At 65.3% G+C, this 51,325-nt stretch carries 36 protein-coding genes and 1 riboswitch; of the genes, 23 read left to right on the forward strand and 13 right to left on the reverse strand.

Translation table 11 applies throughout. The annotated features are described in order from the left end of the window. Window positions 1-78: 78 nt before the first annotated feature. The 3 genes from RT424_RS12630 to RT424_RS12640 all read right to left on the reverse strand — a co-directional run bounded on the left by RT424_RS12630 (window position 79) and on the right by RT424_RS12640 (window position 4,104). Entirely contained in the window at window positions 79-1,380 is a 1,302-nt protein-coding gene (locus RT424_RS12630; protein ID WP_313438537.1) for a CitMHS family transporter, read from the reverse strand. 145 nt (window positions 1,381-1,525) lie between these two features. Continuing rightward, complete coding sequence (locus RT424_RS12635; protein WP_313438540.1) at window positions 1,526-2,998, reverse strand: porin; 1,473 nt, start codon at window positions 2,996-2,998, stop codon at window positions 1,526-1,528. Further along, window positions 2,995-4,104 (reverse strand): ABC transporter substrate-binding protein, encoded by a 1,110-nt coding sequence (locus RT424_RS12640; RefSeq protein WP_313438543.1) that lies wholly within the window; start codon window positions 4,102-4,104, stop codon window positions 2,995-2,997. The genes RT424_RS12635 and RT424_RS12640 overlap by 4 nt, the downstream gene beginning before the upstream one ends. Window positions 4,105-4,215: 111 nt before the next feature. Between RT424_RS12640 and RT424_RS12645 the strand changes: the two genes are divergently transcribed. After that, entirely contained in the window at window positions 4,216-4,881 is a 666-nt protein-coding gene (locus RT424_RS12645; protein WP_167381885.1) for a response regulator, read from the forward strand. A 59-nt stretch (window positions 4,882-4,940) separates the two neighbouring features. Continuing rightward, the gene (locus tag RT424_RS12650; protein WP_313438636.1) at window positions 4,941-6,278 is read left to right on the forward strand and encodes a sensor histidine kinase; all 1,338 of its coding nucleotides are present in this window, start codon (window positions 4,941-4,943) and stop codon (window positions 6,276-6,278) included. On the opposite strand, the gene RT424_RS12655 is transcribed toward RT424_RS12650, so the two are convergent. Together RT424_RS12655 and RT424_RS12660 are read right to left on the reverse strand one after the other, a co-directional pair. Beyond that, a complete protein-coding gene (locus tag RT424_RS12655; protein ID WP_313438550.1) occupies window positions 6,275-7,177 on the reverse strand; it encodes an endonuclease/exonuclease/phosphatase family protein in 903 nt (300 codons plus the stop codon). The genes RT424_RS12650 and RT424_RS12655 overlap by 4 nt on opposite strands. 206 nt (window positions 7,178-7,383) lie before the next feature. Beyond that, window positions 7,384-8,802, reverse strand: coding sequence for an amidohydrolase family protein (locus tag RT424_RS12660; RefSeq protein ID WP_313438553.1), 1,419 nt, complete (start codon window positions 8,800-8,802; stop codon window positions 7,384-7,386). A 364-nt stretch (window positions 8,803-9,166) separates the two neighbouring features. Between RT424_RS12660 and RT424_RS12665 the strand changes: the two genes are divergently transcribed. Genes RT424_RS12665 through RT424_RS12675 form a run of 3 tightly spaced genes read left to right on the forward strand, consistent with a single transcriptional unit; the run spans window position 9,167 to window position 10,345 of the window. Further along, a complete protein-coding gene (locus tag RT424_RS12665; protein WP_313438556.1) occupies window positions 9,167-9,421 on the forward strand; it encodes a hypothetical protein in 255 nt (84 codons plus the stop codon). Window positions 9,422-9,467: 46 nt separating this feature from the next. Then, the gene (locus tag RT424_RS12670) at window positions 9,468-9,929 is read left to right on the forward strand and encodes a glycine zipper 2TM domain-containing protein (protein WP_313438559.1); all 462 of its coding nucleotides are present in this window, start codon (window positions 9,468-9,470) and stop codon (window positions 9,927-9,929) included. A gap of 50 nt (window positions 9,930-9,979) precedes the next feature. After that, the gene (locus RT424_RS12675) at window positions 9,980-10,345 is read left to right on the forward strand and encodes a hypothetical protein (RefSeq protein WP_313438562.1); all 366 of its coding nucleotides are present in this window, start codon (window positions 9,980-9,982) and stop codon (window positions 10,343-10,345) included. A gap of 61 nt (window positions 10,346-10,406) precedes the next feature. Here RT424_RS12675 and RT424_RS12680 read toward each other — a convergent pair whose 3' ends face one another. The 6 genes from RT424_RS12680 to RT424_RS12705 all read right to left on the reverse strand — a co-directional run bounded on the left by RT424_RS12680 (window position 10,407) and on the right by RT424_RS12705 (window position 17,002). Beyond that, on the reverse strand, window positions 10,407-11,492 hold the full coding sequence (locus tag RT424_RS12680; protein ID WP_313438565.1) for a trypsin-like peptidase domain-containing protein: 1,086 nt from the start codon (window positions 11,490-11,492) through the stop codon (window positions 10,407-10,409). A 26-nt stretch (window positions 11,493-11,518) separates the two neighbouring features. Beyond that, on the reverse strand, window positions 11,519-12,028 hold the full coding sequence (gene eco / locus RT424_RS12685) for a serine protease inhibitor ecotin (protein WP_313438568.1): 510 nt from the start codon (window positions 12,026-12,028) through the stop codon (window positions 11,519-11,521). A 49-nt stretch (window positions 12,029-12,077) separates the two neighbouring features. Beyond that, window positions 12,078-13,319: an arginine deiminase gene (locus tag RT424_RS12690; protein WP_313438571.1), complete on the reverse strand. Its 1,242-nt coding sequence runs from the start codon at window positions 13,317-13,319 to the stop codon at window positions 12,078-12,080. 28 nt (window positions 13,320-13,347) lie between these two features. Continuing rightward, window positions 13,348-14,238, reverse strand: coding sequence for a hypothetical protein (locus RT424_RS12695; RefSeq protein WP_313438574.1), 891 nt, complete (start codon window positions 14,236-14,238; stop codon window positions 13,348-13,350). Then, the gene (locus tag RT424_RS12700) at window positions 14,235-15,734 is read right to left on the reverse strand and encodes a basic amino acid/polyamine antiporter (protein ID WP_313438577.1); all 1,500 of its coding nucleotides are present in this window, start codon (window positions 15,732-15,734) and stop codon (window positions 14,235-14,237) included. Before RT424_RS12700 ends, RT424_RS12695 begins: the two co-directional genes overlap by 4 nt. Before the next feature lie 239 nt (window positions 15,735-15,973). After that, complete coding sequence (locus RT424_RS12705) at window positions 15,974-17,002, reverse strand: AI-2E family transporter (protein WP_313438579.1); 1,029 nt, start codon at window positions 17,000-17,002, stop codon at window positions 15,974-15,976. Between the two features lie 224 nt (window positions 17,003-17,226). Here RT424_RS12705 and RT424_RS12710 point away from each other — a divergent pair, with 224 nt between their 5' ends. Then, window positions 17,227-18,720, forward strand: a complete 1,494-nt coding sequence (locus tag RT424_RS12710; protein ID WP_313438581.1) for a Na+/H+ antiporter NhaC family protein — start codon at window positions 17,227-17,229, stop codon at window positions 18,718-18,720. Window positions 18,721-18,777: 57 nt separating this feature from the next. On the opposite strand, the gene RT424_RS12715 is transcribed toward RT424_RS12710, so the two are convergent. Then, window positions 18,778-24,591 carry an autotransporter domain-containing protein gene (locus RT424_RS12715; RefSeq protein WP_313438583.1) on the reverse strand — a complete coding sequence of 1,938 codons (5,814 nt, stop codon included), beginning with the start codon at window positions 24,589-24,591 and terminating at the stop codon, window positions 18,778-18,780. Window positions 24,592-24,794: 203 nt separating this feature from the next. Between RT424_RS12715 and RT424_RS12720 the strand changes: the two genes are divergently transcribed. Continuing rightward, window positions 24,795-24,953 (forward strand): hypothetical protein, encoded by a 159-nt coding sequence (locus RT424_RS12720; protein ID WP_313438585.1) that lies wholly within the window; start codon window positions 24,795-24,797, stop codon window positions 24,951-24,953. A 144-nt stretch (window positions 24,954-25,097) separates the two neighbouring features. Here the strand turns inward: RT424_RS12720 and RT424_RS12725 are convergent, their stop codons facing one another. Then, complete coding sequence (locus RT424_RS12725) at window positions 25,098-25,607, reverse strand: winged helix DNA-binding protein (RefSeq protein WP_313438588.1); 510 nt, start codon at window positions 25,605-25,607, stop codon at window positions 25,098-25,100. Window positions 25,608-25,739: 132 nt separating this feature from the next. Here RT424_RS12725 and RT424_RS12730 point away from each other — a divergent pair, with 132 nt between their 5' ends. The 16 genes from RT424_RS12730 to RT424_RS12805 all read left to right on the forward strand — a co-directional run. Beyond that, window positions 25,740-29,390 carry a hydantoinase B/oxoprolinase family protein gene (locus RT424_RS12730; protein WP_313438591.1) on the forward strand — a complete coding sequence of 1,217 codons (3,651 nt, stop codon included), beginning with the start codon at window positions 25,740-25,742 and terminating at the stop codon, window positions 29,388-29,390. Window positions 29,391-29,413: 23 nt separating this feature from the next. Beyond that, on the forward strand, window positions 29,414-30,079 hold the full coding sequence (locus RT424_RS12735) for a 5-oxoproline transporter, DUF969 family subunit (protein ID WP_313438594.1): 666 nt from the start codon (window positions 29,414-29,416) through the stop codon (window positions 30,077-30,079). Continuing rightward, window positions 30,076-31,014, forward strand: a complete 939-nt coding sequence (locus RT424_RS12740; RefSeq protein WP_313438597.1) for a 5-oxoproline transporter, DUF979 family subunit — start codon at window positions 30,076-30,078, stop codon at window positions 31,012-31,014. Before RT424_RS12735 ends, RT424_RS12740 begins: the two co-directional genes overlap by 4 nt. Continuing rightward, the gene (locus RT424_RS12745) at window positions 31,011-32,015 is read left to right on the forward strand and encodes a DUF2891 domain-containing protein (RefSeq protein ID WP_313438599.1); all 1,005 of its coding nucleotides are present in this window, start codon (window positions 31,011-31,013) and stop codon (window positions 32,013-32,015) included. The genes RT424_RS12740 and RT424_RS12745 overlap by 4 nt, the downstream gene beginning before the upstream one ends. A gap of 183 nt (window positions 32,016-32,198) precedes the next feature. Next, a riboswitch (cobalamin riboswitch) is annotated at window positions 32,199-32,445 on the forward strand. A 213-nt stretch (window positions 32,446-32,658) separates the two neighbouring features. Further along, the gene (locus tag RT424_RS12750) at window positions 32,659-34,677 is read left to right on the forward strand and encodes a TonB-dependent receptor (RefSeq protein ID WP_313438602.1); all 2,019 of its coding nucleotides are present in this window, start codon (window positions 32,659-32,661) and stop codon (window positions 34,675-34,677) included. A 4-nt stretch (window positions 34,678-34,681) separates the two neighbouring features. Continuing rightward, window positions 34,682-36,262 (forward strand): PepSY domain-containing protein, encoded by a 1,581-nt coding sequence (locus RT424_RS12755; RefSeq protein ID WP_313438605.1) that lies wholly within the window; start codon window positions 34,682-34,684, stop codon window positions 36,260-36,262. A 27-nt stretch (window positions 36,263-36,289) separates the two neighbouring features. Beyond that, complete coding sequence (locus RT424_RS12760; RefSeq protein ID WP_313438608.1) at window positions 36,290-36,946, forward strand: RNA polymerase sigma factor; 657 nt, start codon at window positions 36,290-36,292, stop codon at window positions 36,944-36,946. A 106-nt stretch (window positions 36,947-37,052) separates the two neighbouring features. Continuing rightward, window positions 37,053-37,997, forward strand: coding sequence for a FecR domain-containing protein (locus RT424_RS12765; protein WP_313438610.1), 945 nt, complete (start codon window positions 37,053-37,055; stop codon window positions 37,995-37,997). Between the two features lie 249 nt (window positions 37,998-38,246). Continuing rightward, a complete protein-coding gene (locus RT424_RS12770) occupies window positions 38,247-41,420 on the forward strand; it encodes a TonB-dependent receptor (protein WP_313438613.1) in 3,174 nt (1,057 codons plus the stop codon). Between the two features lie 77 nt (window positions 41,421-41,497). Next, entirely contained in the window at window positions 41,498-42,502 is a 1,005-nt protein-coding gene (locus RT424_RS12775) for a nuclease (RefSeq protein WP_313438615.1), read from the forward strand. Window positions 42,503-42,518: 16 nt separating this feature from the next. Next, window positions 42,519-44,072: an alkaline phosphatase D family protein gene (locus tag RT424_RS12780; protein ID WP_313438617.1), complete on the forward strand. Its 1,554-nt coding sequence runs from the start codon at window positions 42,519-42,521 to the stop codon at window positions 44,070-44,072. A gap of 592 nt (window positions 44,073-44,664) precedes the next feature. Next, entirely contained in the window at window positions 44,665-44,754 is a 90-nt protein-coding gene (gene kdpF, locus RT424_RS12785; RefSeq protein ID WP_232493295.1) for a K(+)-transporting ATPase subunit F, read from the forward strand. A 12-nt stretch (window positions 44,755-44,766) separates the two neighbouring features. After that, window positions 44,767-46,470 (forward strand): potassium-transporting ATPase subunit KdpA, encoded by a 1,704-nt coding sequence (gene kdpA, locus RT424_RS12790; protein ID WP_313438625.1) that lies wholly within the window; start codon window positions 44,767-44,769, stop codon window positions 46,468-46,470. Between the two features lie 12 nt (window positions 46,471-46,482). After that, the gene (kdpB, locus tag RT424_RS12795; protein WP_313438628.1) at window positions 46,483-48,519 is read left to right on the forward strand and encodes a potassium-transporting ATPase subunit KdpB; all 2,037 of its coding nucleotides are present in this window, start codon (window positions 46,483-46,485) and stop codon (window positions 48,517-48,519) included. An 11-nt stretch (window positions 48,520-48,530) separates the two neighbouring features. Next, entirely contained in the window at window positions 48,531-49,121 is a 591-nt protein-coding gene (gene kdpC / locus RT424_RS12800; protein WP_313438631.1) for a potassium-transporting ATPase subunit KdpC, read from the forward strand. Then, window positions 49,118-51,325 (forward strand): sensor histidine kinase KdpD (locus RT424_RS12805; protein WP_313438634.1); only part of this gene is annotated, 2,208 nt, incomplete at its 3' end. The genes kdpC and RT424_RS12805, both read left to right, overlap by 4 nt.

A 51,325-nucleotide genomic window follows, 5' to 3' on the forward strand; every position in this document is an offset into this window, starting at 1 on the left:
AATCCAGAGCGGCTCTGCGCGACTCTGGATTGCTTCGCTACGCTCGCAATGACGACAGTGGGGCTGGTGCAACACCGATCATCCCACGAACGGGAAGGCCAGCACCAGCATCCCCACGATCGTCATCACCAGGCAGCACAGCGCCGCCGGGACCAGGGTGAAGCGCTGGTGGTCGGCAAGGTCCACGCCCGCAAGGCTGACCAGCAGGTAGGTCGAGGGCACCAGCGGGCTGAGCAGGTGGACCGGCTGGCCCATCAGCGAGGCGCGGGCGATCGCCATCGGCTCCACGCCGTAATGCGCGCCTGCCTCGGCAAGGATCGGCAGCATGCCGAAGTAGAAGGCGTCGTTCGAGATGAAGAACGTGCCCGGCAGGCTGATCAGAGCGGTGATCGGCGCCATGTAGGGGCCGAGGAAAGGCGGGATGACGTTCACGACCTCGCGGCTCATCGCCTCTACCATGCCGGTGCCGGAAAGGATGCCGGTGAAGATGCCCGCCGCGAAGATCAGCGAGACGACCGCCAGCACGTTGCCCGCATGGGCGGCGATGCGCTCCTTCTGCTCCTTCACATGGGGATAGTTGGCGATCATCGAGATGGCGAAGGCCAGCATCATCAGCACCGGCAGCGGCAGCACGCCCCAGACCAGCAGCACCAGCAGCGCGACGACCAGCGCGGCGTTGAACCAGATCATTTTCGGACGGCGCGCTTCGGGCCATTGCGAGACGGCGAAGTCGGCCAGTTCCTTGGGGGTCGCGGCCTCGACACGGCCGATGCGGCGGCGTTCCTTGCGGCCGAAGTGGATCGCCAGCACGACCAGAAAGGCAAGGCCCGCGACCATGCCCGGAATCAGCGGCACGAACAGCGTCGAGGGATCGAGCTTCAGCGCGCTGGCGGCGCGCGCGGTCGGCCCGCCCCACGGCGTCAGGTTCATCACCCCGCTCGTCACCATCAGCAGGCAGACGAGGTAGAGCCGGTTCATGTCGTAGCGCTTGTAGAGCGGCAGCATGGCGGCCATCGTGATGATGTAGGTCGTGGACCCGTCGCCATCGAGGCTGACGAGCGCGCAGAGCACCACCGAACCGATCAGGATCAGCATCGGATCGCCATGAACCAGCCGGATCAGGCGGCCCACCAGCGGGTCGAACAGGCCGGTGTCGGTCATCGTGCTGAAGAACAGGATCGCGAAGAGCAGCATGACGCCGGTGGGCGCCAGCTTGGTCAGGCCCTCGATCATCATGTCGCCCAGCCCCGAGTGGAACCCGGCGAGCAGGGCGAACAGCGTAGGCACGACGACCAGCGCGACCAGCGGGGTCATCCGCTTGGTCATGATAAGCGTCATGAAAGTGGCCACCATCAGGAAGCCGATAAGGGCGAGACTCATGATTGTCCCCGAATGTCTGGATGAAATTATTGGAAAAATGCCCGGAAGGGCATTTTCGAGCGGCACCGGCCCACGCCCCCACCCGACCTCCCACGAGTGTACCTTGATGGGAGGTCGGGTGAGGGCGTGGGCCGGTGCCGCATGATCAGAACGTCACGCCGACGCGGGCGGTGAGGGTCTGGCCGTCGTCTTTCCCGGTGTAGGCACCGGCGGTATTCTGCGTTTTCCAGTGGATCGCGTTGACCTGGAAGCGGGTGAAACTGTTGAGATACCAGTTCACGCCCAACGTCGCCGCCCAGCCTTGCGCGGGGGTGACGATGTCGTCGAACTCCAGGTTCTCGTAGCGGGCGGTCAGTTCGATCGCGCCGGGGCCGCCTTCGAAGACGGGGCGCAGGACCTTGGGCTGGCCGAAGCTGCCGAGGCGCGGATTGTAGGGGGGCAGGTCTCCGGTGAGGAACCAGCCGCCCGAAACGCTCCAGGCGCGGCTGACGAAATCGGGCCGTCCGCCGTCGAGCCGGGCATGGCGCTCGCCCGCCTCGCCCATGATCCAGAGCGGGCCGGAATAGCCGCCCAGTTCCACGCCGTAGCCGGTCGTGCCGGTGCCGCCGATCAGCGTGCCCGTCGAAAGCCTGAGCGCGCCGTTGAAGCGGCCGCCGATCACGGTGTTGCGGGTCAGCGTGTTCTTGCCGGGATGGAGCATCTCGTCGAAACCCCAAATGCCAAGGTGCAGCACCTGACGGTCGGACTTCACCGGATTCCAGTGCGCGCGGGCGAGCACGGTGCGGTTGTCGGAGCTGGACTGGTCGCCATCGATCCGGTCGCCGGTGACGGTGAGCGAGGCGTGGCCGGTCTTCCAGAACAGGCGCGGCATGATACCGAGGCCGTAGAAGGCGCGCTGCGGAATGATCGCGGTGGCGACCGTCGAACGCTCGGTGAAGGGCGTCGAGTCCGAACCCGTCGAGCCATCGAAGCTGCGGTCGTTGAACAAGTGGCCGACGCGAACGTCATAGTCCATGCCCGGCGCGATGCGGTTGCGCCAGCCCATGAACGCGGTGACGACATCCACCTCGTTCTCCGAGAAGTCGCTTTCGAACTGATAGAAGAAATGCGTGCCGACCGTGCCTTCGAGGCCCATGCGCAGCGCGCGCATGCCGGTAGTGGTCAGGTTGCGACCGCTGTACTTCGAGCCCATGGTGGTGCTGACATCGGTAATGATGCGCCCGCGCGGCTTGAAGCTGAACATGCCGTCCGCCGAATGGAACACCGGCAGGCCCGCGCCCCATTCGGTGCTGACGCCCGAAGCGGAGACGGCGGCGGCGCGCACGCGCTCGATATCGCGCTCGGCCGGGCCGGGCGGGAGGAGTTGCGGGGCGTAAGGCTCCGTCACCACGACTGGCGGCGCGGGTTCGGGCGGGGAAGCGGCAGGCGCTTGCGGTGCGGCGGCCAGCGCGGGGGCGGCCCCCGCCTCCAGCTTCTCCACCCGCTGGCGCAGCGAGGCGATTTCGGCGGCCTGTGCGCGCACGAGTTCGGCCAGGTCTTCCTTGCTCGGTTCCTGGGCAAGGGCAGGCGTCGCCGCGATCAGGGCGGCAAGGGCAGTGCCCGCTGCAAGAATTTTCATCTGATATTCTGTCCAGAGGCAAGGATCGCATTCCAGTCGCGCAGGAAGCGGGCGCGGGTCAGGCGATCGAGATTGACGAGGAGCTGCGGACCGACGCGCACGGGGCGCGCCTGTCCGGCAGGAAGGCGATGAGAGGCGGGCACATCGGAGCGCACCGGCCAGAGGCTATGCCGGGCGAGTTGGGCCTGTCCGGCGCGGGAGAGAAGGAAATCGAGGAACAACCGCGCTGCCGCCGGATGGCGCGCCTCGCGCGAGATGAAGGCGATGCGCGAGGTGACGATGGTGTAGTCGCGCGGGAAGACGACGCCGATGTTCGGATCGCGCCGCGCCCGCTCGAGCGCGTAGGAACCGATCACGTTGTAGGCCATCGCCAGCTTGCCCGAGGCGACGCCTTGCAGCATCTCCTCGGTATGGGTCATGAGCACCGGGCGCGTCGCCGCCATGGCTTCCACCAGGGCGCGGGTGTCGCGAGTGATCTGGAAATCCTGCGAGAGATAGAGATAGCCCACGTTGGAACGCGCGCGATCGAACGTCGCGACTTTGCCCATGAAGGCGGCGCGGCGCTTGCGCAGGAGTTGCTCAAGTTGCTGATGGCTCTGCGGCACCAGTGCGGCGGGCACCAGCTTCTTGTTGTAGACCACGCCGATCGGCTCGGCGGTGACGCCGAAGCCCATGTTCTTCCATACCGCCGATTCCGGCAGTGCGGGCTTTTCGGGGCTGGCGTATTGCTGCGCATAGCCGTCGTTGATCAGCTTGGCCTGCTGGTCCATCGCGGAAGACCAGACGATGTCCGCGGAATACTGCTTCGCGCGCACTTCCGCCGTGTAGCGGCGATAGAGTTCGGCCGAACCGAGATCGGCATAGAGCACCCGGATGCCGGGAAAGGCGCGGCGGAAGGCCGATACCACCGGCACCATCTCGGCCTTGTCGGCATTGGCGTAGATCCGCACGGTGCCCTCGGCGCGGGCATCGGCGATCAGCGAATCGTAAGAGCGCGGGTAGCCCGCCGGGCGCTCGACCGTTTGCCGCCGGGCTTCGGCAGGCGCGGTCGCAGCCGGAACGGCGATCATCGCTGCAAGTGTCAGAACCGTTATGAAGCTGCGCATTCCCGTATCCTCTCGCTTTCCGCGTCTCATGTCGGATAAGCTGATAGACATGCCCTACGATCCGAAGCTGTCATCCACCTTTCACGAAAACCGGCAGGTCGAGTCTCGCCCATGCGCGTTCTGATCGTCGAGGATGACGCGCAACTGGCGCGCGGCGTGGTTTCCCTGCTGCGCGCGGCGGGCCATGCGATCGACCATGTCGCCAGCGGCGAGGACGCACTTTCCGTCATCGCCACCGAGCCCTACTCGCTGGTGATTCTCGATGTCGGCCTGCCCGATATCGACGGATTCGAAGTGCTCGCCCGGCTGCGCGCACGCGGCGATCAGGTGCAGGTGCTGATGCTGACGGCGCGTGACGGGCTTGACGACAGGGTGCGCGGCCTGGACCTCGGCGCCGACGATTACTTGCGCAAGCCCTTCGACGTCGAGGAACTCGAGGCCCGCGTCCGCGCGCTGGGGCGAAGGCGCGGCGGCGATGCGGCGCCGGAGATGCGGATCGGCGCGATGACCATCAACCGATCGACCGGGCGCGTCGAAGTGGGCGAGCGACTGGTCGAACTGCGCCGCCGCGAATGGGCCGTGCTGGAAGCGCTGGCGGCGCGCGCCGGGCAGATCGTCTCGCGCGAGACATTGCAGGCCGAAGTGTTCGGGTTCGACGATCCGGTCGGCTCCAACGCCCTCGAAGTCAACGTCACCCGGCTGCGCAGCAAGCTGGCGCCAGACGGCCCGGCGATCCGCACCGTGCGCGGCGTCGGCTACATGCTCGACCGTTCGTGACGGCTCCCGAAGCACCCGTGAAACGCGCGGTATCGCTGCGCCAACGGCTCGGCATCGCGATGCTGGGACCGCTGGTGATCGCGGCACTGGCGCTGGGCGTGATCGGCTGGGCGCTGATCTCCGACGTCGTGCGCCGCACCAACGACCGCGTGCTGGGCGGCGCACTGGGCGCCATCGCGGAAACGGTTCAAGTAGAGCGCGGCGAAGTCACACTGGACCTGCCGCCCGCCGCCTTCGGCATGCTGGAGAATTCCGAGCGGGACAACGTCTACTACCGCATCGCCGTGGGCAGCGAACTGCTGACCGGCTACGCCGACCTTCCCGCCCCCGATCCCGCCACGCTATCCGCCGAGGAACCGCGCTTCCGCTATGCCGAATATCGCGGGCAGCGCATCCGCATCGGGGAAGTGCGGCGCGACTTGCCCCGCATCCCGGCGCCGGTCGTGGTGCAGGTGGCCGAGACGCTCGACAACCGCAATGCGCTGCGCCAGCGGCTGATGGCGGCGCTGCTGTTCGGGGAAGTGGTGCTGGTGGGCGTGGCTCTGGCGCTGATCCGCCCCGCGCTGGGCTGGAGCCTGCGCCCGCTTTCCGAATTGCGCGCGGCGATCGAAGCGCGTGACACCCGTGCCGCGCCGGACCTCTCGCCACTGCGCACCGGCCCCCTGCCCGCCGAACTGCGCCCGCTGTCGCGCTCGTTCGACCGCCTGCTCGGCCGGCTCGACGATGCGACCAGCGCCATGCGCCGCTTCACCGCCGATGCCTCGCACCAGATGCGCACGCCGCTCTCGGTGCTGAAAGTACAGGTCGCGCTGGCCCGTCGCGGCTCGGAGGAAGCACTGCGGGAAATCGACGAGGCGACCGACCGCCTGGAACGGCTGCTCACCCAGCTCCTCACCCTCGCCCGCGCCGACGAGGCGGGAACGCTGCCGCCGCTGGAGCAGGTCGATCTGGTGGAAGTGAGCCGAAGGGCGATTTCGCGCCGCATCCATCAGGCGATCGAGGCCGATGTCGAACTGCTGCTCGACTGCGACGAAGACATCGCCTTCGCAGTTCGAGGCCACCGCTCGCTGGTCTACGAGATGCTCTCGAACCTCGTAGACAATGCCATCCGCTACAACCGGCCCGGCGGCAAGGTCACCGTGGCCCTGCGCCGGGACGAGGCAGGCACCTACCTGATCGTCAGCGACGACGGCCCCGGTATTCCCGCCGGACAGCGCCAACAGGCCATGGCCCGCTTCGCCCGCCTCCAGGGCGAGAACGGCCCGCCCGGCAGCGGCCTGGGCCTCGCGATCGTCCAGTCCTCGGCGGAGCGGCTGGGCGCTGCGCTGGCGCTGGAGGACGCCGCGCCGGGGCTGCGGGTGATCGTGACTTTTCGGCATGACGCGGAAGCGGGCTAACGAGCAGGCTCCACCGTCCAGTTCACCTCATAGATCACGCGAAATCCGACGTGATCCGACAGCACCGGGCCGCTGCTGCCACCATCGAACATGCCTTCCGCTATCACCGGCCTGACGGTCACGGTTTTGCCGGATGCGAAGAACTGCAGATCCTGAACCCGGCGCCATTCGTCCGGGCGCCATTGCTGCCGCACCTCGCATTCCGTGGGCCGCTCCAGACAATGGCGATGAACGTTATCGAGCGGCAGATCCCGCTTGAAGTTGTAATAGCGCGCATCCGAATTGCGCTTGTTGAAGTCACCGGCGATGATGACCGGTGCATCGTAGACGCCCTCATCGGCCACGAAGCGCGACAGTTCGCTTGTCTGCCTGAAATGCGCGGCAGCATGTCGCTCGACCGGAACTTTCGACGCCCCCTGGGACTGCATGTGCGTGGTGAACACATCGAGCCGGCCCGGCATCCCCGGTATCACGATCGACGCCATCAAGGCGCCCTTGTTGGACAAGCAGTCGAACCCGGCGCAACTGCCCTTGGCGAAAGGTCGGTAGGCTTTCTTTTCCATCATGAAATCGGACGCGATCACCAGTCCGCTCGACGTGAAGTTCGGGCCGATTTCGCCTTTGAGGGCCTTCCTCGTGCCCGGAAGAGCGCCGTCCTCGTTCCGCGACTGTCGCGATTTCGCGCCCGGCCCGGCCGTGATGCTGTGGTAGCCCGTCGCCTCGACCGCCCGGACGGCGGACTTGCTGAACACCTCCTGGAAAACGATTATGTCCGGCCCCTGCCCCGCCGCCCGCGATGCGGCGATGCGGCGGCCGATTTCCTGTAGCTTTCCGGATCGGTTCCTGCGGGCGGGCCAGGGCAGGCCTTCGATGTTGTATGTGAGGACATCGATCCTCATGCTTGCCGACCTGCCATCGGCCGATACGGTTATGTCCGGCCTGGCAGCCGTTTCCGCGTCGGCGCGCCGCTCGACCGGCATGCTTGCGCACCCGCCAATCGAAACGATCACCGCGAAGGCAAGAACAGGCTTCAAGATCGACGCTTTCAGCATTTTCCACTGTGCCGTGCACGGTGTTGGCAATCCATGCACGGCACAAGGATGCCTCAGTTCAAACGGTTCTTATAGATCTTCCCGTCCTTCATGATCATCACGAAGTTCTTTTCCGGGTCTGCCACCAGCCTGATATCGTCCAGCGGATTGCCGTCTACCACCAGGAGATCGGCATAGGCGCCTTGCTCGACAACACCCAGCAGGCCCGGGTAGGGATTGCGCGGGCCCGACAGCCGCAGCAGTTCTCCATTGGTGGACGTCGCCATGACCAGCGCTTCGCCCGCCGTATACCACTTGGTCATGTCCACGATCGAGTTTCCCTGCCGGGTCGCCAGCAGGGATGAGAACAGGATGTCGGTCCCGAACGCCGTCTTGATCCGATACTTGCGGGCAAGGCGGTACATGCGGTCCGTACCATCGACCACTTCCTTCAGCTTGGCCTGCTCGTTCGGGCCCATGGTGGCGCCGATCGCCATGTCCACGAAAGGCTGCGTGCTCAGCCAGACGCCGTTGTCGGCCATCATCTTGGCCGAGGCTTCATCCATGAGATGAGCGTGCTCGATGCATTTCACGCCGACCTTCACCGCCCGCTGTATCGCTGCCGGAGTATAGGCATGAACGGCGACATAGGTGCCCCAATTGCCAGCCGCATCGACGGCGGCCTGCAACTCGCCTTCGGTAAAGGTGGAAACGTCCAGAGGGCTGAACGGCGATGCCACGCCGCCGCCGGCGGTCAGCTTTACCTGCGACGCGCCGTGCATGAGCTGCTCGCGCGCGCGCATGCGCACCTCGTCGGGGCTGTCGGCGATGGCGGCCCCGCCCAGTTCCTCGATGTGGCTGAGTTGGCCGGGGCGACGCGGAAGTTCGCTCAGCTGGCGGAAATCGCCGTGCCCGCTGGTGATCGTGATCATCGCGCCTGAAGGATAGATGCGCGGACCGTCCACAAGGCCCTCATCGATCGACCGCTTCAGGGAAAAGGCCGGTCCTCCCATGTCACGCACCGTCGTAAAGCCCCGCATAAGTGTCGCAGTCGCCTCCACGCCGGCCTGTATCGTGGTGTAGCCCACATCGTTCGTCAGAAGCTGCACCGGCGTGGGGCGAACGAACATGGCATGCCAATGCGCGTCGATGAGGCCCGGCATCAGCGTCCGGCCCCCTCCATCGATTACTTGCGTGCCGGTAGTACCCGCCAGGGCCCCGGTCGATATCCGTTCGATCAGGTTGCCGCGGACCAGAACATTGGAAATCCCGGATAGCGCCGCCTTCCGGCCATCGAAGATGCGGACGTTTCGGATAAGTATGGTGCCCGGCTCAGCGGCGGGAGCCACTTGCGCCACGCCGGAAGGGCTGCCCACGGACAGCAGCGCTCCCAGCGCCAGTGCCGTTACGATCGCCACTTTGGCCGATACCGAGCGCCTCCCGCGATGAAGCGCCAGGGACAGGAGCCGAAATGGGGAATGCCTCACGATCATTGCGGCCCCTTTCGTGCCGGAACAGCTCCGGCTGCGATGTGCGATAAACAAGGAATGATTCGAAGTTAATGATCACATTGCTCTTTGTGTGAAAATTTACAGATGATATACGCCCTAGTCTATTACTTATTTCGAGTCGCGATAAGTAGGATCGCCACCCCGATTGACGGTGGTCAATTTAATTCCGAAGCGATTATTCAAGCCGCGCGCTTGATACGGTGCAACATGCGCATCTCATTTTCGAACATATCAACCGTGCGCGGCTGAATATTCCCGGCTAGAAAGCGTTTCTTCCCAGTGGTTTGCGGTGGTCAACACGCCAGACGAAAGGATGACGACGATGGTCAATCGATGGAAATCGGCAATGATAGGTCTTGCCGCCTGCATGCTGGGAACGGCTACCGTAGCCGATGCGGCACCGGCGGCACCCAAGCCGGAGATCGTCGAGCGCGACTCCAGAGGCCGGGCAGCTTCCGTCCGCATCGACGGGCAAGTCTACAAGGTCTGCTCCGCGCAAGTCACCGATAGTTGCATCAACCCTCGTCAGGCGGGACTGAACTTCGGCAACCAGCCCCTCAACCGTTGGCCGGAAAAATCCTCCAAAGCCAAATCACAATAGAATGCGGAATGCCGCCTCGCTTCTTTTCGATGCAAGGAGATAATTCATGAAAACGCCTGCATTCAGCGTCGTCTGCGCCGGGGTATCCATCCTGGCATTGAGTGGATGCACCCCCCAGACCGGCGTATCCTCGTTCTCGCGAAACGAAGCGGGACAAGTGGCCACCGTCCAGTTCGGCGAAGTCCTCGCCATTCGCGAAGTCGTCATCCAGCCGGGGCAGACCCGGCTCGGCACGGTGGCCGGTGGCGCGCTAGGCGCGATCGGCGGCAGTCAGGTCGGCAGCAGCACCGCTGCCAACATTGCCGGAGGCGTGACCGGCGCCGTCGTGGGCGGAGCGATCGGCAGCGCCGTCCAGGGCTCATCCCGGACGGCCGGGATCGAGATCACCATGCGCCTCGATTCCGGCGACAACGTTGCCGTGGTCCAGCCCGGCGATCCGCGCGACTTCCGCGTGGGAGACCGGGTACGACTGGCAGGCACGTCGGAGAACGCGCGCGTCACCCACTGACTTTCCCGTCCACTGCATTTTCGCAAGCTTGCCATGAAAGGAACAGGCACATGCCAAATAATGTCCTCAAGATCGCCGTAGCCCTGCAACTCGCTTTGGGCGTGGCCGTCGTCGCCGCGCCTCCCGTGGCGGCTCAGGCAACCAGCAACGCATCGTTCGACCGCGCCGTGTTGGCGCAGTTGGACGCACCCACACGCGCCGAGGTGCAGAAGAGAGCGGTAAAGGGCAATACCGTGACGGGCGTCATCGGGACGATGCTGCTGAACAACTACTATGCCGCCGGTCCCCGCAAGCCCGGGGAAGCGCTTACGGTGGTCGCCGTGGACTTCGCACGCGGTTCCGTGGTGCTCAGGCGGTCGGCCAACGTCTTCGAAGTGGTGCGCTTCAATCCCCAGAACCTGCGCGTACAGCGCTGAAAGTCCGTTTCATTCTGGATGGGCCATGCGGCCGGTGCCTGCTACCGGCCCGCATCCCCACTCAGTTCGACACGGCCCCACTTAGTTGAACACGAATGACCTCGCTGGCCGTGCCGCGCCGGACCGTCAGGTCAAGCGTGGTGCCGATCGGCGTGCGGCCAAGCACATCGCGCAAGGCCGAAGCCGTGGGCGTCGCGTGTCCGGAGACGGCCGTGACCAGATCCCCCGGCTTCAGTCCCGAGCGAGCGGCAGGCCCTCCGGGCACCACGGCCGCGATCAGGGCGCCAGCGGGCGGCACCCTGTCCATGTCCTGCGGTATCGCGTCCGTGATCGACACGCCGATCCCGCCGCGTCGGACCGAACCATGCGACAGTATCTCCTGCACCACGAACCGGGCAGTGGCGGCCGGTACTGCAAAACCGATGCCGATATTGGCGCCGGGACCGTAGATCGCGCTGTTGATACCCAGTACAGTCCCGTCCATTGCGATCAGGGCGCCGCCGGAATTGCCGGGGTTTATGGCCGCGTCGGTCTGGATATATCCTTCGTACCCGTCGCGGCTCTGCCCCCGCCCCAAGGCGCTGACGATACCCGAGGTTACCGTCTGGCCCAATCCGAAAGGATTGCCGATCGCCAGCACCTGGTCGCCCACTTTCGCCGCGTCGGAATTGCCGAGGGCGATCTGCGGCAGGTTGGTTGCCCGCAACCGCAGCACCGCAAGGTCGGTGGGAGGGTCGGTTCCCAGCAATTCGGCGATGTAGCGGCGCCGGTCCGGGAGGGCCACCTGGATCGCCCGAGCGGACCGAACCACATGATAGTTGGTGAGCACAAGGGCGCGTCGCGCGTCGATAATCACGCCGGACCCGGCCGAAAGCTGGGTCTGTGGCTGGGCGGGCTCACCGAAATATTGACGAAAGAACGGATCGCGCAGCAGGGGATTGTTCTGCGAGGGCGATGTCTGGATGACGGCGATGTTGACGACGGCGGGCGCGGCAGAGTCCACCAGTCGCGAAAAGCTCTCGCTGGCCCGCTGCTGTCTTGTTTCGGGCGACGGGATGTCCGCCGAAGCCTTTTGGCGGCTTCCTTCCGGGCGATCGTCGCGGCAGCCCCCGGTCAGGGCCAGTGCCGCCAGCCACAAGGCGGTCATCGACCGACAAGGAGATCGCGCCACGGTCATTTGGCCACGACTTCCGGTCCGGCGCGCCAGATCCTGTAGCGTAGTTCCACATCGGTCGGTGTGTAGATCACGATCGGCAACCGGCTGTTGTAGCGCAGGAACGGTTCGTCGCCGCCGTGCACGAACTGCTTCGACAGGCTGCCCGGCGGACATCCCATCCGGGTGCTCACCGGCGCATCGGAAATCGTCACCACGTGATAGTCATAGCCCCAGCCCTCCACGGTTCGCGTTTCCAGCCGCGAGCCGAGGACATGGCGGTTGCAATCGACCATCATCGTCCGGCCGACGATTATTCCCACTTTCAGGGCGTTCTCGTCGGTTTCCTGCGGCAGCACGATGACGCGCCGCACTTGTCCAGAGGGAGCGGGAGGAAACGCTTTCAGTTCGTCCAGGGCGGTGCGCTGCGCCAGCGCCGGCGGGCTGACCGCCAGCGCCAGGGCGCATCCCGTCAGAACCAAGGGCAGGTATCGAAGCGCAAACGGTGGCGCGGCGTGCGATGAAGGCATGTTGTCGTCTCCCACGGGGCTCGGTTTCACGGCATGTCGATTTTGAGCATCAGTCTTCAAGCGGATCGCGAACGATCGGGCAGGTCATGCAGTGCCCGCCCCCGCGCCCGCGCCCGAGTTCGCTGCCGGCGATCGTGATCACCTCTATGCCGGCCTTGCGCAGCAGCGTATTGGCGAAGACGTTCCGGTCATAGGCGAACACCACGCCGGGAGAAACGCAGACCAGGTTGGCACCGCTGTCCCACTGCGTCCGTTCCCGCATGTAGTCGTTGCCGCCGGTTTCAACCACGCGCATCCTGACGCCCAGCGCCTCTCCCACGGTCTCGATCAACGACCCCTGGTCCCTGCGCAAGTCCAGCTTGTTGCCGCCGCTTCCGGGGCGATAGGAAAAGCATTCGATCTTGTTGACGATGTCCGGATAGACCAGCACGCAGTCGCGGTCGGCAAAGGTGAACACCGTGTCCAGATGCATGGCCGCCCGCAGCTTCGGCATGGCGGCCACGATCACGCGGGTGGCGGCCCCTTGCTCGAAGAGGGCGTTCGCCAATTGGCTGATCGCCTGCCGCGATGTGCGCTCGCTCATGCCGATCAGGACATTGCCCTTGCCGATCGGCATCACGTCGCCACCCTCCAGAGTGGCAAGACCGTGGTCGACCAGCGGATCCCCCCACCAAACGTTCACCTTGCCCGCGAAATCCGGGTGGAACCGATAGATCGCCGCCGCCAGGATGGTTTCCTCATGCCGCGCCGACCAATAGAGCGGGTTCAGCGTGACGCCGCCATAGATCCAGCAGGTGGTGTCGCGGGTGTAGAGCGTGTTCGGCAGAGGCGGCAGCAGGTATTCGGAAACGCCCGCCGCGTCGCGAACCAGGCGCAGCAGGTCGCCGCCGATCGCCTCGTGCAGTTCTACCGTGGACAGGCCGCCGATCAGGGTTTCGGCCAGATCGCGCGGGGGCAGCCCGTCCAGATAGCCACGGACGCTGTCCAGCAGGTCCAGTCCCACTTCGTTCGGCACGACCTGATGATCCAGTATCCATGCGCGGGCTTCCGCATTTTCCAGAGTGGCTGCCAGCAGGTTGTGCATCTCCACAACCTCCACGCCGCGATCGCGCAGCTTCGTCACGAAATCGAAGTGATCCCGCTTGGCCACGTCCACCCACAGCACATCGTCGAACAGCAGATCGTCGCAGTTGGTCGGCGTCAGTCGCATATGCGCCCGGCCCGGTGCGCAGACCATGACCTTGCGCAACTGCCCGACCTCGGAATGAACCCCGAATGCAGGCTGCGTCATATGCACTCTCCTTCGTTTTTCGTCGTTTTCAGAACGAAACCCCGACCGAAACCACCGGCATCAGAGCCAGGTCGGAGCGATCCTGATCGGCGATGTTGGAATCGACCTTGAGCCACTCGACGCCCGCCGAAAGGTCATGCAGCCAGCGATCCCGCACGCCGAAGAGCCCCGCAAGATCCAGCCCGGCATATGTTGCGGATCGCCAGTCGCGACGCTTGATCGCAAGCATGGGATCGCGATTGCGATACCAGCGCCGCTCGGCCGAAGCGTCCAGGATGAGGTAGACCTTGTCCTCGACAAGGGGCGTCACCACTTCCGCTTGCAGATTGACGGCCACCTGATCGTCGTCGTCCACAGACGAATCCTTCCAGCGCGGCGCGAGTTCGAAGCCGACCTGCGTGGTCCCCAGGGCCCGGCCGAACCGCAGCCCGGACGTGACGGTGTGGGTCGTCGCCTGCCGTTGGCCGAACCAGTCGTCGTAGTCCTGCGCGAAAGCATAGTTGTAGAACAGGGCGAAACCGGCGGCGTCCGGTCGGGTTCGCAATTCGGCGGCGGCGGCCCAGGTCGAGAACGAGCCATTGTCGATCGTCTTGACCGCGCCCACGTCGAACTCGGCTTCCAGCGCGTGCGACAGCGGCTGGACGGTCGCCAGTATCAGGGACAGGTCCATGGCATTGCTGGTTTCCGTGCCGCGTCGCAGGGGATTGTGGGACACGAGTTCCGGAGCGATGCCCAGTTCCAGCGACCATTTCCCCGCCCGGCTTTCATATCCGGGAAGATGCAGGCGATCGGTTGCCTCGTCGCCGTCCTCCTCGGATGCCTCCACCTCCTGCGGCTGCGAGGCCTGCCGACCATGGGCGGGAACCGCGCAAAGGGTGCAGGCCATCGACAATGCGATGGATGCACGGGCCGCGGTCATAGTTCCATCCATCCGCTGGCCAGGCCGTGGAACCCGATCCCGGCAGCCACCAACGCCACGGCAAAGATCAACCATTCGGCGGGGTTGAACACCCGCTCCCGCTGTTCGCGGCGCGCCCAGACGTACAGAACGGTCCCCGGCGCATAGAGAATGGCGGAAAGCAGCACGAACTTCAGACCGCCCGCATATATGAGAAACACAGTGTAGATCGTGGCGATGGCGCTGAGCAACAAGTCGCGGCTGCGCTCCGCCGGGCGCGTCCGATAGGTCTCGCGCCGCGATGTCAGTTGCAGCCCGTAGCCGGCAACCAGCAGGAACGGGATCAGCGACATCGCGCTGGTCAGGCTCAGCATCAGGGCGAAAGCATCGCTCGACCAGTAGGTGCTGATCACGAAGAGCTGCACCACGCCGTTGGTCAGCCAGAGCGCGGCCGCCGGCACGCCATGGACGTTCTCCGTGGCGAAAACGCGCGGCATGTCCCTCGTGCGGGCCGCTGCGGACAGGACTTCGGCGCAGATCAGCGACCATGCCAGATAGGCGCCCATCACCGATACGATCAGTCCCACAGCGACGAAGACCGCGCCCCAGGTGCCCACCACCGCCTCCAGCACCGCGCCCATGGACGGCTGCCGCATCCCGGCAATATCGGCACGCTCCAGCACGGCGTAGGGAAGCAGCGTCACCAGCACCATCAGCGTGGTGACGAAGATGAACCCGGTCAGCGTCGCGCGCCCCACGTCGGAGCGTTTACGGGCATATCGCGAGTAGACGCTGGCCCCTTCGATGCCCAGGAACACGAAAACGGTGACGAACATCGTCGCCCGCACCTGCTCGAACAAGCCGGTGGCAGGCATGCTGCTACCGCCCCAGAAATTGGCGGTGAACAGGTCCATACGGAACGCGCCGATCAGGATCACCATGAACACCAGGATCGGCACCACCTTGGCCACCGTGACGACCGTATTGATCGCCGCCGCCTGCTGAACGCCCCGCAGGATCATGAAATGAAACAGCCAGATCCCGACCGAGGCGACGAGGATGGCCGTGGGCGTGTTCCCGTCTCCGAACATCGGAAAGAAGGCCCCCAGGGTCGATTTGATCAGCACCCAGTAGGATACGTTGCCGATGCAGGAGCCGATCCAGTACCCGAAGGCTGACAGAAAGCCCGCATATTGGCCGAAACCCGCCTTGGCATAGGCATAGACGCCCGCGTCCAGCTCCGGCTTGCGCTCTGCCAGGAACTGGAACACGCGCGCCAGAGTGAACATGCCGCCTGCCGCGATGACCCATGCGATCATCGCGCCGAACGGCCCCGTGGCCGAAGCGAACGTGCGCGGCAGCGAGAATATGCCAGCGCCGATCATCGATCCGATCACGAGCGCGGAAAGTGCGAACAACGACAGTTTTCGGGAACTTTGATCTGTCATTATTTTCCGCTCCGCATCGGTCGAGGGTCCGTCCGGAGCTATTCGGCCCTGGGCGGATTCCGCACTCATGGGATGCCCCCGCACCGCGCGGTTCGGCGCGGCCGGAAGGGCTCAAACGATCGGCCCGTCAAAGCGCAATGTAATTGCGCCACGGCAGATAGCTGTCGAGAATCAAATCGGAATTGAACATGCTGAATACCGCATCGATTTTAATGAGTATATTATTTTTTCAATAAATACTCCACAGTACGATACTCAGATGGGGTATGGGAATTTCCCTGAGAACAGAGAGTGAGACATCCCACCAGTCAGGACGTGTAACGGCCGGGCGGCGCCGAGCCGCCTTTGCCCAGCAATTCAGCGATCCACCGCGTTTTCGGATTCGCCCGGCAAAATGCCAGAATCGTGATCATGATCGGCACGCCGATGAACGTTCCCGGGAACCCCCAGAGAAATGTCCACAGGAAGACGGCGAAGAGGACCAACGAAGGCGCCATGGACAGCACGTTTCCGGCGATCCGCGGCTCCACGTAGCTTCCCACGACGAACTGGATCACGTTCAGACAGATGAAGACGACCACCACGGCCAGCCAGCTGTCGAACTGGAGCATCGCCAGCAGCGTGGGCAGCAAGGTGGCGATGAAAGGCCCGACGAAGGGGATGTAGTTGAGCGCGAAGGCGATCACCCCCCACTCCTGTGCAAAGGGCAGGCCGACTGCCCGGGCAAATGCCCAGACGAGTAGGCCGGTCAGCACGCTCATCAGTGTGCGGACGACCATGTATCTACGAAATTGCATCGCCGCCGCCCCGCTGACCTCCAGCAGGATGCGGGCCGACTCGCGATTCTCCAGCGCCGCGATCCTGTCGCGCATATCCTCGACTTCGAGCAGGCCGAGTATCACGTAAGTCAGCGTGACGATCCAGAATATCGACGTGGTGTGCAGGCGCCCGCCCACCTGCTGGGCGATGCGCAGCACCCGCGCCGCATCGAAGTGCTCGGCCCAGAGGCCCCTTACCGAAACGCCGTGCGCCTCCAGCCAGCCAAGGGCGTTGCCGTAAGCCATTTCATACTGCGCGGTATCCGCGATCATCGCGCGCCAGACGTTACCCACGCCCCACGCGATCGCCGCCGCGAAGCATAGGCCCACCGAAACCGTAACCACCACGACGATCGCCAGGGCCAGCAGCCGGGGCATGAGCGATTGCAGCCTGCGCTGCAACGGCCAGACGATGGCGATGATGAAAAGCGCGAACGCTACCGGCGCAAAGACGCTGCCGGCCTCTTTCGCGACGGACAGGACAAGGATGGTCACAATGATGCCGACCGACACCGTCATTCCTCGACCGGACATCTGCCGCCCCCGTCCTTGCAAACACGAATTTCGCGGCACGGTACTTATCCGCCCCGAAAAATGTCGAGCATGAACGCCTTAAACGATTCGCTCAGTAGAGTAACATGCTTGAAACTGATTCTATAACCTCATCTCTATTCACCCTTATTCGCGGAATGAAATGAGTTGCACTTGCCCATGAAAACCGGATAACGGCTCGCATAGCTGTTATGGCGCAGCGTGAACTGGACAACGAAATGTCGACCAGCTCCTCCCGGCCGATTCGACCACCGTCGTATTTCGATGCACTGGCGCCGCTGGTCGTTCTTGCGCTGATGATCACAAGCTCGGTGGCCCTGTTCGGGCTGGACGCGATCAACGGTCCGATACAGGTCGGCTTGTTCCTTTCGGCCATGGTCACCAGCCTGATCGTCTCGAAGAACGGTCACTCATGGCAGGCTATCGGGCAGGCGGGGCGGCAGGGCGTTTCCTCGGTGGTCGACGCGATCTTCATCCTTTTCGCCGTGGGTGCGTTGATCGGCGCCTGGAACATGTCCGGGACGATCCCGACCTTGGTCTATTACGGCATCCTCATGATCCACCCCAACTGGTTCTACCTTGCCACGATCCTTGTCTGCGCGATCATCTCGCTGGGTATCGGCAGTTCCTGGACCACCGCCGGAACGATCGGAGTCGATCTTGTTGGCCTTTCCGTGATGGTCGGCGTTTCGCCGGCGATCGCCGCGGGCGCCGTGATTTCAGGCTGTTACGTGGGCGAGAAGATGTCGCCCCTGTCGGAAACCGCCATTCTCAGCGCGCAAATAACCGGATCGGACACGAACACACATTTGCGCCAACAGGCCTGGACGTCGCTGCCCGCGCTGGCGATCGCCGCGATCCTGTTCGCCGCCCTGGGCTTCGCGGACGGCGTGCGCGGCCTGGGGGAGGATGTGATCGCGTCCGAACTGCGTGCCTTGAACGGGTTGTTCTGGATCAGTCCGGCCAACCTGCTGCCGCTGCTTGTCCTGGTGGTGCTCTCCGTGCGCAGGACTCCGGCCGCGCTGGCGATCATGTTCTCGGCCTTGTGCGCCGCGCTGCTGGCCCCGTTTACCCAACCGGAAGCCGTGCTGCGTTTCGTGGTCGATCCCGACGTCAGTCCCGCAATCGCATTCGTGAAAGGCGGTTGGCTCGCCCTGGCCAACGGCTATCAGGCGAATTCGGGAATCCCGATGGTGGATGCCTTGCTTTCACGCGGCGGCATGTCGTCGATGCTGACCACCGTCTGGCTGATCCTGGGCGCGCTGCTGTTCGGCACGCTCCTCGACGAGTTCGGGCTGATGGCAAAGCTCATAACGCCCGTGCTGAATCGCGCGAAGTCGACGGGCCGCCTTATCGCCACCGTCGTCGGCACCGCGTTCGGGCTGAATCTCGTCTCGGGCGATCAATATGTCGCCGTGGTGCTTCCGGCTCGACTGTTCCGGGGCGAATTCGAACGCCGGGGGCTGGCCAGCACCAACTTGTCCCGCGCGGTATGCGATGCCGGGAGCGTGACCTCACCCCTGATTCCGTGGAACTCCTGCGGAGCCTACATGGCCGCCGTGCTGGGGGTACCCACTTTGCTCTATGGGCCCTACTGCTTCTTCAACATCCTGAGTCCGCTGCTGACGCTATTGCTCGGTTTCACCGGCATCCGGATCCTAAAGACGCCAAGCCCCGCACCATGAGAGGGACGAACACGCGGTCCGGGCTGCCGCACGGCGGCGGCCCGTTGCACGCTTCGATCAGAACGTGACCGAAACCCTGCCGCGCACGGCATTGTCTCGCCTGTCCGAGAACTGCTCGCCCTGGTAGCCGAGCGAAATCCTGACCCGGTCGCCTGCCGCGAAATCGAGACCGGCGCCGATCAGCGCGGCATTGCGCGAGAGCGGCGTGCCCGCCACCGCGAATGTGGGCCCGTCGCCGTTCACGAAGCCGAGCGAACCATCCGCACGCAGGTTTCCGAAACCGTGCTGCCAGGCCAGCGACACGTACGGCATCAGCGCAGATGCCTTGCCCATGGCGATACGCGTTTGCGCCCTGACACCCAGCGAGGAGAACAGCGCGTCGGCGTTCGACACGCGGCCAGCCAGCGATGCAGCCGAACCCTTCTCGTTGATCCGGTGCGCACCGAGATAGGCGTAGGACAGCCCTGCGAAAGGCTCCACCGATGCCCCCTTCAGCGCGATCGGATAGCTCGCTTCGCCGAACACCTGCGCGGTCGTGGCCTGGTAGTCGTCGCCCTCTTCGCTGCTGAAGCCGGCGAATGCCACCGTCCGGTCGATCGAGACGTCGTTGCCTGCCACGCTGGCGCCGGCCTTGAGGACCAGCCGGCCCACCCGGCCGCCCGCATAGAAGCCGACCTGATAGCTGTCGATCGTACCGCGTGACGCGCGCGCGGCAACGTCGAGGTTCGATCGGCCGTAACCCGCCACCAGGCCGAGTTGCCAATCCTCGCCGGCCGCCGCGTCCACACCCAGGAAGAAGCCGCCGCCCGAGTTCGTGACGCGCGCGGCATTGCCGTCTCCGCTCATGCGGTTCCAGCTGCCGTAGCCCTGGGTCCAGATCGTGCCCGTCCCACGCGTTGCGGCAGCGGCAATGCCGTCGTCTTCGATCGCGGTTTCCGAAACCTGGCCGAGACGCGCGCCCACGGCCCGGCGCAAGTTGACCGTGTCGCCCAGCATCACGGAGCCTGCCGTGGCATAGACTTCGCCCGAAAGCGCGTCGAATGCGGCGGGCGCCGTCGTGTCGGTAAGCTTGACGATCGCGTCGTAGAGCGCGTTCCCGAAACCGAGCGCTTCGGCCGAACGGGCAACGCCGCGCTGGTTGGCCGTCGCCGCCACGTCGGGGAAGACGATGTCGTTGCGGACGAAGTCCAGCCGCACTTCATTGGCGCCGTAGGAAAGGCTGGGCGAGAGGAAGGCCAGGTTCGAGGTGACGTTCGCGAAGGTGCCGGTGACGCCGCCCTGCGCGGTCAGGATGACATGGCTGGTGTTCGGCCCGTACACGCCGGGCTCCGCAACCATGGTCACCGTGCCACCCTGAAGCGTGGCGGTGCCGGTGGCGGTGATCAGGTCGTGCCCTCCCGCAGCGGTAACGTCCACCAGATAGGTCGATCCCGCCTCGAACAGCACATTGCCGTTGACGTTGATCGTGCCCGGCGAGTTTCCGGGAGCCGCCGTGCCTCCATCGCGCACGACCAGTCCGCCGATCACGCCATTGCCGCCGAGAACGCCGCCCGTTCCCACCGTGAATTGCGAAACCGTGGAAGAACCGTCCGCAAGCCGCAGCCTGGATTCGGTGAGCGTGATCGCGCCTTCGTATCCGCCTCCGAAATCGACCGTGCCGCCGCCCCGGATCATGACCTCTCCCGATCCCGAAATGTTGCCGGGGAAACGGTAGCTGCCCGAACGATCGAAGATCAGGGTGCCTTCGTTGACCACGTCTCCCAGGATCGAACCGGTAGCACCGCCGTTGCCGATCTGCAGGATGCCCGCACGGATCGTGGTCCCGCCGGTGTAGCTGTTGTCGCCGGTGAGGATCAGCGTGCCTTCATCCTGCTTCACCAGCGTGCCGGTGCCGGAAATCGTACCGGTCAGCGTCAGGGTCTGGCCACCGGCGACACCGATGTCGCCCGTGCTGCCGGTGATGGCGATATCGCGGGCCGACGTGAAGCTGGCCGATGCCGAAAGCCCGCCGCCGGCCAGGGTGACACTGCCTGAAGCAGCGCCCAGGTTTACATCGGCGCCCACCGATACCGTACCGCCCTTGATGGTCGTGCCGCCGACATAGGTGTTGACACCGCCGAGGACGAGAGTGCCCGGCCCGCTGCTGGTCAACCCGCCCTGGCCTGCAACCGTGCCATTCAACGTAAGCGTCGTGCCGCCGGCGACCTGGATATCGGCATTTCCGGCAAGCTCGACTGCGCGCCCGCTGGTGAAGCTGGCGGTCGTCGCCAGAGCGCCGCCCTTGAAGGTCAGGCCTCCCTCGGACGCGCCAAGGTTGGCATCCGAACCGACGGAGAGCGTGCCGTTCGCAATCGTGGTGCCGCCCAGATAGCTGTTCTGTCCGGTCAGGACGACCGTGCCCGGTCCGCTGGCGATCAGCCCGCCCGAACCGGAGATCGTGCCACCCAGCGTCAGCGTCGTATCCGCCGCGGCCCGGATCGTCCCGTCCGTGACCAGAGTAACGTCCCGCGCCGTGGTGAAGCTGCCAGTGGTAGCCAGGGTACCGCCATCGAACGTCAGGCCGCCGCTTGCCGCACCGAGATTCGCATCCCGATCGATCGAGAGCGTGCCGGCCGAGATCAGCGTGCCGCCCTCATAACCGTTGTCGCCGGTAAGGATGAGTGTACCGGCGCCGATCTTGGCAAGCGAGCCGGAGCCCACGATCGGTGCGGCCACCGTGGTCGTAACGTCGGCGCCCTCGACCCACAGACGCCCGCCCGTGCCCAGATCGAGCGCACCGTTCGTACCGGCCGTGACGTTGTAGCCATCGGTCAGGAATTCGAGCGTATGGAACGATTGGCTGCCTTCCAGGACGACCGTTCCCGCCTGGCCGCCGAAAATGCCGGTCTGACCTGCCCAGGGATCGCTGGTGCCGGCCGTATTGTTGTTCCACGCCTTGCCGGCCGTCCAGGTACCGCTGCCGCCCTGATCGGTACCGTTGCCGGTCCAGAACTGCAGGCTGGTGTCGGGGGCGACGACGAGGAGGTCGACCGTCGACCCACCCACCTCGAGCGAGGTGGAGAAACGCGTCTGCGGCAGCGTGCCAAGCGTCAGTCCGTTGTCGGTCAGTGTGCCGCCGCTGGAGAAGATGCGATAGACGCCTGCACCGTAGCCGGGCTCGTCGAGCACGTGAAGCGTGCCGTCCAGCGTCATGGCGCCGCTGGTGGTCCAGACCGAGGTGGCCGTGCTGGGCGCGCCCAGGCTGGCGACGATGGTCGTGCCTTCACCAAGCACGAGCGAACCCATGGTCAGGCCGCCGCCCTGGCGACCGCTGAGGGTTGCGCCATCCGCCACAGTCACCTGCCCGCCGATGGTCCCGCTGCCGAGCAGCGTCGTGCCTGCAAGCGTGGTGACGCTGCCGCCCAAGTTGCCATCGACTTGCAGGCTGCCCGCCTGAAGCGTGGTGGCTCCGGCGAAGGCGCTGCTGTTCCCGGACAGGATGAGCGTGTCGGATCCAGCCTTCACGAGAGCGCCCGTACCGGCGATCTGCCCGGCGAAATCGGACGCCCTCGATTGCGTAAGCGTCAGCGTGCGGTCGCCCAGGACCAGCCCGGCGCCTGCCGAGCCGCTGAGGTTCGACAAGGCGACGCTTCCCGCCGATCCGGCAATGTCGAGCGTACCGTCGAGCGCGATGCTGGCCGCACCCGCAAGGCTTCCGCCATCGACGAGGGCCAGTGTCCCGGCCAGCACGTGCACTGCGCCATCGAAGCCGGCATTGGCATTGGCCAGCGTCAGCACGCCTTGCCCGGCCTTGACCAGTGTGCCGGTACCGTTGACCGCACCGTCGAAGCGTCCATCGCTGCCCTGGTCGATCGCCAGTGTCTGACCGCCCAGCGTGATCGCGCCGCTCGCCGCGCCGGTCAGGTTCGAAACGGTTGCGCCGTGCGCGGTGGCGGAAATGTCCAGGGTTCCGTCGAGGATGACGTTACGGGCCGCAGCGATGCTGCCGCTGCCGACAAGCGCCAGCGTTCCGTCCGCGACACGGGCGCTGCCGGTGAACCCGCCGTTGCCACCGGTCAGCGTCAACGTGCCGGTGCCGGACTTGAGGAACGCGCCGCTACCGGTGAGGCTGCCGGCAAAGGGTGCATCGATCGCCTGGCGAACCTCCAGGTTGGTTCCCCCCAGGGCCACCGTGCCGGAACCGGAAAGGTTGGCGATCGTCATGTCGGAGGTCGCTCCGGAAACGTCGAGCACACCGTTGACCACAAATGCGCTCGCGCCTGACAGGCCACTTGTCAACGCCAGCGTACCGGCCGCAATCTCGACCGATCCACCGATGCTGAGACTGCTACCGGTAAGCGTCAGCGTGCCGGAGCCGGTCTTGGTGAAATTGCCCGTCCCCGCCAACGCGCCGGCGTAAGTGCCGCTCGCGATCTGATTGACGAAGAGATTGTGCGTGCCCAGCAGGATCGCCCCCCCCGTGCCGCCCGACAGATTGGCGATGGTGGCGGACGTGTCCGCGGCCGAAAAATCGAGATTGCCGTCAACCGTCACGCTTGCGGCGTTGGCCAGAGCGTTCCCGCTCGTGAGGGAGAGCGTGCCTTGGCTTATAGCCCAGGCAGCACGAAAATTCGATTCGCCCAAGACCAACCAGGTGCCAGCCCCCGTCTTCTCGATGGTCCCGAAGCCGCCGAGGCGGCCGCCCGTGTTCAGGCTGGCCATGTCCAGCGCCACGTAGGAAGCGCCTCCCAGCCGCAGAATATCGTCGGCATTGGCTCCGGTGACGTCCCCGAGAACAGCCGCAGGCGTCCGAATTTCGAGCACGTTCGCGCCTGCACCGAAGGCGATCGCCGCAGCGCGAACTCCGCTGCTCGAAAGACCGCCGGAAACGCTGCCGCTTACGCTCATGATCACATTGAGGTTGCTGCCCGTGATGCCTGCTCCCCCGGCACGCGTGCCGGTTCCGGAGCCGCCCTCCACGACGCCGTTGACGAACAGGGTCGTCGTGCCGGTGCCGCCGACGACGTTGACGCCGCTACCGCCGAAACCGCCTGGCGAGGCATAGCCTGAAGTCAGAGCGCCCGCGTTTCCGCCTCGAACCGTTCCGTTCAAGGTGAGGTTGATCGTTCCGGCCGGGTCTTGCACCACCAGGCCGCTGGCGCCGTTTCCGCTATAGCTGCGGGCGCTGACGCCGCCGGTGCCGCCGGTGACGCTGGCGGCCAGCGTCAGGTCGTTGGTGCCCGTCGCACCCAGCAGCACCAAGCCGCTGCCGCCGTTACCGCCATAAGCGGCCCATCCGGCCGTGCCGCCATTGCCGCCTACAAAGGATAGACCGCTGCCGATCGTGGCGGTGGTATCGGTCAGGCCGGTAATGACTGCACCGAACCCGCCGCCGCCGCCGCCGCCGCCATAACCGGCGCCAACGCCACCATTGCCGCCGTTACCGCCCTGGAACGTCGTGCCGGTAAGGCCCGAAAGCGCGCCGACATAGCGATGGGCACCACCGCCGCCGCCACCGCCGCCACCGCCTGAAGAAGAACCGTTCTGACCGTTGGCGCCCGCCGAGAGCGCTCCGGAACCGGCGGGCACCGGGAAGTTGCCCATGTTGCCGCCGGTGCCCCCGGAACCGCCCACGACACCAGCGCCACCACCAGCGCCACCGTCCATAGTACCCACGCCCCCGCTCTGGCCGCTGTTGCCAGTATCGGTGGCGCTCGAAAGACCGCCGCGGGCAAAGCTGTTCGACCCGTTACCGCCATCGCCATCCGCGGCAAAGGCTGCCGAAAATGGAACGGTCAGCAGGATGCCTGCGGCCGAAGCCAGCAGGGCGGGACGGAGTTTGTGAACGACCGGGACGTGAATCGATTTCAGCGGAAGAACGGGAAGCGGCATGGTACCTCAGCTTGACAGTTGCCGCATCGCCAATGGACGGGCTCGAGCATATACCTCATTATAGGATGGCCGGCCCATTGCTTGGCAAAGAAACAGACTTAACAAATATTTAAACCCAATCCCCGAAGTGTAAGCCTATATTTTGCGGCTCTGCGCTCATAATCATAGACCGTTTCGCGTGGCTCGGTGCCGGAGCCCTAGGCGTGTTTCTGGCACTCACGATACCTATCGCCCATCCCTTCTGGCAGATGTCCGAGCCGAACCGCACCTTCGAATTCTATGTTGTTCTTGAGCATATCTCCCTGATCGGCGGACTGATGGTTGCAGCAGCACTCAGCGGACGCAAAAAAGCGATCCTGTGAAGCGAAAAGGATGTAGCCGAGCCATAAAATGGCGCCGATGTTGGCGCTCCGCATGGCCGATCGGAAGGAAGAGCGCAGGCGCCAGCGTTGCCGGCATTTTCAACTCGTATCAGATGCCCTGAACGGATCCCGTCTGACTATCCATTATAGCGTTGCCGCCGCGCGGGCGGCCTGGTTGTAGTCTCCCGAAAGCATGCGCAAGGTTTCCGCGGTGCGTGACAGCACGTCTTCCTCGAACGAAGCCTTCACGTCGCCGACCAGCACCTTTTCCCGGATGGCGCGATAGGCATTGCAGAAGTCTATGCCTGCCGGGGTCACTTCGATGACCTTTTCCTTGCCCACCCGGCGCGTCACCACCAGCCCGGCGCTCGACAGCTTGCGGACCGCGTAGTTCACCAGATGCGCATCCTCCACATGGAGCACCAGCATCAGGTCCATGAACCGCTTTGGCCGATCGCGATGCCGGACGGAGTGGAGCACCAGCACTTCCAGCGGGCTGAGCTGCTGCCCCGCGGCGGCCGCGCAACGCACGATCCATTTCTGATAGGCATTGGCCGCCAGGGTCAGGCTGAACTCCAGCTCGGAAAGCGCGGGAGACGCGCCATCGGCAAGATGGGCGGAGGAAATGATCGGACCGGGTTCGCTGGCGCTCATAGGCGTGTATGAAATCGCGGCGGAGGGCTTGTCAATGAGGGTCAGCGCAAGCCGTAGCGAGGCGCGTGCTGCTTGACAGGCGGCGGGAAAAGCCGTCATTCACAATTTGTCGGTAAATTGTCGGAGCTAAAGATGGGGTCGGGTTGGCAGTTCTGGATAGACCGTGGCGGCACCTTCACGGACATCGTGGGTCGGCGCCCGGACGGGACTTTCGTTTCCACCAAGCTGCTGAGCGAAAACCCGCAACGCTATCGCGACGCCGCCACGGCCGGCATCAGAACGCTGCTCGATCTCCCACTCGATGCGCCCCTGCCGGACGGGCTGGTATCCGGCGTCAAGATGGGAACGACCGTCGCCACCAATGCTCTCCTGGAACGCCAGGGCGCACCGCTGCTGCTGGTGGTGAACGAGGGCTTCGGCGACCTGCTGGAGATCGGCGACCAGAGCCGTCCCGATCTTTTCGCGTTGGATATCCGGCTGCCGCAGCAACTCTACACGGCGGTGGAGGAAGTGGGCGGGCGCTGCGATGTCGATGGCGCTACGATCTCGCCGCTCGATGAGACGGCCGCTGCGCGGATGTTCGCGCGGCATCGCGAACAAGGGATCACCGCCTGTGCCATCGCACTGGTGCATGGCTGGAAATATCCCGAGGTGGAACGGCGGCTGGCGGATCTGGCCAGGAAGGCCGGGTTCACGCAAGTCTCCACCAGCCACGGCACCAGCGCCTTGCTGGGTCTGGTATCCCGCGCTTCCACCACGGTGGTCGATGCCTATCTCTCGCCTGTCTTGCGGGATTACGTGGGCCGCGTGGTCGATCGACTGGGCGACGTACCGCTCTATTTCATGCAGTCCAGCGGCGGGCTTACCGATCACCACACGTTCCAGGGCAAGGACGCGATCCTGTCCGGCCCGGCCGGAGGCGTCATCGGTGCCGCGCGGACCGCGCAGGCGGCGGGCTTCGAACGCATCATCGGCTTCGACATGGGCGGCACCTCCACCGACGTCGCGCTTTATGCGGGCGCGCTGGAGCGGGTGATCGATGCGGAAGTGGCGGGCGCGAAAGTGCGCGTGCCGATGATCGCGATCAACACAGTGGCGGCAGGCGGCGGCTCGATCCTGCATTTCGACGGCGCGCGCTACCGCGTCGGGCCGGACAGTGCCGGCGCCGATCCCGGCCCCGCCTGCTATCGCCGGGGTGGGCCGCTGACGGTGACCGACGCAAACGTGATGCTCGGCCGGATTGCGCCCGCGTTCTTTCCGGCGATCTTCGGTCCCGACGGCGACCTGCCGCTGGACGGCGACGTCGTGGCACAGGGCTTCGCCACGCTTGCAGGGCAAGTGGAACGTGCGACGGGGCGCCCTACCGACCCACGGGAGGTTGCGGAAAGCTTCGTGCGGGTGGCCGTCGCGGCGATGGCGCGGGCGATCAAGGAAGTCTCCACGGAACGCGGTCACGACGCCGCCGATTTCACCTTGCAGTGCTTTGGCGGCGCCGGCGGGCAACATGCCTGCATGGTGGCGGCGGAGCTGGGCATTTCCACCGTTTTCATCCATCCCTTCGCCGGCGTGCTTTCCGCCTACGGGATGGGACTGGCCGATCGCAGCGAAGTGCGCCGGGTGGCGGTGGAGCGTCCGCTCGATGCCGGAACCGTTACCGGCTTGCGCGCGGATGCGGCGACGATCGCCGCGGAACTCGCCGAGACGATCGCGACGGACAAGGAAAGCACGGCGCTGCGCAACGAAGCCCGCGTGCACTTGCGCTACCAGGGGACCGACACCAGCATCGCGGTCGCGCTCGACCATCCCGGGGCCATGACGGACGCCTTCGACGCGGCGCACGTCGCCCGCTTCGGCTTCTCCTCGCCCGGTCGCGCCCTGGTGGTCGACAGTATCGAGGTGGAAGTGATCCTTCCGGGCGAGGCGGTGTCGATGCCGCCACTTGGGCGACGGGCGCCGGGGGAGGAGAAGCCCGTCCTGACGCAGATGCCGCTCTGGGCCGAAGGAAGAGAAAATCTCGCCACCGTTTATGACCGCGCCGAATTGTTGGCAGGAGATCGCATCGACGGCCCGGCCCTGATCCGCGAGCCCTTGGCCACCACGGTGGTGGAACCGGGCTGGGCGGCGACGGTGGATGACTGGGGCAACCTCGTCCTGCGCCAGGAACGCGCCTCGGCCACTCCGGCCAGCCGGGAACACGGGGAAGGCGGGCACGCGGAATCCGGGCACGCCGTCGCCGATCCGATGATGCTGGAACTGTTCAACAACATGTTCATGGCGGTTGCCGAGCAGATGGGCGCCGTGCTGCGGCACACGTCGACAAGCGTCAACATCAAGGAACGGCTCGATTTTTCCTGCGCGCTGTTCGATGCCGAAGGCAACCTGATCGCCAATGCGCCGCATGTGCCGGTCCACCTCGGCGCGATGGGCGAAAGCGTGCGTGCGGTGCTGGCCGCGCGGGAGGGCAGCCTGAAGCCCGGCGACATGGTTGCGCTCAACGATCCCTATCGCGGCGGCACCCACCTGCCCGACGTCACCGTGGTGGCGCCGGTCTTCGACGAGGCGGGTGAACGCATCCGCTTCTTCGTGGCCAATCGCGGCCACCATGCCGACATCGGCGGCATCGCGCCGGGCTCGACGCCGGCAGTCTCCACCAGCCTGGAGCAGGAAGGCGTCGTCATCGACGATTTCCTGCTGCGGGAAGGCGGCACCTTCCGCGAGCAGCCCTTGCGCGATCTGCTGGCCGCCGCGCGCTATCCGGCCCGCAATCCCGACATGAACGTGGCCGACCTCAAGGCCCAGGTCGCCGCCAACGAAACCGGTATAAGCGAGATCATGGCCTTGCTGCGCCGCTACGGCTGGAACACGGTCTCCACTTACGTCGGGCATATGATGGCCAATGCCGAGGAAAGCCTGCGCCGCGTGATAGACCGCATCGGCGACGGCGCCTTCGACTACCGGATGGACGACGGCGCACGGCTGCGGGTCCAGGTAAGCGTGGACCGTGCGCGCCGCAGCGCCACGATCGACTTTACCGGTACCGACGCGCAGCGGGACGGCAATTTCAACGCGCCTCCCGCCGTCACGCAGGCTTCGGTGCTCTACGCCTTCCGCTGCCTGGTGGATTCCGATCTGCCGCTCAACGAAGGCTGCCTGGTTCCGCTTGAGATCGTGGTGCCGGAAGGAACCTTCCTGTCGCCCCGGCCCGGCGCGGCCGTCGTGGCCGGCAATACCGAAGTGAGCCAGGCGGTCTGCAATGCCCTGCTGGGCGCGCTCGGCGCCACGGCCAGCGCGCAGGCGACGATGAACAACTTCCTGTTCGGCAACGACCGGGTGCAATACTACGAGACGATCTGCGGCGGCGCAGGAGCCAGCGCGCGCGCGGATGGGGCCTCTGCGGTTCACACCCACATGACGAACACCCGTATCACCGATCCCGAAGTTCTCGAAATGCGCTATCCGGTGCGGCTCGAATGCTTCGCGATACGCAAGGGATCGGGCGGCGAAGGGCGGCATCGCGGCGGTAACGGCGTGGTGCGCAAGGTCATGGCGCTGGAGCCGCTGACCGCGACCATCGTCTCGTCGCGGCGCAGCGAAGGCCCGTTCGGTCTACAGGGCGGCGCGGCGGGGGAAGTCGGGCGGCAATGGGTCGAACGCAGCGATGGATCGCGCACCGATCTGGGCGGAACGGCGGAAGTGCCGCTGGCCATCGGGGATGCCATCGTCATAGAAACGCCGGGCGGCGGCGGCTTCGGCGCGCCGTCCGATGTCGAAACGACAGCCTGAGAGACAAACTGGGGAAGCCTGAGATGCTGGTTCTGTTAGCCGTCGTCGTTCTCGTCGCCGGGCTGGTGGCCCGGATCAATCCGCTGGCGGTCGTGCTGGCCTCTGCGGCGACGGCGGGGTTGGCGGCGGGATTGCCGCTTGCCGAGCTGCTGGCGCGCTTCGGTGCCGCCTTCAACGCCAACAAGTTCGTCACCGCCGTCTTCCTCGTCATACCAACGATCGGCCTGCTCGAACGCCATGGCTTGCAGGAACGCGCCAAGCAGCTGATGCGCGGATTGCGCGGGATCACGCTGGGACGGCTGCTTTTCGCCTATCTGCTGGCACGGCAGCTGACTTCCGCCGTGGGCCTCACCCAGCTTGGCGGACAAGTCACCATGGTCCGGCCGATGCTGGGACCGATGGCGGAAGCGGCCGCCGAACAGGACGGCTCCTCACTCGATGCCGATCGTGCCAAGGCCCTGGCGGCGGCGACCGACAACATCGGACTGTTCTTCGGCGAGGACATCTTCCTGGCGATCGGCTCGATCCTGCTGATGAAAGGCGTGATGGAGGGCTATGGCATGAAGGCCGAGCCTTTCGCGCTGTCGATGTGGGCGGTGCCGACGGCGATCGCCGCTCTGCTCATTCACGGCGGCCGCGTTCTGCTGCTGGACAGGAAGCGCCGGCGTTTACAGGATGGAATCGCGTGATCGGACTGGAACTCGTCTATGCGCTGGCGGGGACCATGTTCCTCGGATTCGCGCTGGTCACGGCGCTGCACCGGCGGGACCGCAAGGGCCGCGCCACGGCGCTACTCTGGGGCCTGATCGCACTCAGCTTCCTGCTGGGGGACCATATCCCCGACATGGCGAACGGCGTTCTTGCCATCGTCATCGTCGTAGTGGCCGCTTCCGGGCGGACCGGCGCGGCTCCGGCACCGGGCGAGGAAGGGCAGGAGGCGGCGGCCTTGCGCTACGGCAGCCGCCTGTTCCTTCCGGCGCTGGCCATTCCCGCGATCGCGCTGGCGGGAACGGTGCTGTTCAAGTCCGTGCCGGGGATCGTCAAGGCCTCCGACGCGACGCTCGTTTCGCTTGCACTCGGCGCGCTGGCTTCGACCGTCATCTGCATGGTCTGGTTCCGGACCCGCGCCGAAGCGCCCTTGCGCGAGGGCGTGAGGCTGGCCGACGGGCTTGGTTGGGCGATCCTGATGCCGCAATTGCTGGCAAGCCTCGGCATCATCTATGCGGCGGCAGGAATGGGCACGGCCGTGGGCAGCCTGCTCGACCATGTCCAGACCGGCGGCAGTCTGTTTGCGCAAGTGGCGCTCTATTGCGCCGGCATGGCGCTGCTGACGGTGCTGATGGGCAATGCCCTTGCCGCCTTTCCCGTCATGTTCGCCGCGATGGGCGCGCCGCTACTGGTGACCGTGCAACATGGCGACCCGGCCGCCGTGGCGGCGATCGGCATGCTGGCCGGATTCTGCGGCACCCTGCTCACGCCCATGGCCGCGAACTTCAATCTCGTTCCGGCGGCACTGCTGGGCCTGCGCGATCCCTACGGCGTCATCCGCGCCCAGGTGCCCACAGCCGTCGCCATGCTGGCCGCCAACATCCTTCTCCTCTACTTCCTGGGGTTCTCCCGATGACCACGATCCTGACGGCGGAGCATGCTTCGCACTTCGCGCAGCTCACCCTTGGCCACCTCGGCCGCGAGTATCCCAACAAGCTCGACCATGTGCTGAACGGGCCGGAAGACGCGGAGACGCCTTCGGCGCTCCACCCGGTGTTCCACGGCAGTTTCGATTGGCACAGCTGCGTGCACGGCTGGTGGCAGGTCATGCGGCTGCTGCGCCTGTTCCCCGACATGCCCGAAGCCGCCGCCATTCGCGCGCGGGCGGACACGATGCTGGTGCCGGAAAAGATCGCGGGCGAGATCGCCTATCTGGCGCGCCCGCTGTCGCTGGGCTTCGAGCGGCCTTACGGCTGGGGCTGGCTGCTGGCGCTGCATCACGAACTCTCGCTGCATGAGCGCCAGGACTGGGCCGCGGCACTTGCCCCGCTGGCCGCGATCTTCGCGCAGCGCTTCGAGGACCACCTTCCCAAGCTGACCTATCCGATCCGCCACGGCATCCATAGCAATTCGGCGTTCGCCCTCGTCCTGGCGCACGAATGGGCCAAGGGCCGGCGAGACGGTCGTGCCGCATTGATCGAAAGCCGTCTGCGCGATTGGTTCGGAGAGGACCGCGCCGCTCAGGCCTGGGAGCCGTCCGGCGACGAATTCCTCTCTCCCACGCTGACCGAGGCGCTGGCGATGAGCCGCGTCCTGCCTCCCGCCGAGTTTGCGGCCTGGTTCGATGCCTTTCTTCCCCGGATTGCCGAAGGATGCCCCCAGACCCTGCTGGTGCCGGCCTTCGTTTCGGATCGGACAGACGGCAAGATCGCACATCTCGATGGCCTCAACCTCAGCCGCGCCTGGTGCTGGAGGCAAATCGCCGCGCGTCTGCCGGAAACGCACTTCATCCACGATGCGGGGGAAGAGATCGCCCAGCGGCACCTGCAAGCGGCGCTACCCCACCTCGCCGGCGACTATATGGGCGAGCATTGGCTGGCGACATTCGCCCTGCTGGCACTGGCGCCTGCCGGGTAGGGATGCCGAGTAGGAATGCCGGGTAGGCCTGCCGGGTAAGGATGCCCACGATGCTGTCCTGAACAGACGAACCGCTACCCGGATTGCAGATGATCGTCACCACGAACGGCACCCATCAAATCCCGCTTGCACGCAGTGCACTCCCCGGCTAGCTCGCCTCATCCGTTTCTCTCGGTGAGGGATGGCGGACAAGATCGCGCCGGTGCCTCGAAAGAGGCTTAAAATGGGAACACGGTGAGAGGATTTCGATCCTCGAATCCGAGGCTGTCCCTGCAACTGTAAGCGGTGAGCGCGATACACATCACGCGGCGGGGCCAAGGCGCCTGCCGTAGCCACTGGGCCGGACGCTAAACCATGCGAGGCCTGGGAAGGCCGTGTATCAAGCCATGACCCGCGAGCCAGGAGACCTGCCTGCGTCCGGTCGCTCTTGCTTTGGTCCAGGGGATGGCCGGGGCACGGTGTTTCTCCGTCTGAGCGACGAACCAGCGGCAGGGGCCGCACGGTGCGCTGAGCGGTCGTCCCTTCGTTATGGGCGCCCGGCCGGTCGATGCGCCAGCCTTTCGTGAACGCCGGTCGGTGCGCCGGCCGGTCGTGAACGGCAGACCCCTGCTTCGGATCGCAAGGCGCTCGACAGGGGGATGAAATGAAGTTCGCTACAATTTCGCACGCGGCGCTTGCCGTGGCGCTTGGTCTTGCCTGGAGCACGCAGGCTTGTGCCGAGGAAACCGGTGAAGACGCCGGTGAGGATCAGGCCATCGTCGTCACCGGCACCAGCCTTGAGGAAACGCTGCCGCAAGAGCTTTCCCGCTACGGCAACGACGTGGTGACCGTGAGCGAAAAGCAGATCAAAGACAGCGGCGCGGTAGACGTGGTCAAGGCGCTGGAAGCAGTGCCCGGTCTCTACATCCGCGCCCGCAACGGGCCGTTCACTTACGTCGATGTGTCGCTTCAGGGTTCGCGCACGCAGGACGTGCTCTGGACGATGGACGGCATCCGCCTCAACAACCGCCTCTATGGCGGAACATCGCCCAACGACACGCTTCCCGCCAGCATGATCGAGCGTATCGAGGTGCTGCGCGGCGGGGAGAGCCTGTTCTACGGCACCCAGGCTTCGGCGGGCGTCATCAACGTGGTGACGCGCGGCTTTACCGACGATTTCAACGGCCAGGTCAATGCCTCGGTGGATTCCTGGGGCGGCACCACGGTGGACGGCTACTTGCGCGGCGCGGCGGGCAGCCACCGCTTCGTGGCCTATGCCGCGCACAACCGCTCGGAAGGCTACACGCCTTACAGCGCCTACCAGCCCAGCCTTACCGATCGCCATCTCGGCTACGACTTGTGGTCGGCGGGGCTCAAGTACCAATACGACCTCGCACCCGACCTGGCCCTCAACGCCCAGTACCAGCATACCGAGGCGAAGCTCGACAATCTCTCGCCCACGCGCATCCGGGAGAGCCGCAACGATCGCAACGAGGAAATCGCCAGCCTCCGCCTGGATTACACCGGCAGCGATGCGGTGCAGTTCTTCCTCAAGGGCTATTTCCATGACTGGAAGACGGCCTACGTCCAGATCCGCAATTCGCTTCCCGACCTGCAACCGCAAGTGATCTACCCAGCAGGCACGTTCTGGGGCTATCGCGACTGGGGCGGCAGCGCGGTGGTCAAGCTGCATCTCCATCCCGGCCTCGAATACCTGCTGGGCTACGACTTCCAGAACTTCAGCGGTCGTGACGACGTGCTGCTGATCGCACCGACCAGCGAACAGGTCCACGCCGGTATCTTCCAGGTGCGCACCACCGACGAGATCTCCTCGAAAGGCCGCCTCGCCGCCGGTCTGCGCTACAACCGCACGGACGGGGCGAAGAAGACGATCTGGAACGTCTCCGGCCGCTACGACTTTGCCGATGCGCTCTATGTCGAGGCGAACGGCGGCACTTCCTTCGTACTTCCGGATGCCTCGCAGCTCTATGGCAACGATCCCTGCTGCGAGATCGGCAATCCGAACCTGAGCCCGGAACAGAGCCTCAACCTCAACCTCTCCGCCGGGGGAACCCTGCCCGCAGGCGCGGTCACGCTGGGCTGGAAGGCGACCTATTTCAATCGCCGCATCACCAACATGATCGACTACGATTACGACAATCCGGCCTATCCGAACGGCACTTACGCCAACCTCGACGGCAAGGTCCGCTCGCAGGGCGGCGAGTTCGAACTGACGGCCCGGACGGCGGGGGGCTGGAACCTCAATGCCAGCTACACTTACGCCCGCGTGCGCAAGAAGGGATCGTCCACCCAGCTTGATCGCAATCCCCGGCAATACGCCAAGGGCACCCTGTCCTACGCGCCCGAGGACCGGCCGTTCGGCGCCAATCTCTCGGTCAACTGGATCGGCGACGTCTGGTCCACGGCTTCGGGCTTCGGCCGCCGGAACTACGGCAACTACGCGCTCGTCGATGCCGGGGCCTATCTCTACGTGGACGGTGCGGCGCGCCGGAACCGCTTCGGCGTCAATGTCGAGAACCTGTTCAACCGGGAATATGCGACGCGCGGCTATCAGTCGGCAGTGACCGACCAGGGCGTGCTGGATGGCAGCAACAGCCGCTTCCTCTACTTCAGCCGGGGCGTACCGCGCACGCTGCGGATGAGCTACGGGTTGAGCTTCTGAGGCCATGGCAACGCTCCAGCCTCGGCCCCATCCTCGAACGAAGCGCTCACGCAGCCTGCTGCCGCGCCCGATCCTTGTCCTTCATCGCTGGCTCGGCGTCTTCGTCGGCCTGCTGATGACGATCTGGTGCCTTTCGGGCTTCGTGATGATCTATGTGGACTATCCGAGGCTGGAGCCTGCCGCACAAGTGCAGGGCCTTGCCTCCCTGCAACTACCGCCGTCCGGCGCTTTCGACGCCGTGGACATGGCGCCGGGCACGCCGATCGCGTCCGCCCACATCGAGATGCTGGCCGGACGCCCGGTCCTGCGGGTCGTGCCCGGTGAATCCACCGACCGCGCGATCCCGCAGATGCGCACGATCCCCGCCGCCTTCGATCTGGCAACCGGCAAGCCGCTGGCCGCGCCGGGCCCGCAGGATATGGCCAGGATCGCGCGGGATTTCGCGGAAGGTCACGGTATCGTGGGCGGGCCTGCCGCTCCCGTGGAAACCGGGATCGACCAATGGACCGTGCAAACCTACAGGCGCAACGCGCCGCTCTACCGGGTGGACTTCGACGACAGCGCCGGAACCGAGATCTACATTTCAGGCAGGTCCGGCGAGGTCGTGCAGGAAACGACGCGCTTCCAGCGTTTCTGGGGCTGGCTGGGCGCTGTGCCGCACTGGCTCTATCCCACGATGCTGAGGCAAAACGGCGCGCTGTGGAACGAGGTGGTCGTCTGGACCTCGCTTGCGGGATGTTTTCTCACGGTGACAGGCATCTGGGCCGGGATCGCCCGTATCCGCCGAAAGCGCGACGGCCAAATCGGGTCGCCCTACAAGGGATTGTGGTGGTGGCACCATGTCTTCGGGCTGTTCTTCGGACTGCTGACGCTGACCTGGGTGGCGAGCGGGCTCTTCTCGATGAACCCGTGGGGGTTCCTCGACAGCGCGGGTGGATTTGCCGAGCGCGAGAGACTTGCCGGGCCGATGCCATGGCGTGACGTTCGGCAAGCCCTGTCCGCCTTGCACGATCTTCCCAACGATACCCTCCGGATCGATACCGCGCCGCTGGGCGGCCGGACATTCCTGATCGCGTCCAAAGCGAACGGCCGGGCGCAGCGCCTTGACGCCCAGGGCAAGGCGTCCTCGCTGACCTCGGGCGAACTGCGTGCTGCCTTTTCGGGACAGCCGGCCATCGCATCGCTGGAACTGCTGACGCAAGAGGACGCCTATTATTACCGCCACCGCTTTGCCGCACCGCTTCCGGTCTGGCGCGTGGTGCTGGCGGATGGAGAGAAGACGCGGCTCTACATGGACCCGACCAGCGGCCGGATCGTGCGTGCTTTCGACCGCAACGGGCGCGGTTTCCACTGGTTGCAGGATGGATTGCACAGCCTCGACTTTCCCGTGCTGCGCAAACGTCCATGGTGGGATTTCATTGTGCTGCCGTTGCTGGCCGCCGTCACGCTGGTCTGCGCGACCGGAACATGGATGGCCTGGAACAAGGTAAGCAGAGACATCCGCCGTCTCTCGCGGCGCCTGCAACGACGCCGCGCGGCCGTTCTCATGGCGCGAGGTCGATACCGGAACCTCGTCGGCCCATGATCGACGGACGGCTCAATTCGGCCGTCCATGTCGCAAAAGGTACATTTTCATGCCCTAGGCGCGGCGCACAGTTCCTTCACTGCCGAGCCCTTCATCGTGACCGCGCCCCATGTCCGCCCGATTGACCGCTGGTTCGTTGAAGAGGTTCTGCCTCACGAACGCGGCTACCTGGACTATGCGCGCAGGATTGTCCGCAACGACGAGGAAGCCGGCGACATCGTTCAAGAAGTCTACGTAAAGCTGTTCACGCTGGGCGGCTGGAGCGCGATCGCCAACCCGCCGGGATATGTCATGCGCATGATCCGCAACCAGGCGATCGAGCGGATGCGGCAGGGACGCGTGGTCACCATGCTGGCGCTGCCCGCACCCGCGGCGCTGGACGTGGCCGACGAGATGCCCGATGCCTTCCGCGTGGTCGCCGCGCGCACGCAGATGGCGCGCGTGCAGCATGCCATTGCGGCTTTGCCGGAACGGTGCCGGATCGCGCTGGTGCGCCGCCGCTTTGCGGAGGAAACACCGCGCGAGATCGCCAGCGACCTCGGCATCAGCATCTCGACGTTCGAGAAACGCCTCGCCCGCGCCGTGGAACTGCTGACCCATGCGCTCACGCCGCAGGATCGGCCGACCGACGAACTGCGCCCCGATGCACACCCGGAGGCGGCACGAGAGAAGATACTTCTCTGACTCGCAACAGGCTGTATAGGTACGAGCGAGCATCGGAGCGCGGACGCCCTTGTTTCAGAACCGTCCAGAACCGCGTAAAGAAGCACTAGACACGGCACTCCGGTAGATGACGAACTCGAAAGATCCCCTGGGTCAGGACGCCCTGCTGGCCGAAGCGTCGCGCTGGTTCGCCGCGCTCGACGCCGGCACCGCGCGCGTCGAGGAGTTCGAGGCCTGGCGCGCGAGCAATCCGGCCCACGCGGTCGCCTATGCGCGCATCGTCGGCCATTGGGAAGCGATGCGGACCGGGGCAGGCCCTCTGGTCGAGGTTCCGGGCGCGCCCGTACGGGCCAGCCGACGCCAATGGCTGAAGTTCGCCGCCGTGGCGCTGCCCGTGGCAGCGCTCGGTTCGGGCTTCCTGGCCGAGCGCGCCTATGCCTGGGATAGCGCCATGACGAAAGTGGGAGAGACGCGCCGCGTTGTGCTACCCGATGGCAGTGTCGCCTATCTCAACACCGACAGCGCGCTGTCATGGCGGTTTGGCAGTGGCCACCGGATCCTGCGGCTCGATCGCGGAGAAGTGGCGCTGGACATCCGGTCTGGCGGAAAGGATGGCGCGGTGCTGCATGCCGGCGATGCTTCCTTGCCGCTGGCGCCGGGACTGTTCGATGCCCGGATCGCGGGGGGGCGGGCGGAGTTGACCTTGGTGGACGGCGCCGCGCTGCGCCTGCCGGACGGAGGTCGCGAACTGACCTTGCGGCGCAACGAAACGATCGTGATGGCCGCCGACACGGCGCCCCGATTGGAGGCGCGCAGTTCCGAGCAGGTGGCATCGCAAATGGCGTGGCGCATGGGTGAAATCGTCTTCCTCGACGAATCCGTCGCCGCCGCCGCCGCCGAATTCAACCGTCACCTGACGCGCAAGATCACCGTCGCCAGCGCGGATCTGGCGCGCGAGAAGATCGGCGGACGCTTCGATCTCGATCGCCCGGACCAGTTTCTCCAGGCGGTTTCGCTCAGCCTGGATGCGCGTATCGTGCCCACCGCGAATGGCTTCGAACTGGTGCGCTGAACCCTCCGTCATCCCGGACTTGATCCGGGACCGCTGGCAGTTCTTTAGAAGCACCCTTGTGGAAAAGCGCCCCTGCCGAGAGGTGGGCCGGTCACGGCCAGCGGTCCCGGATCAAGTCCGGGACGACGGGTTCTTACGCGAATTTCCCAGGCGAAAAAATATTCTCCCCTGACTTGGAGGCAACCGGCTCCGATCCCGTCATGCCCTTCGAATGGCGCAGACGGTGCGCCATGTCGGGGGTAAGTTTCGATGTCCTTGCGTTACAATTCTCTGTTCGCCGCACTCGCGGCCTCGACCGCGCTGGTCGCCAGTCCCGCGCTGGCGGCGACCGTGAACTTCGACGTTCCCTCGCAGGCCCTGGGTCAGGCGCTGATTACGTTCTCCAAGCAGGCCAAGGTCAAGATCGTCTATCCCGCCGCCGAAATCCGGGGCATGACCGCGCCTGCGGTACGCGGCGCGATGACCCGCCAGGAAGCGCTCGGCCGTCTTATCGCGGGCTCCGGCCTGCGCGTGGTGGGCGACGACGGGCAGGTCGTGGCGCTTGCGCAGGATACGGTGGGAAACGCGCCCGTTGCTGCGGCGCCTGAGGCCGAAGCCGATCCCGACATCGTCGTCACCGGCTACCGCGAATCCATCGAGCAGGCGCTCCAGCAGAAGCGCGAGGCCAATGCCTTCGTCGAGGTCATCACGGCGGAAGACATCGGCAAGTTCCCGGACAAGAACGTGGCCGACGCTTTGCAGCGCATGCCGGGCGTGGTCATCACCCGCGACGGCGGCGAAGGGTCGCGCGTCAGCATTCGCGGATTGCAGCCCGGCCTGACGCAGACCCTGCTGAACGGCAATTTCCTGGCCGGCGCCGACAGCGGCGACCCGCAGCGCTCGTTCAACTACGTGATGCTGCCCGCCAACTTCATCGCCAGCACCGAGGTCTACAAGTCCTCCGAAGCGCGGCTTGAAGAAGGCGGCATCGGCGGCACCATCATCCTCAACACCCGACGTCCGTTCGATGTCCCCTCGGGTTCGGGATTCATCTCGGCGGAGGGCACCTACTCCGACAATAGCGACAAGTTCGAGCCGCAGATCGGCGCGCAGTATTCGTGGAAGAACGAGGACGAGACGATCGGCTTCCTGATCGGCGGCGTCTACCAGAAGCGTACCAACCGCGAGATGCGCTCCACCGCCGGTACCTGGCGCTGGTGGAGCGATCGCGGCGCCGACGGTCAGGTGCTGGAGCGCGCCACCGACGTCGACGGCAATCCCATCGCCAACGATGCGGCGGTGTCGTACTGGACCGGCGGCGGCCAGAGCACGGTCGGCGGCGACCACTACACCGGTTACTGGGCACCGCAGTCGGTGCGCGCCGAAGTCTTCGACCAGGACCGCGAGCGTTTCGGCATCCAGGCGACGGCGCAGTTCCGCCCCACCGACACGCTGACGCTGACCGCGAACTACTTTCGCTTCGAATATAGCAGCGACTACGTGATGAACCAGCTGACGATCCCCGAGTGGGGCTACGGCAAGTTCTTCAGCGACGCCCAGTTCGACAAGAGCGGCACGGTCATGAAGTCCGCGACGTTCGCCGTTCCCGGCGCACCGTGCCTGGCCAATACGCCGATGTGCACGATGGAGACGCCGCGTCTTACCGGGTACTACTCCAAGGAGAAGCAGCACTCGCAGACTTTCGAGGGCGAAGCGCGCTACAAGCTGGACCGCTTCGAGGCACTGCTGAAAGTCGGCAAGACGGCATCGAAGGGCGGGCCTTCGATGCGCTTCCAGGTTGCCGCCAAGCCGCGCATCACGGTGGTGGGTCAGGAGCAGAACGGCAACTTCCTCAGCGCCTGGGATCTTTCCAGCAAGGGCGTGGCTATGGAATTCTCGCCCGAGCTGCAACAGAACCTGATGAACGGCGTCGCCCAGATCGACATCGGCGGCACCAATTCCAGCTTCACCAACAGCAAGATCGACCAGCCCTACGTCCAGCTGGACCTGACGCGCCAGTTCAATGGCGGTTTCCTCCGCTCGATCCAGCTGGGCGGCAAGTGGCGCAAGCTCGAAGTGCACCGCGAGACCGGGCGCAACGAGTGGTATGCCGATGCCGCGAACAAGATCCGCTACCAGAACACGCCCGCCGGCGCCGTCGCGCAGCCCGAATATTTCTATGACGAGCCGATGGGCAACATCAACGGCGGCTTCAGCGCTAACCTCTATCCCGGCGTCGACTTCAAGCGCTACCTCCAGATCATCAACGAGCGCTACGGTCCCTCGGTGCGCGAGCCCGAGCCGAACAACGTCTACAACCTCTCGGAAGAGGCGCTGGGCGGCTATGCGCAAGCGAACTTCGCGACCGGCGGACTGCGCGGCAACCTGGGCCTGCGCGTGGTCAAAACCATCCAGCGTGACGAGACTTCGGACCGCCTCCAGTACCTCGTCGACTACTGCGTCGATGGACCCAATGGCCCGTTCGACCCGAACCGTCCACTGGGCGCGGACGGCAACTGCCAGGTGCTGCCGCTGGGTCAGCGCGAAGTGATCGAGAACGTGCGCCTCAACGAGCGCAAGAGCTACACCGACGTGCTGCCCAGCCTCAACCTCTCCTATGACGTCACCCCCACGCTGCTGGTGCGCGGCGCAGTGGCCAAGGTGGTTTCGCGGCCGTCCATCTCCGACCTCGCCGGTGCCCGCTCGCTCACCTACAAGTCGGAAGCCTATGCCTTCGACCGCGACCAGTTCGGCGAGTTCGCGGGATGGTCGGGCAGCGGCGGCAACTCGCAGCTGAGCGCCTTCAAGGCCTGGCAGTACGACGTGGGCGTGGAATGGTACTTCCGCCCCGGCTCGGTGGTCGGCGCCACCGCTTTCCGCAAGGACGTGTCGAACTTCATCGTGCCGCTGGTCATGGACGTGACGCGTGACGTGGCGGGTCAGCAGGTGCTGATCGAATCCTACTCCACCGTCGCCAACGGCTCGGACGCGGTGTCGCAGGGCGTCGAGATCTACGCGCAGCACACGCTGCCCTTCGGCCTCGGCGCGCAAGTGAACTTCACCTATAACGACACCTCTACGGCGGACGTCACGCTCGATGGCCAAAAGGTGGGTACTTCGCCGCTGGTCGGCAGCGCGAAGACGCAGTGGAACGCCTCGGTCTTCTACGAGACCCGCCGCCTGCTGCTGCGCGCCTCGTACAACCGCCGCGGCACCGTGGTGGGCGGCCTGTCCTCGGGCCTCAACACCTACACCGCGCCTTACGAGCAGGTGGACCTCAACGCCTCCTACGAGATCCGCGACGGGCTGATGCTCACTGCCTCGATCATCAACCTGACGAAGTCGCACGAGTGGCAGTACCTCGGCAACGACACCAAGGACCGGCTGACCAGCTCGATCTACTCGGGCCGCCGCGCCTACGTGGGCGTCTCGTACAACTTCTGATCCTGACCCGAGCGGCGGGACGGGCGCGATCGACGTGCCCGTCCCGCCCTTTTGCCGTTTATCGAAAGCCCTATCCGATGCGCAGAAAGCTGCTTCTCGCCCTCACGCTCGCTGCGAGCATCCATGCCGCCCCCGCCCTGGCCTGGGGCGGGCGCGGCCATGCCGTGATCGACCATGCCGCGCTCGATGCGCTGCCCGAGGACGGGCCGGTGTTCCTGCGCAAATATGCCGAGATCATCGGCGAGGAAGCAGGCGCGCCCGACAGCTGGCGCTCGTCCTCCGAGCCGTTCTCCAAGATCGACGAGGACCCCAACCACACCTGGTTCGTGGAACGGCTCGCGTTTCTTAAACCTGTCCCACGCTCGCGCTATGCCTTCGTGCTGGCCCTCTATCGCGAGCATGAACGCGTGCGGAAAATCGACCCCAAGGCCGCAGAGCGCCTCAACGTGCGCTGGATCGGCACGATGCCTTACGCGATCATGGAAGGCTACGGGCGCATCGTCGCGGGCATGCGCAGCCTGCGCTGGAAGCGGATGCGGGGCGAGCCGACCGCCAACATCGAGCAGACGCTCGCTTTCTACACCGCCTGGATGTCGCACTACATCGGCGACGGCACCCAGCCCCACCACGTCAGCATCCATTGCGAGGGCTGGGTCGGCCCCAATCCCAAGGGCTACGCGACCGGCGGCGGCATCCACGGCGCCTTCGAGATCGGCTATGCCGACGCCATAGACCTCCAGCCCGAGAACTTCGCGAAGCGTATCGGTGCGCCTGCACGGCAGGAGGGCGACCTGTTCGAGCACGTCCTCGCCTTCCTGAACGAGAGCAACGCGGACGTCGAAAAGATCTTCGACCTCGACAAGCGCAAGGTTCTGGCCGACCCGAAAAGCCGCGAAGGGCGCGATTTCGTCTATCGCCGCAGTGCGGCGGGCGCGGCGATGCTGCGCGACCTGCTGACCCGCGCCTGGACCGAGAGCGCGAAACCCGGCGAAGGCGATCCTCGCCCGCAAGACCCGGCAAACCCCGCCTACGATCCCGAAACGGGCTCCGCGCCCGCACCCGCGCCCATGCCCGCTCTCTGAACAGGACATCGCTCCCATGACCGTCGATCGTCGTTCGCTTCTGAAATCGGGCGCGGGCCTGCTACTGCTGTCGGGCCTGCCTGCCCACGCGGCCGTGCTGACCCGTCCGCTCGGCGCCAATCCCTTCACCCTCGGCGTCGCCTCGGGCGATCCGTGGGCGGACGGCTTCGTGATCTGGACCCGCCTGGCGACGCAACCGCTGGGCGAGCATGGCGGAATGCCTCAGGCGGTCGTGCCCGTCTCCTGGGAAGTCGCCGAGGACGAGCGCTTCGCTCGGGTGGTGCGCAAGGGCGAGGCGATGGCGCGGCCCGAGCTGGGCCATTCGGTCCATGTCGAAGTGGGCGGCCTGCTGCCGCATCGTCACTACTGGTATCGCTTCTCGGTTCTGGGCAGCGACGTCAGCCCGGTGGGCCGTGCCCGCACCGCGCCCACAGCCGGAGCCGCGCTCGACCGGCTGCGCATCGGCGTTGCCGGGTGCCAGCACTGGGAGGCGGGCTTCTACGACGCCTGGGGCGCTCTCGCGCGCGAGCCGGACCTCGACCTCGTATTCCACTATGGCGACTACATCTACGAAGGCGCCGGTCGGCCTGTCGGGAAAGGCGCGGTGCGCAGCCACCACGGCGACGAGATCTACAGCCTCGACGACTATCGCCGCCGCTACGCGCAGTACAAGTCGGACCCGCACCTGCAGGCGGCCCATGCTGCCTGCGCCTTTGCCGCCTCGTTCGACGATCACGAAGTCGACAACAACTGGGCGGGCGACTACGATCAGGACGGCACGCCGCCCGAGGCGTTTTTTCTGCGTCGCATGGCAGGATACCAGGCCTGGTACGAGAACATGCCCTTGCGCCGTTCGCAAATGCCCAGCCCGGCCGGGATCACCGCCTATCGCCGCCTCGACTATGGCCGCCTGCTGCGCACGCACGTTCTCGATACCCGCAGCTATCGCACCGACCAGTCCTGCAACGACATCGCCCGTGCCGAAACCTGCACGCCTGAGGCGCACGCCAGCCCGGAGATGCTCGGCCACACGCAGGAAGCCTGGCTCGACGAAGGGCTCGGCAACGACCGGACGTGGAACCTGCTGGCGCAGCAGGTGATCGTCATGCCGTTCGACGTGCGCGCACCGGGCGCTTCGCGCCCCGTCTTCGAGACGGACCTGTGGGACGGCTACCGCCCGGCCAAGGCCCGCCTGCGCGAAAGCATAAAGCGCCATGGCCTCACCAATGTCGTCATCGCCACCGGCGACCACCACAAACACGCCGCCGGGATCGTGCCCGAACGCGACGAAGAGCCCGACGGCAAGGGCGTGGCCGTGGAGTTCCTGGCCACCTCGATCTCGTCGGGCGGCAACGGCCGAGGCGACGACGGCTTCGCGCACATCCTCAAGAACAATCCCAATTTCGACCTTTATACCGACCGCCGCGGCTACCAGATCTTCGACATCACCCCCCGCGCCTGGACCACGGACGTCAGAGTGATGGATGAAATCGAGAAGCCCGGCGGGGTCATCCGCACCCTGGTTCGATACGAGGTCAGCCCCGACGAGGCGCACCTGAAGAGAATCTAGGCCGTAAACTGCTATGTTCTGATGAACGGCCAGTCCGCGGCCCCTGGCATCGAAGCGCCTCCGTGAAATCCTGGCCCGGATGAAGCCGATCGAACAGGTCAACGAAGTTCGCTTCAAGGCGCAATGAGGGAATCTCGCGTCATCTCGCTACCCCGTGAATTGAGGGCCTGGAGGTTGCGCGGGCGTATGGTGAGATGCGCCTGCCAGGTGGCGAGGCCCGCACGATATGCCCTTGCCCTGCGTATGTTCTCCAGATGGAGGAGCTGCAAATTGCGTTGAAAATTCCCAATGCAGTTCATGACGACAAGGACTGCAAATCGGGCCAAGCCGACGTCGGGCAGCGGTAGGGGTGCATGAGGGGCGCCGATCATACGCAAATACTATGCGTTTGGCCGATCCCTCATCTCGAATTTCAACGGCGTATCGTCCTAATGGGTCGACTGCATTCGACTCACTGCCGCAGCCTCGCGGTGTGAGGTTGCAGGAGCACAATCCATGCAGGACATCCTCTGGGTGGGCCTCTTCCTCGTCCTGATGGTCGCCAGCCTCGGCTATGCCGCGCTGTGCGATCGGGCATGAGGAGACGACGCCCATGACCATCGATCTGTGGCTGGCGGCGATCACCGCGCTTGGCCTTCTCGTCTATCTCGTCGCCGTGCTCGCACGGCCAGAACGCTTCTGAAGGAGCGCCGCCATGACCGTTCAAGGATGGCTGCTCATCGCAGCCTTCGTCGGCATATTGCTGGCACTCACCAAGCCGATGGGGCTTTGGCTTTTCGCACTCTATGAGGGGCGTCCAACCCCCTTGCATGTCGTTCTTGGGCCCGTCGAACGCAGCTTCTACGCGCTTTCGGGCATCAAGCCGGACGAGGACCAGTCCTGGCGCCGGTATGCGGTGCACATGCTGGTGTTTAACGGCGCCCTGCTGCTGCTGACTTACATGCTCCTGCGCGCGCAGGCGCTGCTGCCGTTGAATCCCCAGGGACTGGGGGCGGTGAGCGAGCATATGGCGTTCAACACCGCCGTGAGCTTCACCGCGAATACCAACTGGCAGAGCTATGGCGGCGAATCGACGATGTCGAACCTGTCACAGATGCTGGCGCTGACAATTCACAACTTCCTGTCGGCGGCCACCGGTATCGCTCTGGCCTTCGCACTGTTCCGCGGGTTCGCGCGGCGCAGCGCAACCGGCATCGGCAACTTCTGGGCCGACATGACGCGGGTGACGCTGTATCTCTTGCTGCCCATCTGCGTGGTGCTGACGGTGTTCTACATCGGCAGCGGCGTGCCGCAGACGCTTGCCGGTTCGGTGGAGGTCAGCACGATCGAGGGCATCAAACAGACGCTAGCGCTCGGCCCGGTTGCTTCGCAGGAAGCGATCAAGATGCTGGGCACCAATGGCGGCGGCTTCTTCAATGCCAACTCCGCGCATCCCTTCGAGAACCCGACCGCGCTCACCAACCTCGTGCAGATGCTCTCGATCTTCGCGATCGGCGTCGGCCTGACCTACACCTTCGGCAAAGCCGTGGGCAATACGCGCCAGGGCTGGGCGATCCTTGCGGCCATGATGATCATGTTCCTTGCCGGAACCACGATCACCTACTGGCAGGAATCCGCCGGCAATCCCGTTCTGCACGCTCTTTCCGTTTCGGGCGGCAACATGGAGGGCAAGGAAGTCCGCTTCGGCATCGCCGCGTCATCGCTGTTCTCTGTCGTCACCACTGCGGCTTCTTGCGGTGCGGTCAACGCGATGCACGATAGTTTCACGGCGCTGGGCGGCATGATTCCGCTGTTCAACATGCAGCTTGGCGAAGTCGTCATCGGCGGCGTCGGCGCGGGCATCTATGGTTTCCTGCTGTTCGCCATCCTCGCCGTTTTCGTAGCGGGCCTGATGGTGGGCCGCACGCCGGAGTACGTCGGCAAGAAGATCGAAAGCCGCGAGGTGAAACTGGCGGTTCTGGCGATCGCGGTGCTGCCGCTCATCATTCTGGGCATGACCGCGATTGCCTCGGTGATCGAACTCGGCCTTTCGGGACCGCTCAACAAGGGGCCACACGGCTTCTCGGAAATCCTCTATGCCTTCACCAGCGCCGTCGCCAACAACGGCTCGGCATTTGCGGGCTTGTCCGCCAATACGCCGTTCTACAACGGCATGCTGGGCGTCGCCATGTGGCTTGGCCGGTTCTTTATCATCATCCCGATGCTGGCCGTAGCAGGCAGCCTTGCCGCCAAGAAGTACACGCCGGCGACGGCGGGCAGTTTCCCCACCACGGGGCCACTGTGGACCGGTCTGCTGGTCGGCATCGTACTGATCGTCGGCGGCCTGACCTTCCTGCCCAGTCTCGCCCTTGGTCCCATCGCCGATCATCTCGCGATGATCCGTGGCCAGCTTTTCTAAGGAACCTTGCACATGGCTCGGTCCGAAAACAAATCCCTGTTCACGGCAGACCTGATCGTCCCGGCGATCGGGGATGCCTTCCGCAAACTCAATCCCCGGGAATTGATCCGCAACCCGGTGATGTTCACCACCGCCGTCGTCGCGGTGTTGCTGACGGTGCTGCTAATCGTCGGTCAGGACGGCCTTGCCGCCGGCTTCAAGATCCAGCTGGTGCTGTGGCTGTGGCTGACCGTGCTGTTCGGCACCTTCGCCGAAGCTCTCGCCGAAGGGCGCGGCAAGGCGCAGGCCGCATCGCTGCGCGCCACCAAGGCCGAACTCACCGCCAAGCGCCTCAAGGGTGACGGCACGCGGTTCGACAGCGTGCCCGCCAGCCAGCTGAAGAAGGACGACATCGTCCTCGTTCAGACCGGCGACCTGATCCCGTCCGACGGCGAAGTCGTCGTCGGCGTCGCTTCGGTCAACGAGGCCGCGATCACCGGCGAATCCGCTCCCGTCATCCGCGAAGCGGGCGGCGATCGCTCGGCGGTGACGGCCGGCACCCGCGTCATCTCCGACGAGATCCGGGTGCGCGTCACCGTCAATCCGGGACAGGGCTTCCTCGACCGCATGATCGCGCTGGTCGAAGGCGCCGAGCGTCAGAAGACGCCGAACGAGATCGCGCTGACCCTGCTGCTGGTGGGCCTGACGATCATCTTCCTGATCGCCGTCGGCACGATCCCCGGTTTCGCCAGCTATGCGGGCGGCTCGGTGCCGGTTTCGATCCTGGCGGCGTTGCTGATCACCCTGATTCCCACCACCATCGCCGCGCTGCTGTCCGCTATCGGCATTGCCGGGATGGACCGTCTGGTGCGCTTCAACGTGCTGGCCAAGTCCGGGCGCGCGGTAGAGGCTGCGGGCGACATAGACGTCCTCCTGCTCGACAAGACCGGCACGATCACCGTCGGCGATCGTCAAGCCACCGAGTTTCGCCCGGTATCGGGCGTGGACGTCAGCGAGCTTGCCGAAGCGGCGCTGATCGCCAGCCTTGCCGACGAGACGCCCGAAGGCCGCTCGATCGTGGTGCTGGCGCGCGAGAAGTTCGGTCAGACCGCGACCGAACTGCCATACGATTCGGAGATCATACCGTTCACCGCGCAGACCCGGATTTCCGGCGTCAATACCGGCGGGCGCATGATCCAGAAGGGCGCCGTACAGGCGATCCTCAAAGCCAACCCGGGCGCGGGAAGCACGGCTGCGGCCACCGAACTGCGTCGCATCACCGACGAGATCGGCCGCGCGGGCGGCACTCCGCTAGCGGTTGCCGTCGATGGCAAGCTGTTGGGCGCGATCTTCCTCAAGGACATCGTCAAGGCGGGCATTCGCGAGCGCTTCGGCGAACTGCGCGCGATGGGCATCCGCACTGTCATGATCACCGGTGACAATCCGCTGACCGCAGCGTCGATTGCGGCAGAGTCCGGGGTCGACGATTTCCTCGCCGAAGCCACGCCCGAGGACAAGCTGGCGCTGATCCGCAAGGAGCAACAGGGTGGCCGCCTTGTCGCGATGTGCGGCGACGGCACCAACGACGCCCCCGCACTCGCTCAAGCCGACGTCGGCGTCGCCATGAACACCGGCACCCAGGCCGCGCGCGAGGCGGGCAACATGGTCGATCTCGACAGCGACCCGACCAAGCTGATCGAGGTCGTCGGCCTCGGCAAGCAGCTGCTGATGACGCGCGGCGCCCTCACCACGTTCTCCGTGGCGAACGACGTGGCCAAGTATTTCGCGATCATCCCCGCCATGTTCGTGGCGCTCTACCCCGGCCTTGCCGTGCTCAACGTGATGGGCCTGTCCAGCCCGCAGAGCGCAATCCTTTCCGCGATCATCTTCAACGCCTTGATCATTCCGCTACTGGTGCCACTGGCGCTCAAGGGCGTCGCGTACAAGCCAATGGGGGCCGGGCCGCTGCTGGCACGCAACCTCGCCGTCTACGGCCTTGGCGGCCTGATCGCGCCGTTCATCGGCATCAAGCTCATCGACCTGGCCGTTGGCGGCCTCGGTCTCGCCTGAGGAGGCGATCCATGAACAACGACATCCTCTCGTCCTTTCGCCCCGCCCTTGTCATGACGCTGCTGTTCGCCGCGCTATTGGGAATTGCTTACCCGCTGGCGATGACCGGCATCGGTCAGGCGATCTTCCCCAGTCAGGCCAATGGCAGCCTCGTCACGCAAGACGGCAAGGTCATCGGCTCTACCGTGGTCGGGCAGGCCTTCACTTCGGAGCGCTATTTCCAGACCCGCCCTTCGGCGGCCGGCAAGGGCTACGATGGCCTCGCCTCGTCCGGGTCCAATCTCGGCCCGACGTCGCAGGTGCTGCACGACCGCGTCAAGGAACAGGTCGGCGCGATGAAGACCGCCGAGCCCGGAAAGGCGATCCCCGCCGACCTCGTGACGACGTCGGGTTCGGGCCTCGACCCGGATATCACGCCCGAGACCGCGTACTATCAAGTCGATCGTATCGCACGCGTGCGTGCTATCGAGCCTGAGACACTCAAGCGCCTGGTGGCTGGAAGCATCGAGCAGCCCACGCTTGGTTTCATAGGCGAACCGCGCGTCAACGTGTTCGAACTTAATCGACGCCTTGATGGCCTCGGAGCTAAGCCGTCCCAGTGAACGACAGATCCGTCGAACCTGGCCGACCGTCACCCGAAGCCCTCCTGCGCGCCGCGGCGCAGGAGGGCCAAGGCCGTCTGAAGATCTTTCTCGGAGCGGCACCGGGCGTCGGCAAGACCTGGGAGATGCTGACCGAGGGACGCCAGCGCCGCGAGGCTGGCGTTGATGTCGTTGTCGGGGTTGTGGAAACGCACGGGCGTCGTGAGACAGAGGCGCTGGTTTACGGACACGAGATCATAGCCCGGCGCGAGGTCGATCATGCGGGGCACAGCCTTGGCGAAATGGACATCGACGCCATCCTCGCACGCGCGCCGCAATTGGCGCTCGTGGATGAACTGGCGCACACCAATGCACCCGGCAGCCGCCATCCCAAACGGTATCAGGATGTCGAGGAACTCCTTGACGCAGGGATAGACGTCTACTCCACACTCAACATCCAGCACGTCGAAAGCCTGAACGACGTGGTCGCCTCCTTCACGCGCGTGCGGATACGTGAGACGGTGCCCGATTCGATCCTGGAACTGGCGGAAATTGAAGTCGTCGATATTCCGCCCGACGAACTGATCGAGCGGCTGAAGGACGGCAAAGTCTACATCCCGCATGAAGCGACCCGGGCTCTGAGCCACTTCTTCTCGAAGACCAATCTCACCGCACTGCGCGAACTGGCGCTGCGCCGCGCCGCGCAGGCGGTGGACGCACAGATGCTGGAGCATGTGCGCGCGCATGCGCTGGCAGGCAGCTTCGCGGTGGGCGAACGTATCGTCGTTGCCGTCAGCGAACATTCTCATGCAGCGGGGCTGGTCCGCGCTGGAAAGCGTCTCGCCGACGCCCTGCGGGCGCCATGGACCGCCGTTCATATCGAAACCCAACGCGATCAGCACTTCACCGACATCGATCGGCGGCAGCTTGCCGACACTCTGGCGCTGGCCTCGCGCCTTGGCGGTTCGACCGCCAGCATTCCGGCAACCGGGGTCGTGGAGGGCCTGCGCGGTTTCTCGCGCGATGCGCGTGCGACGCAGATCGTCATCGGCAAGTCCGCCCGGTCATGGTGGTTCGAACTTCGCAACGGTTCGGTGGTCGACCAGTTGGTGCGGACCATCGGCGACGTTGCGGTCCATGTTCTTCCCTCGGGTGAGGAACCCCTACCGGCGGTTCGCCGCAGCGCGCCGCTGCGCGGGCACTGGGGTAATCCGATGGACTATGTTTGGTCCGCAATGACGGTCTCGGCGATGACCGTCGTCGGGCGGTTGCTGATCGAGGCGATCGATCTCGGTAACATCGCCCTGCTCTACCTGATCCCCGTCATGTTCGCCGCCGCGACTTTCGGCCTTCGCGCCGGTCTGTTCGCCGGGCTGACGGCAAGCCTCGCCTACAACTTCTTCTTTCTTCCGCCGACCGGCACGCTGACCGTCAGCAATCCCGAGAACGTCATTTCGATCCTCGTCCTGCTTGGCGTCGCGGTGGTCATGAGCCAGTTAGCCGCTCGTGTCCGATCCCAGGCGGACCTGGCCGGATCGAGCGCGCGGCAGAACGCGGCGCTGGCCAGCTTTTCGCGCCAGTTGACCGCGTCCGCCACGCAGGACGAACTGATGCAGGCGATCTGCGCCGAGGTTGCGCGCCTGCTCGACCTGCGCACAGTGCTGCTCCTGCCCTCCATTTCCGGGCCGGATCTGCGCGCGGCATACCCGCCGGAAGACAGGCTCGATCAGATTGAACTCGCCGCAGCGCAATGGGCCATCGAAAATGAACAGCCCGCCGGCCGCGGATCGAGCACGCTCACAGCCTCCGATTGGCTGTTCCATCCCTTGCGGGCATCTGCGGCATCGGGCCGAGGCGTTCTGGGCGTTCTGGGCGTAGCACGTGAAGATGCGGGCGACCCGGTCCGCTCCGACCAGGTGCCGCTGTTGATGAGCCTGCTCGATCAGGCCGCCATCGCCTTCGACCGTATGGCCCTGGAAGAGGAAAACCTGAAGGCACAGGCGGTGGGCGAGCGCGATCGCCTGCGCTCCGCGCTGCTCTCGTCGGTCAGCCATGATCTGCGCACGCCGCTGACGACCATTCTCTCAGCAACGCAGGAAATGAAAAAGCATCCGTCGCCCCAGTTGGTCGAAACGATCGATGCCGAAGCCCAGCGGCTCAATCGCTTCGTCGCCAATCTGCTCGACATGGTGCGTGTGGAAGCCGGTGCGCTGCCGATGAAAGTG

The sequence above is a fragment of the Novosphingobium sp. genome, from assembly GCF_032093395.1.
GTDB lineage: Bacteria > Pseudomonadota > Alphaproteobacteria > Sphingomonadales > Sphingomonadaceae > Novosphingobium.

Bases quoted from the DNA above. Each gene is read 5' to 3' on its own strand.
- RT424_RS12630 (WP_313438537.1), bottom strand. From the start codon at position 1,380: ATGAGTCTCGCCCTTATCGGCTTCCTGATGGTGGCCACTTTCATGACG.
- RT424_RS12635 (WP_313438540.1), bottom strand. From the start codon at position 2,998: ATGAAAATTCTTGCAGCGGGCACTGCCCTTGCCGCCCTGATCGCGGCG.
- RT424_RS12640 (WP_313438543.1), bottom strand. From the start codon at position 4,104: ATGCGCAGCTTCATAACGGTTCTGACACTTGCAGCGATGATCGCCGTT.
- RT424_RS12645 (WP_167381885.1), top strand. From the start codon at position 4,216: ATGCGCGTTCTGATCGTCGAGGATGACGCGCAACTGGCGCGCGGCGTG.
- RT424_RS12650 (WP_313438636.1), top strand. From the start codon at position 4,941: ATGCTGGGACCGCTGGTGATCGCGGCACTGGCGCTGGGCGTGATCGGC.
- RT424_RS12655 (WP_313438550.1), bottom strand. From the start codon at position 7,177: ATGAGGATCGATGTCCTCACATACAACATCGAAGGCCTGCCCTGGCCC.
- RT424_RS12660 (WP_313438553.1), bottom strand. From the start codon at position 8,802: ATGATCGTGAGGCATTCCCCATTTCGGCTCCTGTCCCTGGCGCTTCAT.
- RT424_RS12665 (WP_313438556.1), top strand. From the start codon at position 9,167: ATGATAGGTCTTGCCGCCTGCATGCTGGGAACGGCTACCGTAGCCGAT.
- RT424_RS12670 (WP_313438559.1), top strand. From the start codon at position 9,468: ATGAAAACGCCTGCATTCAGCGTCGTCTGCGCCGGGGTATCCATCCTG.
- RT424_RS12675 (WP_313438562.1), top strand. From the start codon at position 9,980: ATGCCAAATAATGTCCTCAAGATCGCCGTAGCCCTGCAACTCGCTTTG.
- RT424_RS12680 (WP_313438565.1), bottom strand. From the start codon at position 11,492: ATGACCGCCTTGTGGCTGGCGGCACTGGCCCTGACCGGGGGCTGCCGC.
- eco (WP_313438568.1), bottom strand. From the start codon at position 12,028: ATGCCTTCATCGCACGCCGCGCCACCGTTTGCGCTTCGATACCTGCCC.
- RT424_RS12690 (WP_313438571.1), bottom strand. From the start codon at position 13,319: ATGACGCAGCCTGCATTCGGGGTTCATTCCGAGGTCGGGCAGTTGCGC.
- RT424_RS12695 (WP_313438574.1), bottom strand. From the start codon at position 14,238: ATGACCGCGGCCCGTGCATCCATCGCATTGTCGATGGCCTGCACCCTT.
- RT424_RS12700 (WP_313438577.1), bottom strand. From the start codon at position 15,734: ATGAGTGCGGAATCCGCCCAGGGCCGAATAGCTCCGGACGGACCCTCG.
- RT424_RS12705 (WP_313438579.1), bottom strand. From the start codon at position 17,002: ATGACGGTGTCGGTCGGCATCATTGTGACCATCCTTGTCCTGTCCGTC.
- RT424_RS12710 (WP_313438581.1), top strand. From the start codon at position 17,227: ATGGCGCAGCGTGAACTGGACAACGAAATGTCGACCAGCTCCTCCCGG.
- RT424_RS12715 (WP_313438583.1), bottom strand. From the start codon at position 24,591: ATGCCGCTTCCCGTTCTTCCGCTGAAATCGATTCACGTCCCGGTCGTT.
- RT424_RS12725 (WP_313438588.1), bottom strand. From the start codon at position 25,607: ATGAGCGCCAGCGAACCCGGTCCGATCATTTCCTCCGCCCATCTTGCC.
- RT424_RS12730 (WP_313438591.1), top strand. From the start codon at position 25,740: ATGGGGTCGGGTTGGCAGTTCTGGATAGACCGTGGCGGCACCTTCACG.
- RT424_RS12735 (WP_313438594.1), top strand. From the start codon at position 29,414: ATGCTGGTTCTGTTAGCCGTCGTCGTTCTCGTCGCCGGGCTGGTGGCC.
- RT424_RS12745 (WP_313438599.1), top strand. From the start codon at position 31,011: ATGACCACGATCCTGACGGCGGAGCATGCTTCGCACTTCGCGCAGCTC.
- RT424_RS12750 (WP_313438602.1), top strand. From the start codon at position 32,659: ATGAAGTTCGCTACAATTTCGCACGCGGCGCTTGCCGTGGCGCTTGGT.
- RT424_RS12755 (WP_313438605.1), top strand. From the start codon at position 34,682: ATGGCAACGCTCCAGCCTCGGCCCCATCCTCGAACGAAGCGCTCACGC.
- RT424_RS12760 (WP_313438608.1), top strand. From the start codon at position 36,290: ATGTCGCAAAAGGTACATTTTCATGCCCTAGGCGCGGCGCACAGTTCC.
- RT424_RS12765 (WP_313438610.1), top strand. From the start codon at position 37,053: ATGACGAACTCGAAAGATCCCCTGGGTCAGGACGCCCTGCTGGCCGAA.
- RT424_RS12770 (WP_313438613.1), top strand. From the start codon at position 38,247: ATGTCCTTGCGTTACAATTCTCTGTTCGCCGCACTCGCGGCCTCGACC.
- RT424_RS12775 (WP_313438615.1), top strand. From the start codon at position 41,498: ATGCGCAGAAAGCTGCTTCTCGCCCTCACGCTCGCTGCGAGCATCCAT.
- RT424_RS12780 (WP_313438617.1), top strand. From the start codon at position 42,519: ATGACCGTCGATCGTCGTTCGCTTCTGAAATCGGGCGCGGGCCTGCTA.
- kdpF (WP_232493295.1), top strand. From the start codon at position 44,665: ATGACCATCGATCTGTGGCTGGCGGCGATCACCGCGCTTGGCCTTCTC.
- kdpA (WP_313438625.1), top strand. From the start codon at position 44,767: ATGACCGTTCAAGGATGGCTGCTCATCGCAGCCTTCGTCGGCATATTG.
- kdpB (WP_313438628.1), top strand. From the start codon at position 46,483: ATGGCTCGGTCCGAAAACAAATCCCTGTTCACGGCAGACCTGATCGTC.
- kdpC (WP_313438631.1), top strand. From the start codon at position 48,531: ATGAACAACGACATCCTCTCGTCCTTTCGCCCCGCCCTTGTCATGACG.